This is a genomic window from Pseudomonas parakoreensis, from assembly GCF_021602155.1.
GTDB classification, from domain to species: domain Bacteria; phylum Pseudomonadota; class Gammaproteobacteria; order Pseudomonadales; family Pseudomonadaceae; genus Aquipseudomonas; species Aquipseudomonas parakoreensis.
In genome coordinates this window covers 340,091-397,761 of record NZ_BQHY01000004.1, presented here as the reverse complement: position 1 = coordinate 397,761, position 57,671 = coordinate 340,091, and the positions used below count along the sequence as shown (strand labels likewise).

At 60.2% G+C, this 57,671-nt stretch carries 51 protein-coding genes and 1 pseudogene (2 of these 52 running past the window's edge); 21 read left to right on the top strand and 31 right to left on the bottom strand.

Annotated elements, in window-relative coordinates; genetic code table 11:
• Positions 1–85, top strand: the final stretch of a protein-coding gene (locus L6D63_RS08645; protein WP_131671221.1) for an ABC transporter ATP-binding protein. 1,727 nt of this gene lie to the left of the window's left edge; only the last 85 of its 1,812 coding nucleotides appear in the window; its start codon lies beyond the left edge, outside the window; it ends in the stop codon at positions 83–85.
• Here the strand turns inward: L6D63_RS08645 and L6D63_RS08640 are convergent.
• The 3 genes from L6D63_RS08640 to L6D63_RS08630 all read right to left on the bottom strand — a co-directional run bounded on the left by L6D63_RS08640 (position 82) and on the right by L6D63_RS08630 (position 3,386).
• The gene (locus L6D63_RS08640; RefSeq protein WP_121186235.1) at positions 82–1,026 is read right to left on the bottom strand and encodes an alpha/beta hydrolase; all 945 of its coding nucleotides are present in this window, start codon (positions 1,024–1,026) and stop codon (positions 82–84) included. The two genes, L6D63_RS08645 and L6D63_RS08640, sit on opposite strands and share 4 nt — an antisense overlap.
• 109 nt (positions 1,027–1,135) lie before the next feature.
• Complete coding sequence (locus L6D63_RS08635) at positions 1,136–2,134, bottom strand: NAD(P)H-quinone oxidoreductase (RefSeq protein ID WP_131671222.1); 999 nt, start codon at positions 2,132–2,134, stop codon at positions 1,136–1,138.
• A 61-nt stretch (positions 2,135–2,195) separates the two neighbouring features.
• Positions 2,196–3,386, bottom strand: a complete 1,191-nt coding sequence (locus L6D63_RS08630) for a YbfB/YjiJ family MFS transporter (RefSeq protein WP_131671223.1) — start codon at positions 3,384–3,386, stop codon at positions 2,196–2,198.
• Positions 3,387–3,496: 110 nt separating this feature from the next.
• Between L6D63_RS08630 and L6D63_RS08625 the strand changes: the two genes are divergently transcribed.
• Together L6D63_RS08625 and L6D63_RS08620 are read left to right on the top strand one after the other, a co-directional pair.
• Positions 3,497–4,372 (top strand): LysR family transcriptional regulator, encoded by an 876-nt coding sequence (locus L6D63_RS08625; RefSeq protein ID WP_131671224.1) that lies wholly within the window; start codon positions 3,497–3,499, stop codon positions 4,370–4,372.
• Between the two features lie 179 nt (positions 4,373–4,551).
• Complete coding sequence (locus L6D63_RS08620; protein ID WP_236170305.1) at positions 4,552–5,040, top strand: hypothetical protein; 489 nt, start codon at positions 4,552–4,554, stop codon at positions 5,038–5,040.
• Between the two features lie 50 nt (positions 5,041–5,090).
• Here the strand turns inward: L6D63_RS08620 and L6D63_RS08615 are convergent, their stop codons facing one another.
• A complete protein-coding gene (locus L6D63_RS08615) occupies positions 5,091–5,813 on the bottom strand; it encodes a pirin family protein (protein ID WP_131671225.1) in 723 nt (240 codons plus the stop codon).
• A 209-nt stretch (positions 5,814–6,022) separates the two neighbouring features.
• Between L6D63_RS08615 and L6D63_RS08610 the strand changes: the two genes are divergently transcribed.
• Together L6D63_RS08610 and L6D63_RS08605 are read left to right on the top strand one after the other, a co-directional pair.
• Positions 6,023–6,973 carry a GlxA family transcriptional regulator gene (locus tag L6D63_RS08610; RefSeq protein ID WP_047293323.1) on the top strand — a complete coding sequence of 317 codons (951 nt, stop codon included), beginning with the start codon at positions 6,023–6,025 and terminating at the stop codon, positions 6,971–6,973.
• A gap of 160 nt (positions 6,974–7,133) precedes the next feature.
• Entirely contained in the window at positions 7,134–8,591 is a 1,458-nt protein-coding gene (locus L6D63_RS08605; RefSeq protein WP_131671226.1) for an ATP-binding protein, read from the top strand.
• Here the strand turns inward: L6D63_RS08605 and L6D63_RS08600 are convergent.
• Both L6D63_RS08600 and L6D63_RS08595 read right to left on the bottom strand, forming a co-directional pair.
• Complete coding sequence (locus tag L6D63_RS08600) at positions 8,547–11,363, bottom strand: ATP-binding protein (protein WP_131671227.1); 2,817 nt, start codon at positions 11,361–11,363, stop codon at positions 8,547–8,549. The genes L6D63_RS08605 and L6D63_RS08600 overlap by 45 nt on opposite strands.
• Positions 11,364–11,497: 134 nt before the next feature.
• On the bottom strand, positions 11,498–11,929 hold the full coding sequence (locus L6D63_RS08595; RefSeq protein WP_095668834.1) for a helix-turn-helix domain-containing protein: 432 nt from the start codon (positions 11,927–11,929) through the stop codon (positions 11,498–11,500).
• Positions 11,930–12,111: 182 nt separating this feature from the next.
• Between L6D63_RS08595 and L6D63_RS08590 the strand changes: the two genes are divergently transcribed.
• From L6D63_RS08590 to ycaC, 6 genes are all read left to right on the top strand, one after another.
• On the top strand, positions 12,112–13,035 hold the full coding sequence (locus tag L6D63_RS08590; protein WP_047293329.1) for a LysR family transcriptional regulator: 924 nt from the start codon (positions 12,112–12,114) through the stop codon (positions 13,033–13,035).
• Between the two features lie 114 nt (positions 13,036–13,149).
• The gene (locus L6D63_RS08585; RefSeq protein WP_131671228.1) at positions 13,150–14,883 is read left to right on the top strand and encodes an Ig-like domain-containing protein; all 1,734 of its coding nucleotides are present in this window, start codon (positions 13,150–13,152) and stop codon (positions 14,881–14,883) included.
• Between the two features lie 176 nt (positions 14,884–15,059).
• A complete protein-coding gene (locus L6D63_RS08580) occupies positions 15,060–15,476 on the top strand; it encodes a DoxX family protein (protein WP_047293330.1) in 417 nt (138 codons plus the stop codon).
• On the top strand, positions 15,469–16,095 hold the full coding sequence (locus L6D63_RS08575) for an antibiotic biosynthesis monooxygenase (RefSeq protein ID WP_108183150.1): 627 nt from the start codon (positions 15,469–15,471) through the stop codon (positions 16,093–16,095). Before L6D63_RS08580 ends, L6D63_RS08575 begins: the two co-directional genes overlap by 8 nt.
• A 45-nt stretch (positions 16,096–16,140) precedes the next feature.
• Positions 16,141–17,979: an amidohydrolase gene (locus tag L6D63_RS08570; protein WP_131671229.1), complete on the top strand. Its 1,839-nt coding sequence runs from the start codon at positions 16,141–16,143 to the stop codon at positions 17,977–17,979.
• A gap of 68 nt (positions 17,980–18,047) precedes the next feature.
• Complete coding sequence (gene ycaC / locus L6D63_RS08565; RefSeq protein WP_041066222.1) at positions 18,048–18,671, top strand: isochorismate family cysteine hydrolase YcaC; 624 nt, start codon at positions 18,048–18,050, stop codon at positions 18,669–18,671.
• A gap of 198 nt (positions 18,672–18,869) precedes the next feature.
• Here ycaC and L6D63_RS08560 read toward each other — a convergent pair whose 3' ends face one another.
• Both L6D63_RS08560 and L6D63_RS08555 read right to left on the bottom strand, forming a co-directional pair.
• Entirely contained in the window at positions 18,870–20,297 is a 1,428-nt protein-coding gene (locus L6D63_RS08560) for a mechanosensitive ion channel family protein (protein WP_236170304.1), read from the bottom strand.
• Between the two features lie 207 nt (positions 20,298–20,504).
• Positions 20,505–21,521: an alpha/beta hydrolase gene (locus L6D63_RS08555; protein ID WP_131671231.1), complete on the bottom strand. Its 1,017-nt coding sequence runs from the start codon at positions 21,519–21,521 to the stop codon at positions 20,505–20,507.
• Positions 21,522–21,721: 200 nt separating this feature from the next.
• On the opposite strand from L6D63_RS08555, the gene L6D63_RS08550 reads away from it, so the two are divergent.
• Both L6D63_RS08550 and L6D63_RS08545 read left to right on the top strand, forming a co-directional pair.
• The gene (locus L6D63_RS08550; protein WP_047293340.1) at positions 21,722–22,609 is read left to right on the top strand and encodes a LysR family transcriptional regulator; all 888 of its coding nucleotides are present in this window, start codon (positions 21,722–21,724) and stop codon (positions 22,607–22,609) included.
• A gap of 199 nt (positions 22,610–22,808) precedes the next feature.
• Positions 22,809–23,615, top strand: a complete 807-nt coding sequence (locus L6D63_RS08545; RefSeq protein ID WP_131671232.1) for a class I SAM-dependent methyltransferase — start codon at positions 22,809–22,811, stop codon at positions 23,613–23,615.
• A gap of 132 nt (positions 23,616–23,747) precedes the next feature.
• Here the strand turns inward: L6D63_RS08545 and L6D63_RS08540 are convergent, their stop codons facing one another.
• The 18 genes and pseudogenes from L6D63_RS08540 to L6D63_RS08455 all read right to left on the bottom strand — a co-directional run bounded on the left by L6D63_RS08540 (position 23,748) and on the right by L6D63_RS08455 (position 42,330).
• Positions 23,748–23,948 (bottom strand): helix-turn-helix domain-containing protein, encoded by a 201-nt coding sequence (locus L6D63_RS08540; RefSeq protein ID WP_047293342.1) that lies wholly within the window; start codon positions 23,946–23,948, stop codon positions 23,748–23,750.
• Positions 23,949–24,135: 187 nt separating this feature from the next.
• A pseudogene (locus tag L6D63_RS08535) lies at positions 24,136–24,393 on the bottom strand (N-acetyltransferase); the annotation flags it as partial.
• Positions 24,393–25,184 carry a ChbG/HpnK family deacetylase gene (locus L6D63_RS08530; RefSeq protein WP_236170303.1) on the bottom strand — a complete coding sequence of 264 codons (792 nt, stop codon included), beginning with the start codon at positions 25,182–25,184 and terminating at the stop codon, positions 24,393–24,395. The pseudogene L6D63_RS08535 and the gene L6D63_RS08530, both read right to left, overlap by 1 nt.
• On the bottom strand, positions 25,156–26,334 hold the full coding sequence (locus L6D63_RS08525) for a GNAT family N-acetyltransferase (protein WP_131671234.1): 1,179 nt from the start codon (positions 26,332–26,334) through the stop codon (positions 25,156–25,158). The genes L6D63_RS08530 and L6D63_RS08525 overlap by 29 nt, the downstream gene beginning before the upstream one ends.
• A gap of 4 nt (positions 26,335–26,338) precedes the next feature.
• Positions 26,339–27,028, bottom strand: a complete 690-nt coding sequence (locus L6D63_RS08520) for a GNAT family N-acetyltransferase (RefSeq protein ID WP_047293345.1) — start codon at positions 27,026–27,028, stop codon at positions 26,339–26,341.
• 68 nt (positions 27,029–27,096) lie between these two features.
• Positions 27,097–29,016 (bottom strand): hypothetical protein, encoded by a 1,920-nt coding sequence (locus L6D63_RS08515; protein ID WP_131671235.1) that lies wholly within the window; start codon positions 29,014–29,016, stop codon positions 27,097–27,099.
• Complete coding sequence (locus L6D63_RS08510; protein WP_047293348.1) at positions 29,013–30,317, bottom strand: lipopolysaccharide biosynthesis protein; 1,305 nt, start codon at positions 30,315–30,317, stop codon at positions 29,013–29,015. The genes L6D63_RS08515 and L6D63_RS08510 overlap by 4 nt, the downstream gene beginning before the upstream one ends.
• Positions 30,314–31,315: a polysaccharide deacetylase family protein gene (locus L6D63_RS08505; RefSeq protein ID WP_131671236.1), complete on the bottom strand. Its 1,002-nt coding sequence runs from the start codon at positions 31,313–31,315 to the stop codon at positions 30,314–30,316. The genes L6D63_RS08510 and L6D63_RS08505 overlap by 4 nt, the downstream gene beginning before the upstream one ends.
• A 13-nt stretch (positions 31,316–31,328) precedes the next feature.
• Complete coding sequence (locus tag L6D63_RS08500; RefSeq protein ID WP_131671237.1) at positions 31,329–32,465, bottom strand: glycosyltransferase family 2 protein; 1,137 nt, start codon at positions 32,463–32,465, stop codon at positions 31,329–31,331.
• Complete coding sequence (locus L6D63_RS08495) at positions 32,458–33,426, bottom strand: glycosyltransferase (RefSeq protein ID WP_131671238.1); 969 nt, start codon at positions 33,424–33,426, stop codon at positions 32,458–32,460. The genes L6D63_RS08500 and L6D63_RS08495 overlap by 8 nt, the downstream gene beginning before the upstream one ends.
• A complete protein-coding gene (locus L6D63_RS08490; protein WP_131671239.1) occupies positions 33,423–34,790 on the bottom strand; it encodes an O-antigen ligase family protein in 1,368 nt (455 codons plus the stop codon). Before L6D63_RS08490 ends, L6D63_RS08495 begins: the two co-directional genes overlap by 4 nt.
• A complete protein-coding gene (locus L6D63_RS08485; protein ID WP_121186184.1) occupies positions 34,787–35,878 on the bottom strand; it encodes a glycosyltransferase family 4 protein in 1,092 nt (363 codons plus the stop codon). Before L6D63_RS08485 ends, L6D63_RS08490 begins: the two co-directional genes overlap by 4 nt.
• Positions 35,875–37,467, bottom strand: a complete 1,593-nt coding sequence (locus L6D63_RS08480; protein ID WP_131671240.1) for a GumC family protein — start codon at positions 37,465–37,467, stop codon at positions 35,875–35,877. Before L6D63_RS08480 ends, L6D63_RS08485 begins: the two co-directional genes overlap by 4 nt.
• Positions 37,468–37,484: 17 nt before the next feature.
• Positions 37,485–38,510, bottom strand: a complete 1,026-nt coding sequence (locus L6D63_RS08475; protein WP_047293356.1) for a polysaccharide biosynthesis/export family protein — start codon at positions 38,508–38,510, stop codon at positions 37,485–37,487.
• A gap of 21 nt (positions 38,511–38,531) precedes the next feature.
• The gene (locus tag L6D63_RS08470; protein ID WP_041066276.1) at positions 38,532–39,179 is read right to left on the bottom strand and encodes a CpsD/CapB family tyrosine-protein kinase; all 648 of its coding nucleotides are present in this window, start codon (positions 39,177–39,179) and stop codon (positions 38,532–38,534) included.
• Positions 39,179–39,925, bottom strand: coding sequence for a sugar transferase (locus tag L6D63_RS08465; RefSeq protein WP_047293357.1), 747 nt, complete (start codon positions 39,923–39,925; stop codon positions 39,179–39,181). The genes L6D63_RS08470 and L6D63_RS08465 overlap by 1 nt, the downstream gene beginning before the upstream one ends.
• Before the next feature lie 18 nt (positions 39,926–39,943).
• Positions 39,944–40,981, bottom strand: coding sequence for an NAD-dependent epimerase (locus L6D63_RS08460; RefSeq protein ID WP_047293358.1), 1,038 nt, complete (start codon positions 40,979–40,981; stop codon positions 39,944–39,946).
• On the bottom strand, positions 40,978–42,330 hold the full coding sequence (locus L6D63_RS08455) for a UDP-glucose dehydrogenase family protein (RefSeq protein WP_121186180.1): 1,353 nt from the start codon (positions 42,328–42,330) through the stop codon (positions 40,978–40,980). Before L6D63_RS08455 ends, L6D63_RS08460 begins: the two co-directional genes overlap by 4 nt.
• A 389-nt stretch (positions 42,331–42,719) precedes the next feature.
• Between L6D63_RS08455 and L6D63_RS08450 the strand changes: the two genes are divergently transcribed.
• The 7 genes from L6D63_RS08450 to L6D63_RS08420 all read left to right on the top strand — a co-directional run bounded on the left by L6D63_RS08450 (position 42,720) and on the right by L6D63_RS08420 (position 50,068).
• Positions 42,720–44,417 (top strand): sulfatase-like hydrolase/transferase, encoded by a 1,698-nt coding sequence (locus tag L6D63_RS08450; RefSeq protein ID WP_131671241.1) that lies wholly within the window; start codon positions 42,720–42,722, stop codon positions 44,415–44,417.
• Positions 44,418–44,612: 195 nt separating this feature from the next.
• Positions 44,613–45,266, top strand: coding sequence for an ABC transporter ATP-binding protein (locus L6D63_RS08445; protein ID WP_121186176.1), 654 nt, complete (start codon positions 44,613–44,615; stop codon positions 45,264–45,266).
• Positions 45,263–47,734: an ABC transporter permease gene (locus tag L6D63_RS08440; protein ID WP_131671242.1), complete on the top strand. Its 2,472-nt coding sequence runs from the start codon at positions 45,263–45,265 to the stop codon at positions 47,732–47,734. The genes L6D63_RS08445 and L6D63_RS08440 overlap by 4 nt, the downstream gene beginning before the upstream one ends.
• A complete protein-coding gene (locus tag L6D63_RS08435) occupies positions 47,724–48,794 on the top strand; it encodes a lipocalin-like domain-containing protein (protein WP_131671243.1) in 1,071 nt (356 codons plus the stop codon). The genes L6D63_RS08440 and L6D63_RS08435 overlap by 11 nt, the downstream gene beginning before the upstream one ends.
• Positions 48,795–48,961: 167 nt before the next feature.
• Positions 48,962–49,204, top strand: coding sequence for a hypothetical protein (locus tag L6D63_RS08430; protein ID WP_095668849.1), 243 nt, complete (start codon positions 48,962–48,964; stop codon positions 49,202–49,204).
• A gap of 11 nt (positions 49,205–49,215) precedes the next feature.
• Positions 49,216–49,398 (top strand): hypothetical protein, encoded by a 183-nt coding sequence (locus L6D63_RS08425; protein WP_047293368.1) that lies wholly within the window; start codon positions 49,216–49,218, stop codon positions 49,396–49,398.
• An 85-nt stretch (positions 49,399–49,483) separates the two neighbouring features.
• Positions 49,484–50,068 carry a hypothetical protein gene (locus tag L6D63_RS08420; protein WP_131671244.1) on the top strand — a complete coding sequence of 195 codons (585 nt, stop codon included), beginning with the start codon at positions 49,484–49,486 and terminating at the stop codon, positions 50,066–50,068.
• 328 nt (positions 50,069–50,396) lie between these two features.
• Here the strand turns inward: L6D63_RS08420 and L6D63_RS08415 are convergent, their stop codons facing one another.
• The gene (locus L6D63_RS08415) at positions 50,397–51,203 is read right to left on the bottom strand and encodes a glycosyltransferase family 2 protein (RefSeq protein WP_047293370.1); all 807 of its coding nucleotides are present in this window, start codon (positions 51,201–51,203) and stop codon (positions 50,397–50,399) included.
• Between the two features lie 215 nt (positions 51,204–51,418).
• On the opposite strand from L6D63_RS08415, the gene L6D63_RS08410 reads away from it, so the two are divergent.
• Entirely contained in the window at positions 51,419–52,234 is an 816-nt protein-coding gene (locus tag L6D63_RS08410) for a VanW family protein (protein WP_236170302.1), read from the top strand.
• Between the two features lie 536 nt (positions 52,235–52,770).
• Here L6D63_RS08410 and L6D63_RS08405 read toward each other — a convergent pair.
• The 4 genes from L6D63_RS08405 to L6D63_RS08390 form a co-directional block, all read right to left on the bottom strand.
• Entirely contained in the window at positions 52,771–53,133 is a 363-nt protein-coding gene (locus L6D63_RS08405) for a hypothetical protein (RefSeq protein WP_131671246.1), read from the bottom strand.
• Positions 53,134–53,452: 319 nt separating this feature from the next.
• Positions 53,453–53,839, bottom strand: coding sequence for a hypothetical protein (locus L6D63_RS08400; protein ID WP_131671247.1), 387 nt, complete (start codon positions 53,837–53,839; stop codon positions 53,453–53,455).
• Positions 53,840–54,021: 182 nt separating this feature from the next.
• A complete protein-coding gene (locus L6D63_RS08395) occupies positions 54,022–54,423 on the bottom strand; it encodes a hypothetical protein (RefSeq protein ID WP_131671248.1) in 402 nt (133 codons plus the stop codon).
• A protein-coding gene (locus L6D63_RS08390; RefSeq protein ID WP_131671249.1) for a polymorphic toxin type 47 domain-containing protein crosses the window boundary here: on the bottom strand, positions 54,420–57,671 show its 3' portion. Its footprint extends 1,419 nt past the window's final position; 3,252 of the gene's 4,671 nt are visible here — the last part of the coding sequence; the start codon falls outside the window, past its right edge; it ends in the stop codon at positions 54,420–54,422. The genes L6D63_RS08395 and L6D63_RS08390 overlap by 4 nt, the downstream gene beginning before the upstream one ends.

Here is a 57,671-nt window from a genome sequence, read left to right as displayed (position 1 = left end):
GGAGCAGGGCGGTCACGACAGCCTGATTGCCGCCAATGGACGCTACGCCAAATTGTTCGATCTGCAGGCTCGCGGCTATCGCTAGGAGTCCTGTGCGTTGCGGGCCATTGCCGGGCCGGCCACGCGCGGCGCGGGTTTTGATTGCATCAGCGCATCGATCGCCTTGCGATAATTCTGTCCGCCCAGTGCCATGCTGTTGTTGTGGGTCGCGCCTGGCACCAGCAGCAGTCGTTTCGGTTGTCGGGCGGCGTTGAACAGTTGCTCGCTGAAGCGTGGCGGCACGAACGCGTCGGCCATGCCGTGCACTACCAACAGCGGCATGTGAATCTCGGCGATCTTGTCGATGGAGTCGAATTTCTGCGACAGCAGCCAGCGCACCGGTAGCGAGGTGTTGGCCACGGCGGCGGCCACGTCGGCGAGGGAGGTGAAGGTCGACTCGATCACCAGACCCTTGACCGGAAGCGGTGCATGGTCCCGCGCGGCGTCCTGGCCGAGCTCTGCCGCCAGATCAATGGCCACGGCACCGCCTAGCGAGTGACCGTAGATCAGGCGCTTGCTCGGGTCGGGCTGCAGCAGTTTGAAGCGCTCCCACGCCACACGGGCGTCTTCGTACACGCTGCTTTCCGAAGGCAGATCGCCCTTGCTCTGACCGAAACCGCGGTAGTCGATGGCCAGTACCGAGTAGCCGGCCGCGCGCAATTGTTCGATGCGGAACAGCTGCCCGGTGAGGTTCCAGCGCACGCCATGCAGATAAAGAATGGCCGGTGCATTGGCTTTTTCCGCCGGCCACCACCAGGCATGAATATTCTCCCCGGCCTTGAAGCTCTTGGGCTGCAGGTCGAGTTCCTGCACGCTGCCCGGCAAGCCGCGATACCAGCCGGCCGTGCCCGGTTCGATGCGAAACAGCAGCTTGCGCTCGGTGTGTTCGAGCACCGCACAACTCGTCGGTACGCCAATGATCAGCGCAGCCATGCAGGCGAACGCCAGACGGCGACGACGCAAACGCGTCATGAAGGACAGGAACATTAAACGATTCACCACGGCGCAGACAAAGAAGGCTTTTTACCAGATGCCTTGATCTGCGCGTGAGTTTTTCGACCACCGTCTCCTCGCAACGATTACAAGATGCTGCAGCTCAGTTCACCCGCAGGACGATTTTGCCGATATGGTCGCCACCTTCCATGCGTGTATGCGCCTGGGCCGCCTCGTGCAGCGAGTAGACCTTGTCGATGATCGGCAGGCAGCGCCCGGCGGCCAGCGCTGGCCAAACATGTTCGCGCAGTTGCCCGGCAATCTCGGCCTTTTCCTCTGTGGTTCGCGCACGCAGCAGCGAACCGGTGATCACTGCCCGTTTGGCCATGATTGCCAGCAGGTCGATGTCGTTGGCCTTGCCGCCGCCGAGAAAGCCGAGCATCACCAATCGGCCATCCATCGCCAGTGCGCTGACATTACCGTTGAGGTACGAGGCGCCCATGATGTCCAGGACCGCATTCACGCCGTGCCCCGCGGTCTTTTCGGCGATGACCGTGGCGAAATCCTGCTCGCGATAATTGATCGGTTGCCCACCCAGTTTGCTGATTGCCGCGCATTTATCGGCACTGCCGGCCGTGGCAAAGGCTTCGATGCCGAATTCACGGCACAGCATCAGTGCGGTGGTACCGATGCCGCTGGTGCCACCGTGGATCAGCACGCGCTGACCACGTTGAGCGTTGCCGAGACCGAACAGGTTGGCCCACACGGTAAAGAACGTTTCGGGGATCGCGGCGGCCTGCACCCAGTCCAGACCTTCGGGGATCGGCAAGGTCTGCCCGGCCGGCACCGTGCAGTATTCAGCGTAACCGCCGCCGTTGGTCAGCGCGCAAACTTTGTCCCCCACGGCAAACTGACTGACCCCCGCACCCAGCGCCACCACTTCGCCGGCCACTTCCAGACCGGGAATCGGATTCATGCCCGGCTTCATCGGGTACTTGCCTGCCCGTTGCAGGGCGTCGGGGCGGTTGATCCCGGCGGCATGCACGCGAATCAGCACTTCGCCGGCTGCGGCGACGGGCGGGGGCACACGCTTGGCTTGCAAGACTTCGGGGCCACCAGGTTGAGTGATTTCGATACGGGTCATTTCGCTGGGCAAGGTCATGTCGATTCCTGTTGCTTGAGGTTCTGAAGATGGGAGCACAGCCCGCAGGCAATGATTCCCTTCAATTTTCACAGACGCGTGGTTCAGTCGCTGAGGGCAGCCATTTCAGGGCATGCTCCAACAAGATCGCCACGGCAATCGCCCCTGCGGCGATCACGAAGAGCATTGCGTGCTGACCGCCCGTGGCATTGAACAGTGCCGAATAGGCGAATCCGGCCAGCGCCTGAAACGTGGCAAACGATACGGTGGCGCGGCTCCAGGCGATTTGCTGGCGATGGTGATCCGGCACCAGTTCATGCACGCGGGCCAGGGCCAGCGGGACGATCCCGGGCGGGAATGAGCCGATGATTACTGCCAGCACGGCCAACGCCATGAAGGACTGGGAAACCGCCAGCAGTCCCAGTGCAATCGCCTGTACCAGCAATACCAGCCGAATCCCCATCCGCGCGCCAAGCCGATCCGCGAGAAAGCCATAACTTACCGGGCCGACAATTGCGCCCAGGCCATACATCACCCAAACCAGTGCGCCAATTTGCGCCCCGGCACCGAGCCCACGAGCGACGTAATCCACCAGAAACACCATGGCCGGCACCAGTCCTGCGGCCATGAATGCGTATTGTCCGAACAGTAAATAGACGGCGGAAGGGGTTGGCTCAACCGTCGCGCCTGCGTGAATGGCGGTCGGTTGTGGTAGATCAGCAGGCCAGCCAAACCAGCTTGTTACGGTCAGCAACAACGACAATCCGCCCAGTCCCAACCAGGTGGCGTGCAGGCCCATATTCAACAAGGGCGGGACGATGGTCCCGGAGGCGGCAATCCCCAGGCCGATACCGAGAAAAATCGCACCGCTGGCCAGTCCTTTGCGGGATGCCGGCACATGGGGCAGTACAGTCGCCGCCACCAGCACCATAATTGCGCCGCCGGTAATCCCCGACAGCAACCGCCAGCCAAAGAACCAGCTCACCGACAATGGAAATGCACAGGCAAAAAACGCTGCGGTGACCAGCAGCATCATCAGTCGCAGGGCGTTTTTATTGCCCAGTTGCCGCGCTAGCGGCCGGCCGAGCAGGGCGCCGATCAGATAGCCGACCAGATTGGCTGCGCCAAGGTAGACCACGTCGTTGGCAGAAAACCACTGCGCCTGAATCAGCGAGGGAATAAGCGGTGTATAGGCAAAACGCGCCAGACCAATGCCGACCAGGCTGGCGCAGAGTCCCGAGAAAATCGGTAACGCTGAGGTCGATGTACGCATGACAGCCATCCTGAGGAAGTTCTGAGGCGCTCAGGATATCGACTATCTTTGCTGCGGTAATGCAGCGATTTGGCTTTATAGTGATGCAAATTCGCATCGGGCGGTACAACATGAACTGGGATGATGCGCGGGTATTTCTCGCGGTATGCAGAGAGTCGACCTTACGCGGTGCAGCGCGGGTTCTGGGGGTGGATCAGGCGACTGTCGGGCGCCGGATCACGGCGTTGGAAAAGTCCCTGAGCGCGACCTTGTTCCTGCGCACCTCCGACGGCTACGCACTGACTGCAGTCGGCGAAGCCGCGCTCAAAAGCGTGGAAAAAATGGAGCAGTCGGCGCTGGAACTTGAGCGGCAGATTCAGGGCCTGGATGATCGTCTGACCGGCACCGTACGCGTCAGCACCACCGACTCGCTGGCCATCGACTTTCTGATTCCGGCCATTAGTCGCCTGCACGCGCAGCACCCGGACGTGCGTGTGCAACTGGACGCCTCCACGCAGATCCTCAGCCTGGCCAAGCGCGAGGCCGACATCGCCGTGCGCAATACCCGGCCTGACAATCCCGATCTGATCGCGCGGCGGATTGCGCGCTGGCCCGTGGGGTTGTTCGCTTCACAGGCGTATATCGACGCCCATGGCATCCCGCCGCAGGGTACGGCGTTCGAAGGCCATGATCTGGTGGTCTATCAACCGTATTTGCAGACGCACAAGGACATGACGCTGGTTTGCGAACCGCTGCAGCGCGGGCGTATCGTCGCCAGCCTGAGCTCCAGTCTGCTGGTACGGCGCTCGATTGCGGCTGGCCTGGGCGTAGGAGAAATTCCGGTGTATATGGGCGAGCGCGATGGCCTGATCAGGCTTTGGCCGGAGCGCAATCGCCCGCAACCGTATGAGGTCTGGCTGGTGACCCATGCGGACTTGCGCCACACCGCACGGGTCAGGGCGGTGATTGAGCAGATTGTCGAGGCGTTTGCACTGGAGAATGAGTGACGGCTCAAAGCGCTTTGGAGAAGCTACATCGTCTGACGAAACGCCCTACACCCACAGCAGAATCTGCCGGCTTGTGGGCTTGGAGCGCCAGCCCTACTGTTGATGCAACTTGCAGCGCCAGGAAATCGGTGTGAGTGATGCGCCAGAACAGGTATCGGTAACCCAGGGAAGGGATCGGATTGAAAGCCAGGGAATTCGAGCAATATCAAAGCACTGACACATTGAGCAGAGGTCGTAACACATCAGCCATGAACGCAATCAGCCGTGAAGAATTCAACGCGAGGATCGAGACCATCGAGGCAAGAATGGATGCTCGCGTAGAGCGAGTGCACGCAGATATCCGAGAGTTCCTTGGCTCTCAGACAGTGCGAGACAAGGCTATTGAGCGCATCCAGTTCGAGCGGGATAAACGTTACGACTCAATGATTCAAGGCATTGCCATTGAATCCAGAGAGGCGCTCAAAAAGGCCGGCACCGTGAATGCCAATGTCTGGATGGCAACGGCTGTGCATTTGTTTGGCGTGGTCAGCATTGTCGTGGGTGGGTATTTCGCCAGCCAGGCCAACCTTTATGTAGCGGTACAAACAACGTTGGCGGCGGTTCAGGCGGGCAAGGATGTCGGTGCAGCCACGCCTGCCGAGCAGCCATCATCGGTGCTGCCAAAATAAAAACGGCCTTCAATCGAAGGCCGTTTTTGTTGCCATTGAAAACCCCTGCCTCATGGCATTTGTGGCAGCTCTTGCGGACGCAAGTCAAACACCAGTACTTCGGCATCCACGCCATTGCTCAGGGTCAACGCCTGTTCCTCGCGAACCCGCACGCCGTCACCTTCCTGCAGCAACTGGCCGTTGATTTCAACGCTGCCACGCGCCACATGCACGTAGGCGTAACGGTTGGCGGGCAGTTCCAGCGTCGCGCTTTCCTTGCCATCGAACAACCCGGCGTAAACCCGCGCATCCTGGCGCACTGTCAGCGAACCATCGCTACCGTCCGGCGAGATAATCAGTTGCAGGCGACCGCGTTTTTTCTGCGTGCTGAAGTGCTCCTGCTGGTAGCGCGGCTTGGCACCCGCCACTTCCGGCACGATCCAGATCTGCAGAAAGTGCACTGGACGGGTGGCCGAATGGTTGAATTCGCTGTGGGCCACGCCACTGCCGGCGCTCATCAGTTGTACGTCGCCAGGGCGGATCACCGAGCCGGTGCCCAAGGTATCCTTATGCTCCAGCGCACCTTCAAGCACGTAGGAAAAGATCTCCATGTCGCGGTGCGGGTGCTGGCCGAAACCCTTGCCGGCCGCCACGCGGTCATCGTTGATCACCAGCAGGTCGGAAAAACCCTGTTCGCGCGGGTCGCGGTAGCTGGCGAAGGAAAAGGTGTGGAAGGACTTCAACCAGCCATGATTGGCGAGGCCGCGTTCGGAAGCTTTGCGAAGGGTCAGCATGATGAATTCTCCTTGCAGGACGTTGATTCGTCCGAGTGAGGAGAAGGTTACTGTTAATCGGCTGAGGCAATAAGTAGATCGAAATTGAAATACTGTCCTGCTCAGGTTGACAGTTTTGTGGAGTCGATCACGCATTCTTTTCGCCGGATGTCATGCACTTGGCCATAATGCGGGTCTGTTCCTTCCCTTGATTTCAGTGATGTTCACCCATGAAAACCGTGGCAATGGTGCTGTTCCCCGACTTTCTCCTGCTCGACATGGCCGGCCCCATGGAGGTGTTTTCGGTCGCCAATCGCTACTTGAAACCCGAAGATCACTACCAATTGATCACCCTGGGCACTGAGCACGGGATGCTGCGAGCTTCCAATGGTGTGCAGGTGCAGACCGACCGCCATATTGACGACCCGGCCCAGGCCTTCGACCTGCTGCTGGTACCGGGTGGACCGGGTGCCTATAACGAAAAACACCCGGCGCTGCTTGCCTGGTTGCAACGCTCGGTGGGGCAGTCCGGTTGCTACGGTTCGATCTGCACCGGAGCGTTTGTGCTCGGGCATGCCGGTCTGCTCGACGGTTATCGCGTGACCACTCACTGGAACTACACCGAACGTTTGATCAAGGCGTTCCCCAAGGCGCAGGTGGAAACCGACCAGATTTACACCGAAGACCGCAATCTGATTACTTCGGGAGGCGTGACCGCCGGCATCGATCTGGCATTGGCCGTAGTCGCCCGGGATCACGGAAAAAAGCTCGCTCAGGACGTGGCCAAGGTGCTGCTGGTGGTGATGAAACGTCAGGGCGGGCAAGCGCAGTTCAGTCCGTTGATGGCCGCAGTGGCGCCACAGGAAACCGCGATCACCCGCGTGCAGAACCATGTGCTGGAGCATCTCGACGAAGCCTTTACCGTCGAGCGCATGGCGGGGCTGGCGAACATGAGTACCCGGCATTTTGCGCGGCTGTTTGCGCGGGATGTGAACATGACGCCGATGGAGTTTTTGCAAAACGCCCGGATCGATTGCGCGCGTAATCTGCTGGAAACCACTGAGCTGCCGTTGAAGACCGTGGCCTACAAAAGTGGTTTCGGCAGTGTGCGCCATATGCGTTTTCTGTTTGCGGAAAAGCTCGGCCTGACCCCGGCGCAATACCGCGAACAGTTCAGCTAGAGCGGTTGTGTCCGTCCGGTGCATCCGGATGTCCGTGTTGCGCCCTGTACGGAGGTTGTACCGTCACCTGCGCCTGCCAAGATAAACGGTAACGCTTGGAAGGGAGACGCGCTGAGCGCCGAGGGCATGCTGCCCGCGCGCGTTGGCGCTGGAAAACGGCATGAACAGCCACAAAGATTTACCCGCTGCATCGGTGTTGTATTTCGGGCCATACGCCTTTCATCTGCGCCAACGGCTGATCCTCGACGGGGATCGACCATTGCGCATGGGCGGCCGCGCCCTCGATATTTTGCAGGTGCTGGTCGAACACGCCGGTCGCGTCGTCCGCAAGGAGCTGTTGATCGCCCGCGTGTGGCCGGACAGTGTGGTCGAAGAGATCAACCTGCGGGTGCACATCGCCGCGTTGCGCCGGGCGCTGGGCGATGGCGAGAAGGGCCAGCGCTATATCGTCAACGTGCCGCAATGTGGTTACAGCTTTATCGCGCCGGTGCACGGCGACAGCGTCGCGCAGGTCGTGTTCGACAGCTTGCAGACGCCGCAACAGAATCTGCCCGCCCGCTTGACTCCGGTCATCGGCCGCGATGCGCTGGTGGGCCGTCTGGTCCGGCAAATGCCCCTGTGCCGCTTGATGACACTGACCGGCCCGGCCGGCATCGGCAAATCCACGGTGGCGCTGCGGGTGGCCGAATTGCTGTTGCAGCATTACCGCGACGGCGTCTGGTACATCGATCTGTCCATGCTCGATGATGCGCCGTCACTGCTTGAACATCTGTTGCGCACCCTCGACCTTTCGTTCGATGCGTTAGCGTCGCGTCATGCCTTGCTGCTGCTGGATAACAGCGAGCGGTGTCGTGACTCATGCCGGGCATTGGTGGAGCGACTGCAACTGGCGGCGCCGCGGCTGGCGCTGCTGGTCACCAGTCGCGAACCGTTACAGGCCAATCTGGAAACCCTGCAACCGATTGCGCCATTGACCTTTCCCAAGGCCTCGACACCGGCCAGCGTCGATGAACTCATGGGCTATTCGGCGGTGCAATTGCTGGTCAGCCGCGCGCGTGCCCGGCAGCACGATTTCAGCTTGCGCGAGCAGGATCTGCAAACCGTGTGCAGTCTCTGTCGTCGTCTCGACGGTTTGCCATTGGCCATTGAACTGGCGGCCGCGCAGATCGATGCGCTGGCGTTGGTAGGGCTGCAAGCGCAACTGGACAACGCCCTGCACCTGCTCAGGCATGGCCGCCGCACCGCGAAGCCAAGACACCAATCCATGAGCGCAGCGTTGGACTGGAGCTATCAGGATCTGCGGCCCTGCGAACGTCGGGTCTTGCAGCGCCTGTCGGTATTCAAGATGGCCTTCACCGAAGAGGCTGCGTTGCGGGTCATCGACGGTGGGCATCTGAGATCGGTGATCGAACGCCTGGCTGCCAAGTCATGGCTGACGGTGGAGCGGGGTGCAGATGCAGTGCGTTACCGAATGCTCAATCTTCTTCGCTGTTACGTCCGTGAACAGACCGAAGCCAGCGTTGAACCGAGTGCTATCGCGTACCATCGTGCGCTGTACCGCAGGCCAAATCGATCAGCTGCGGGTGTGCAACTGTTCATGCAACGCATCGAGCAATAAGCGCACCTTGCGCAGGTCCGGCGTGGCATAGCCTTCGGTGAAGCGTTGATGGATCGGGGTCAGCAGCTCCAGTGCTTCGCGGTGGCGTGATTGGCGCTGCCACAGTTGGGCCAATGTTGTGGCGCTGCGCAGTTCCCAGGCCAGCGCGCCCTGGGCACGGGCGATGGCGAGGGCGTTTTGCAGGAGGTGTTCTGCCTGCTCGCCAAGGCGTCCCTGCGGACAATCCGCCTCGTCCGCCAATAACCGCTCAGCCTCGGCCCGCAACACTTCCGCCGTGCTCCAGCCTGCTGCACCACTGTGCGCCCGCTCCAGCAGCGCTTCATCGATATGGCGGGCATCGAGTGTGACCATTAGCTCCTTGATCAGCCCGTTATCCGCCGGCGCCTCGGGTCGGGCCAGGCGTTCATCGATCACCTGCGCATAGTGCCGTCCCCAGCGATAGAACAGCAGCACCGAGTGCTTCTGCGCCTGCTCCAGCAACAGTTGCAACAATTCGCGCGCAGTCCTGGCGTCGCCGTTGTAATGCGCAATCAGGCAGCTGGCCAATGCCAGGGTGTAGCAGATCGACGTTCCGTGGTTGATCTGCACGGCGATATCCAGCGCCTGCCGGGCGGTGCGCCACGCCTGTTCGGGAAACCCCTGCAGCCACAACACCCGGGCGAGAATGGTCAACGAAGCCACGCTCTGGTCGTACTGCACGCCAAAGCCGTGGGTGAAGCGGTTGCGACAACCACTGTGGGCCATACGCTGAATCACTTGCTCGGCGTTGATCCGCGCGCGCGGCTGGTCGCCGGCAAAGTGCAGCGCAAGGACACGCAAGCGGTGAATGCTCAATGACAGCAGCGGGTCGTCGTGGCCACCGAGGCGGTCGAATTGTTCGCTTTGCTGCAATGCCGCCTGGTAATGCCCACAGCTGAGATTGACCGCCAGGTGGCCGGAGATTGCGCGCAATTGCGCGGCGACGTCGTGGTGCTGCTGCGCGAGCGCGTTAGCTTGAGTGAACGCTTCAATGGTTTCCGGCGAACCGCCGCAGGTGTGATAACAAGCGCTGCCGAGTGCCAGTTGCAAGGCTGTCTGCAGGCGCGGACAGGGTTGTTCCGCGCTTTTGAGCAAGGACAACGCCTGACGGACATGCGCGCCATATTCCTTGAGCAATGACAGCTCCTGCCACAACGCGGCCGACGTCGCGGTCAAACGGATACCGAGAGGGCGCGAGCCGTTGCCGTGCAAACTCCAGTCGAGTGCAGCGCGCAGATCTTCCAGGCCTCGGGCATAGCGCTCGATCCATTGTGTGGTCGGAGTGTGTTCCCATTCGGTCTGCGCTTGCTCCATCAACGTCAGATAGCGTTCGGCGTGGCGTTCGCGCAGGGTTTCGCGTTCGCCGCTGAGTTCGAGTTTTTCCAGGGCGTAATGGCGGGTGGTGTCGAGCAGGCGATAAAACACTTCTTCATCACCGACTTCCACGTTCAGCAGCGATTTACCCACCAGTTGCGTGACCGATGCGAGCACCTGCGTGGGATCGATGTGTTGACCGACGATCACCGCCGCAGCCGAGGCCAGGCTGAAGCTGCCGCGAAACACCCCGAGGCGCCGCAGGCAAGTCTGCTCGCAAGGGGTGAGCAGATTGAAACTCCAGTCCAGCGTGGCGTGCAGCGTTTGATGCCGCGCATGGCGCTGGTGGTTGCCCGCCGCCAGTGGGTGCAAGTGATCCTGCCATTGCTCCAGCAGGCCGCTCAGGCCCAGGCTTTCGACCTGCGCTGCTGCCAGTTCCAGAGCCAGCGGAATACCGTCCAGACGCCGGCAGATTTCCATCGCCAGGGGTAGCTCGGCATCGCTCAGTTCAAAGCGTTCATGGGCGCCCATCGTTCGTTCGACGAACAGTTGCAGGGCGGCGAAAGTCATCGCCTGCTCGCGATCGAGACGGCTCGTCGCAGGCGGGCAATCGAGGGATTCCAGACGCTGCACGAACTCGCCCTCAGCGCGCAGGCTTTCGCGGCTGGTGGCCAGAATATGTACGTGCGGTGCGCCGCGCAGGAGGCTCTCGACGAGCAGCGCCACGGCATCGATGAGGTGCTCGCAGTTATCGATCACCAGCAGCATCTGCCGTTCGCGCAAATCGTTGATCACACTCGCCAGCGGCGCGCCGTCGTGTACCGCCAGATCAAGCAGGGTCGCCAGTTGCGAGGCGATCAGCGCCGGGTCGGTGAGCGGCGCCAGATCCAGCAGGCGGATGCCATCGCGATAGCGTCCGAGCAACTGCTCGGCGACGCGCAGGGCAACGGTGGTCTTGCCGATGCCGCCGGGGCCGATGAGGGTGATGCAGCGCTGTCGCGGCAGTTGCTGCATCAAGCTGTCCACCAATGACTGGCGGCCGATCATCCGGGTACGGCGCAGCGGCAGGTTGTGGCGCCCGGGCGCCGCCTCCAGTAGCCGTTGTCCGTTGGCGTGCACCGTCAGTGGGGCAACGAAACTGTAGCCGCGCTGGGCCACGGTCACGATATAGCGCTGACCGGCCTGACCGTCGCCCAGCGCCTTGCGCAGGGCGGCCATGTGCACCCGCAGATTGATGTCTTCGACGACGGTGTCCGGCCATACGCCGGCGAGCAGTTGCTGCTTGCTCACCACTTCTCCGGCATGCGCCAGCAGCATCAGCAGAATATCCATGGCGCGCCGCCCCAGCCGCAACGGCTGGTCACCTTCCATGACCAATCGTTGTCCGGTGTAAATCCGATAGGGGCCGAAGCCGATGGCCTGATTCGGGGAAAGACTCAACAGCGCACTCCTGCGGTGATGCGGCGATCCTGGCAGATGGACGCTGCGTGAAGACGCAGATCGTCGGCTACAAGGTATCGCAGCATATTCCTCAGGTTTGGCCATCAGTGCAACGCCGGGCTCTTGCGCAACGCTCAAAAGCTCAGATGCCGTGTCCGGGTGTCGTTGCCATCACGCATGACCTGACAGCGCCAGGCAAACGGATTGATCCCTTCGCTGCGGGTGAACATGTGGCAGAAATGTGCCTGATCACAGAAACCGCATTCCAGGCTGATCTGCGTCAGGCTCAGGCCGGTGTGGCGGATCAGCAGCTTGGCGCGGGCAATGCGCTGTTCGCGGATCCAGTCCTGCGGCGCCAGACCGGTGCTGGCCTTGAACGCCCGGGAGAAATGGCTGCGCGACAATGAGCAGGCGCGTGCCAGCTCGGCCACTTCCAGGCTTTCTCCGAGGCGTTCGAGGATCAGTTGTTTGACCTGCCGCTCCCGTTGCGGGCTGAGGCCGCCGATAAGCGGCCGGGGCGTTTCGCTGGCAGGGGCGAGGGCGACGGATTGCTGTAGAGGAGCCATGGCCGGTGTCCGTGTCGTGGAGGTGAAAAACAACGCTGCGCAGAGGCCTTCATTGTTAAGAAGGGACATGCCGGCTGACGAGTTAATCGTTGTTAATTCGCAGGCCTGACACAGATGCAAACCACCGTTGATCGGGTAAAGTGCTCAGCACTTGCGAACGGTCTTAGAAGGAATTGCAGCCCATGAACCGTAACGATCTGCGCCGTGTCGACATGAACCTGCTGGTGATTTTCGAAGCGCTGATGTTCGAAAAGAACCTGACCCGCGTCGCCGAAAAACTGTTCATGGGCCAGCCGGCGGTCAGTGCCGCGCTGGGGCGTTTGCGTGACCTGTTCGATGATCCGCTGCTGTTGCGCAACGGCCGCAGCATGGAGCCGACGGCGCGAGCGCTGGCGATTCTGCAGGAGCTGCAACCGGCGATGGATGTGATCTCCGGCGCGGTCAGCCGGGCCAAGGAGTTCGACCCGGCGACCAGTTGCGATGTGTTCCGTATCGGCCTCTCGGATGACGCCGAGTTCGGGCTGTTTCCACCGCTGCTGCGCAACCTTCAGGAGGAGGCACCGGGTATCGTCGTGGTCGTACGCCGCGCCAACTACCTGCTGATGCCGGCGTTGCTGGCGTCCGGGGAAATCTCCGTCGGCGTGAGTTACACCACCGATCTGCCGGCCAACGCCAAGCGCAAGAAACTGCGCGACATTCCCTGCAAGGTGCTGCGTGGCGACGACCGCCCGGGGCCGCTCACGCTTGACGAGTACTGCGAGCGGCCTCACGCCATGGTGTCGTTTTCGGGGGACCTGAGCGGCAACATCGACATGGACCTGGCCAAGGTCGGCCGCAGCCGCCGGGTGGTGCTCGGTGTACCTCAGTTCAGCGGCCTGCGCGCGCTGTTGGCGGGCACCGAGATGATCGCTACCGTGCCGGATTACGCCGCGTGTGCGCTGGTGGAAGGTTGTGCGTTGCGAGCTGAAGATCCGCCGTTTCCGATTGATGCGGCGCAACTGTCGATGGCCTGGAGCGGGGTGCATGACAACGACCCGGCAGAGAAATGGCTGCGGTCGCGGATCAGTCAGTTCATGTCGGTGTCGCTGGATGTTCCAGTGGTGTGAGTGACCGTTCGTCTAAAACAGCGTTCACCCTGTTAGTTCTGACAGTGGTGAGTGCTCGCCTTTCCGTGTTTGATGGGTCAATGCCGAAACGGCCAGCCCTCGGGGGAAGTGAAAATGGACGTGCCGATTACTGCGCTTACCCGTGACGATCTGTCGCGACTGGCAATTAAAGAAAGTTCAAATGGTTTCCTGTTGCCAGCGGCCGCCCGGTACAACCTGACGGTAATAATCGACTTCCCTTGGTTGCCAGGAGACTTACTTACCATCACGTGGGCCGGGACTCCAGGTTCCGGTTCCTATACGTCGCCGCGCATACCGATCGGCGGATTTAAACCCCCTTTCACGACCCACATTAACAATATTCTGGTGGCTTTCAATCTCGGTCGGACCGTCATCGTCAGTTACACGCTTTACCGTGGCACTGAACCTCCTGTGGTATCGCAACCTTTGCCGCTCTTCATACCGCTCATAAACCAACTTGATCTGCCCCTGCCGGTGATCAAAGAGGCAAACGATGAAGGTGGGGGCACTCACTTGGATGTGAGCGATCTGACTGAGGTTACTTTACGTATCCGGTCATGGCTGCTGAGCAGGCGCGAGCAGTTCTTCTGGCTCCTGCTCACAGGCGTGAAAGCCGACGGCAGTGTCTGGGAGGCCTGGTATTGGCAAGCACCGGAAAATATTGTTGGTAATGAATTCAGCCTCGGGTATTACGAACAAAAGATCCCTGCCGCGCCGCTGCAAGGTCTGCAAAATGGAAGCGTGTTGACAATGAGGTTTTGGGCCGGGCTGCAGAACAGTCCGGATCGGTCCGATGCCCAGGCATTTGCACATCGTAACTACATCGTCCTGACGGATCCTGTGAGCGCGCCAAGGATCGAACGGATCACTGATCCGCTCGATCAGGAGATCGGCGAAGATGGCGACACGCTTTTCACCAGCGCCACATTGCACGGTGCCGCGACAGAAGAAGTCAGCGTGTTTGACGGGCAAGCGCCTCTGGGCAGGGCGCCGGCCATAGCGGGCGTATGGAAATTTCCGGTTACTGGATTGACCCAGGGCCCACACATCTTTACAGGTCAATACGCCGGTGGCGGGGTATCCAATACTCGGACGATCAACGTTCTGGAAAACCGCGAAGTACGGATCAAGGAATCAACCGGCAACACTCATTTGAATCCTTCTGCGTCCATTAATACGCTGACGTTTGTGCTCGATTATCCGAGCCAGCCTGCCGACCTGGTCAGCGTGCGCTGGATCGCCGCGCAAGGCACGCCAGCGGCAGGTTCATATACATCGCTGCCGGTCGCTGTGGGTGCCACGCCCAGAGAACTAACGGCGCCTGTCTCTCTGGTGGCCTTCAGCATCGGTAAATCCGTTGAAGCTACCGCCTCCTACGTACGCGGCGGTGCACCGGCGGTGCAGTTGCAACCCTTGGCGCTATCCGTGCTGCCGATCCCGAGCAACTTGCTCATATCCCCAGTGATCGACGAGGCCAAAGACACTCTCGAACTGGACAAGAAGGACATCGTGACCGGAGCGAACCTGACTTTCGGCAACTGGATACACATAGCGAGAGGCCAACGACTGGAACTCACCCTGATGGGCTTCACGGCCAATGGCATCGAGAACAATCGAAGTATCTGGACACCCGATCGCAATTCGGTTCATCAGGCCTGGGTCTTGAATCGAGGCTACACGTTCGGACTCCCGCTCGACTATCTGCTGTCGCTCGGGGTCGGGACATTGGTGAGCATCCTGTTCACAGTGAGAACGGATCAAGTGCCAAGCTCGACGGCAGTCACGGTTTTCGAACCGCGTCGGTACACCATCGTGGACTCGCGCTGACCGGAGGAGGGAATAAGGTTTTCGGCGTTTGGACGGTTGGGACGCGGAGCATCCCGGCTGCATTCCCATGCAGAACGTGGGAGTGATCGATCAAGAGCAAAGAGAGCACACCCATCCAATTTCTCCCCGATCAATCGTTGCACTATTCCCTGCAATGATTGATCAAGGGTGGATCCATGAACGCTGTACAACGCAATGACCAGGCGCAGAACCTCGGCCTGCTCTTACTGCGGGTGACCGGCGGGTTGTTTCTGCTGTTCGTCCACGGCTTGCCCAAGTTGCTGGACTTCACTGCGCAGCTGCAACAGATCGAAGACCCGTTCCACCTCGGTGCCCACCTCACTTTGATTCTGGCGATCTTCGCTGAAGTCCTCTGTCCGCTGCTGATCGTCGCCGGGGTGCTGGCGCGATTGGCCTGCTTGCCTATTCTTTTTGTTCTGCTGGTGGCGCTGCTGGTCGTGCATCCGCAATGGAGTGTGGCCGAAGGGCAGTTCGGCTGGTTGCTGTTGATCCTCTTCACCACTGTGCTGATCGCCGGGCCTGGACGGCTGGCGCTCAATGCGCGTTTGCCCGGAGTGCTTCGTTATGCCTGATACCCCGTCCCTGAGAAAACCGGGAACCGAAGAAACTGTGACGCTGATCGTCAAGCACCGGGTCAAGGCCGGCTTCGAACAGCCCTACGAAGCCTGGCTGCGCAATATCGTCAGCGTGGCGGGGCGTGAAGAAGGGCACCTGGGTGTGGACGTAATGCGCAGTAAACAGGGTGGCCTCGCGCTGTTCACCTGCGTGCTGCGTTATTGCTCGACCGAGGCGATGCAGCGCTGGCTCGACTCCCCACAGCGTCAGGCGCTGATCGAAGAGGCCGCGCCGATGCTCGCCGACGGCGACCAGACCGAGGTCAATGCGGCCAACGAGTTCTGGTTCACGCCACTGGTCGACGCTGCCACGCCACCACCACGCTGGAAGCAGGCCGTCGTGACGCTGTTCGTGATCCTGCCGCACACCTTGTTGGTGCCGCTGATCTGGGGGCCGCTGCTGCAACTCAATGCATTCCTGTCCAACTATGTGGTCGCCACGTTCCTGATCACCCTGACCATCGTGCTGTCGGTGGTGTACGTCTGCATGCCGGCCGCCACTCGCTTGTTCGCACCGTGGCTGGCGGCCACTCAGCCCCATGAGCACCTTGAATCCAACGCCCATCCGCCGCGCTGAAGGGGCGGATACGGACTTCGTTTCACTTATCTCGAAGGAACTGCGATGAACGCCGATCTGATTCTGTTCAATGGCCAATTTCATACGGTAGACCGCGAAAAACCCCTCGCCAGTGCTGTGGCGATCAAGGACGGACGCTTTGTCGTCGTCGGCAACGACACCCAGGCCATGGCCCTGCGTGGTTCGGCCACGCAAGTGATCGACCTGCACGGGCGCTGCGTGATCCCCGGCCTCAACGACTCGCACTTGCACCTGATCCGTGGCGGCCTCAACTACAACCTCGAACTGCGCTGGGAAGGCGTGCCGTCGCTGGCTGATGCACTGCGCATGCTCAAGGAGCAGGCCGACCGCACGCCGACCCCGCAATGGGTGCGCGTGGTCGGTGGCTGGAACGAATTCCAGTTCGCCGAAAAACGCATGCCGACCCTCGAAGAACTCAACCAGGCCGCACCGGATACCCCAGTGTTCGTCTTGCACCTGTACGACCGCGCGCTGCTCAACCGTGCCGCACTGCGGGTTGCCGGTTACACCCGCGACACACCGAACCCGCCGGGCGGCGAGATCGTGCGCGATGCCAATGGCAATCCGACCGGCATGCTGGTGGCGCGGCCGAACGCGATGATTCTGTACTCGACGCTGGCCAAGGGGCCGAAGTTGCCGCTGGACTATCAGGTCAACTCGACCCGGCAGTTCATGCGCGAACTCAATCGCCTCGGCCTGACCAGCGCGATCGATGCCGGCGGTGGTTTCCAGAACTATCCCGACGACTATCAGGTGATCGAGCAACTGGCCAAGGATGATCAGTTGACCGTGCGCATCGCCTACAACCTGTTCACCCAGAAACCGAAAGAAGAGCTGACCGATTTCCAGAACTGGACCGGCAGCGTCAAGTTGCACCAGGGCGACGATTACCTGCGGCACAACGGCGCCGGCGAGATGCTGGTGTTCTCCGCCGCCGACTTCGAAGACTTCCTCGAACCGCGCCCGGACCTGCCGCAGAGCATGGAACAGGAACTGGAGCCGGTGGTGCGCCATCTGGTCGAGCAGCGCTGGCCGTTCCGTCTGCACGCCACCTACAACGAATCGATCAGCCGCATGCTCGACGTGTTCGAGAAGGTCAACCGCGACATTCCGTTCAACGGTCTGCCGTGGTTCTTCGACCATGCCGAAACCATCACCCCGCAGAACATCGAGCGGGTGAGGGCACTGGGCGGCGGCATCGCGATTCAGGATCGCATGGCGTTCCAGGGCGAATACTTCGTAGACCGTTACGGCGCGAAAGCCGCCGAAGCTACGCCACCGATCAAACGCATGCTCGCCGAAGGCGTGCCGGTGGGCGCCGGCACCGATGCCACGCGGGTTTCCAGCTACAACCCGTGGACGTCGCTGTACTGGATGGTCAGCGGCCGCACCGTTGGCGGTCTGGCCTTGTACGAAGAAGGTTTGCCGCGCACCACTGCGCTGGAATTGTTCACCCACGGCAGCGCCTGGTTCTCGTCCGAGCAGGGCAAGAAGGGCCAGATCAAGGTCGGGCAACTGGCGGATCTGGCGGCACTGAGCGCGGACTTCTTCCACGTCGAGGAAGAAGCGATCAAGTGGATCGAGTCGGTGCTGACCGTGGTCGGCGGCAAGATCGTTTACGCCGCCGGCGATTTCGAAGACCTCGGCCCTCGCTCGATCCCCGTGTTGCCGGACTGGTCGCCGGTGGTCAAGGTGCCGGGCCACTGGCGCCCGAATTCGCCTTTGCAGGCGCAGGTGCATCAGTGCGTCGGTGCCTGCGCGGTGCACGCGCACAGCCATGAAAAAGCTCGACTGTCGAACGCACCGGTCAGTGACTTCGCCGGTTTCTGGGGCGCGTTCGGCTGTTCCTGTTTCGCGTTCTGATCACTACAAAAAAGCGCCGGCCACCCGGTCGGCGCCTCATGCAACAACCATCCACCGAGGAGTTTCCCATGAGCGTTCCCTACAAGCGTCTGAACAAAGATGATGCGGTCGTGCTGCTGGTCGACCACCAGACCGGTCTGATCTCGCTGGTACAGGATTTCTCGCCAAACGAATTCAAAAACAACGTGCTGGCACTGGGCGACATCGCCAAGTTCTTCAAGCTGCCAACCATCCTCACCACCAGTTTCGACGCCGGCCCGAACGGCCCGATCGTGCCTGAGCTGCGCGAGCAGTTCCCGGATGCACCGTTCATTCAACGTCCTGGCCAGATCAATGCCTGGGACAACGAGGACTTCGTCAAGGCAATCAAAGCCACCGGCCGCAAGCAACTGATCATCGCCGGTGTGGTGACTGACGTCTGCGTGGCATTCCCGACCCTGTCGGCCATCGCCGAAGGTTTTGAAGTGTTCGTGGTGACCGATTCTTCCGGCACCTTCAACACCACCGTGCAACAAGCGGCGTGGGCGCGCATGTCGGCGGCCGGTGCACATCTGCTGAACTGGTTTGCCGTGGCCTGCGAGCTGCAGGGCGACTGGCGCAACGACATGGAAGGCCTGGCGCACCTGCTGTCCGAACGCCTGCCGAACTACCGCAACCTGATCAACAGCTACACCAAGTTCACTGCCAAGTGATTGCTTGAACTGAAAGTGCCCGCTTGATTGCGGGCATTTTCATGTGCAGTAAAAAGAGGCGTAACCCATCACCACCTGTGGCGAGGGAGCTTGCTCCCGCTGGGCTGCGCAGCAGTCCCCGAAATCTGTGAGCGCTGCGCACTCAAGCGGGAGCAAGCTCCCTCGCCACAAGATTTGGCTTTCAACTGCTGGATGGGGCTAGCGTTTCTGCAACCAGCCGAGAAACCCACCCTTGCGCACCGCCACCGGTTTGGCCATCAACGCCAGCCGGCTGTTCTGCTGTCGCACGGCCTGCAATTTGTTCAACGCCTGGCCGACTTCGCTGCGCTGTTCCATGCACTGACGGGTCAGGTTCTTGTCGAGACGGTAGATGATCGAAGAGGTCAGCGCGGTAAACGTTGCTTGCGAAGGCGTATCTGCAAGGATGCTTTGCTCACCCATGACCTCGCTCGGCCCCATGCGCCCGGCCTCGCTGAAGCCGTTGCCATCCGGCACGCTGGCGCTGACTACGCCGGTGGCGATCACGAACAGGCTGTCCGGCACCTCCTCCAGATTGAGCACCACCTGCCCGGCGCTGTACTGCTGCGCGACCATCGATTCGGCGAGGCGATCACGTTCCTCATGGCTCAGCGAGCGGAACACTTTCACTTCATCGAGCAACGCCCGGGCACGGGTCGAGGGTTCGATCACACCGTCCGGATGCCGGGAAATACCTGCGGCCTCGAGATGCCGGTGGGCGAGGTCGAACAGTTGATTGCGCACTTCGCCTTTCTTGCCCAGCTCGGCGATGAAACCGCTGGCCACGTATTCCGACATTTCGTCGCCGGCCTCTTTCAGCACCGCTTTCGGTGCGGGCGTCAGCAACAGACTGCTGCTGCCTTGGAGCGTGCGCTCGAGGGCGTCGAGCACCCGACGCGGGCGAATGTGGTTCGGCACCTTGATGCTGATCGACACGCCGTGCAGGTTGTTCGGGCGACTGAGGTTGACGATCTTGGCCTTGGCCGCCACCGAGTTCGGCACCACGGCCAGAGTGCCGGTGCTGGACAGCAGATGCGTGGCACGCCAGTTGATGTCGAGCACCTTGCCTTCAACGCCGTCGATGACCACCAGATCATCCACCTGATACGGCTTGGTGGTGTTGAGCACGATGCCGGAAAACACGTCGGCCAAGGTGCTTTGCAGCGCCAGACCGACGACGATCGCCACCACCCCGGAGGTCGCCAGCAAGCCTTTGACCGGCAGCTCCAGCACATACCCGGCGGCCGCGACGATCGCCGCCAGAAACACCAGCGCGCCAATCACGTCCTGCAACAGCCGACCGCTGTGGCCGATGCGTCGCATCAGAATCAGGCCGATCACTTCGGTCAGCACCCGCGCGGCGTACAGCCACCAGAGAATGCCCAGCGCCGTCGCCCCGAGCTGCGTCACCGGGTCATCGGCAAACAGTGGAGCCTGCAACGGGCTGACGCCGGCGTTGATGGCCAGCGCGCTGAATGCCAGAAACAGCACCAGCCGCACACCGACCCGCGGTGCGCGGTGCTTGAACGGGGCGAGGTGCCAGAGCAGCGCGTCGAGCAGCAGCAGGGCGGCGCTCCAGGACAGCAGGTGGGTGAGGAGGATGGACATGGCGATCTCCGGAACTGCATGAACGTCGGTGTTGAAGAGGCTTTTGTGGTGAGGAGATTCATCCCCGATGGACTGCGCAGCAGTCCCCTGCCTTTTTGGTTAGCAGTGGGGTCGCTTCGCAACCCATCGGGGATGAATCCCCTCACCACAAGGGTTCTTGCAATCAAAAAACTCGCCACACCGTTGGGTGTGGCGAGGGAGGGGGCCTCAGTTCAGATGCGTCTTCAGCTCAGCCGCGGCCTGGCGCACGGCCGCTTTCACTTCGGGAATCTGACTCAGCGGATTGAGCAAGCCAAAGTCATGAATCATCCCGTTGTAGCGCACCGAGGTCACCGGCACACCGGCCGCATCCAGATGCCGTGCGTAGCCTTCGCCTTCGTCACGCAGCACGTCGAATTCGGCGGTCTGTATCAGCGCGGCGGGCAGGCCCTTGAGCTGTTCGGCGCTGGCGTTGAGCGGCGAGGCGTGGATCTGCGCGCGTTCGGCCGGGTTGGTGGTGTAGTTGTCCCAGAACCACTGCATCATGCCCTTGGTGAGGAAGTGGCCCTCGGCAAATTGCTGGTACGAGCCGTTATCGAACCCGGCGTTGGTCACCGGCCACATCAGCAACTGGAAGCGCAGGGCCGGGGTTTTCTGTTCCTTGGCCATCAACGCCACGACCGCCGCCATGTTGCCGCCGACGCTGTTACCGGCCACCGCCAGACGCTTGCCATCGACCCCGATCTGCTTGCCGTTTTCCGCGACCCATTTTGTCGCCGCATAGGCCTGGTTGATCGCTGTCGGGTACTGCGCTTCCGGCGACGGCGTGTAATCGACGTACACCGCGACCGCTCCAGAGCCGACCACCAGATCGCGAATCAGGCGTTGGTGCGTCGGGAAATCACCCAACACCCAGCCGCCACCGTGGAAGAACATGAACACCGGCAATTCGCCTTTGACCTTGGCCGGCCGCACCACTTTCAGGTTGATGGTCTGGCCATCGACCTTGATCGCCTTGTCGCTGACTTCAACCCCGGAGAGGTCGACTTTCACCGACGCCTGAGCGCCAGTCAGCACCGCACGGGCATCCTTCGGGCTCAGTTGTTCCAATGGTTTGCCACCGCCGGCGGCGAGGGCTTCGAGGAAGGCCTGGGTGTTGTGTTCGACGCCCGGGCTGCCGGCGGCGAATGCGTTGCCGATGGAGAGGGCGAGGAGGGATGCGGTCAGGGTTTTTTTGATGTTCATGCTCAATTCCATTTTTTTGATTGGTCGTGTTCTCTGTAAGAGCTGCCGAAGGCTGCGATCTTTTGATCTTTAAAAGATCGCAGCCTTCGGCAGCTCTTACAGGTTTGGGGGTGGTTTCAACACCGTGAACGCAGATTAATGAGCTGTCGAAATGTGAAAAAGCGGCTATAAAGCGTTTAACTGTCCACCAGAGAGTGACAATGAACCCGTTCGAAGACATGCGTATTTTTTGCCAGGTCATGGACTCCGGCAGCTTCACGGCGGCGGCTGATCAATTGGGCCTGTCCAAGCAGTTCGTGAGCCGCCGCTTGATGCAGCTCGAAGAGCGCCTCGGTGTGCGCTTGTTGAACCGTTCCACCCGACGCCTCGACGTCACGCCACTGGGTCAGAGCTACTACGAGTCGGCGCTGCGCCTGCTCGGCGAAGTGGAGCAGGTCGAACAGGGCATCGCCGGGCAGACCGCCGAGCCGCGCGGGACGATTCGCGTCAGTGCGCCGCTGTCGTTTGCCGTGGCGCATCTTGGGTGTTTGCTTCCGCTGTTCCTGCAGCGCTATCGCGATGTCACTGTGGAAGTGGATTTGAGTGATCGCCCGGTGGACCTGCTCGGCGAAGGTTATGATCTGGCGTTGCGTATCGGTGTGCTGGAAGACTCGACGCTGATCGCCCGGCGTATCGCCGCCATCGAACGGGTGTACTGCGCCAGCCCCGCGTATCTGGCTGAACGTGGCACACCGCTCACCCCCGAAGACCTGCACAGCCACGACTGCCTGCCGTACGGTCATGGTCGTTCCGTGCAATGGCGCTTCAACGCGGGGCAGGGCAAGCCGCTGCTGGTCAACGTCACCGGGCGCATGCGGGTGAACAACGGCGAGTTGCTGCGCGATGCGGCGGTGCAGGGAATGGGGATTACCTATCTGCCGACGTTCATCGTCGGCGCGGCGCTGAAGGACGGGCGACTGCTGCCGGTACTCGACGACTACAGGCCCGAACCGCTGACCCTGTCGGCGGTCTACCCGCAGCATCGCCAGGCGTCGCGCCCGGTGCAGGCGTTGGTCGAGTTTTTGCGCGAGCGCCTGAATCAGATGTAAGCGTTCCGAACTGTAGGAGTGAGCCTGCTCGCAATAGCGGTGTTTCAGTCGATGATGATTTGGCTGAACCGCCACAATCGCTGGCAAGCCAGCTCCCACAGTGGATCGGCGGTGCGGCTTACAAAGTCGCAACAACCGTATTGATTGGGCTGTTCTAGACTCGGGGCCGCTCAATCACGAGCATCGTCCGGAGTGCGCCATGGAAGTGCCCAACAATAAAACCGCCATCGACAGCAATCGACAGGCGTGGAACGATTCCGCTCGCCATCATCGTGAATCGGCGGAATGGCAAGCGCTGTTGAACGACGTTTCGCAGGCAGATTTTTCCTGCCTCGACGATACCTTGCGCGATCTGCTGGAACAGGTCGGTGTCGTCGGTAAAGAGTTGATTCAACTCGGTTGCAACAACGGTCGCGAAAGCCTGTCGCTGTTTGCCCTCGGTGCACGCAGTGTGGTCGGCGTCGATCAATCGGAGGCGTTTCTCGAACAGGCTCGCGAATTGAACCAGCGCTCGCCGTACAACGCTGAATTCATCGAAAGCGATATCCATCACCTGCCGGCTGCGCTGCACAGCCGCTTCGACGTGGCGCTGATCACCATCGGCGTGCTGAACTGGATGCCCGACATCGGCGAGTTCTTTCGCCACGTGGCGTTAACCCTGAAACCGGGCGGCAAACTGGTGATCTATGAAACCCATCCGTTTCTGGAAATGGTTGATCCTGAAGGCGTAGACCCGTACCGCCTCGCCAGCTCCTACTTCCGCGCCGAGCCATTCGTGCAGGAAGAACCGATTGTCTACGTCGGCAAGGTCGAGCAGCAGGCGGCCAAGTCCTACTGGTTCGTGCACACCCTCGGCGCGATCTTCAGCGGCGCCATCGCCGCCGGCCTGAACATCGCACACTTCAGGGAATATGCGCATTCGAATCGCGAAGAGGTGTATGACCAGTATCTGAATCGCGAGGCGCAGATGCCGTTGTGCTTCACCTTGGTCACCAGCAAGGCCTGAAGCTTTCCATCGCTCCAACCGGCCATATCGCTGGCAAGCCAGACTCCCACAGTTTTTTGGTTCGCACGAAAATAGCGAGGACACCTGAACACCTGTGGGAGCTGGCTTGCCAGCGAAGGCGTCGATAAGGTTTCAAGTCTGGCTGAAAGAATGAAAGTCGACTTCGACCGTTTGACCCTTCTGAATGTTCGAGCAAGCCTGTGCCACATAGCCGATGGCTCGAAGCAACTCTTCATCGTCGTCATCGCTTAGCACTTGTTTCAGATACTCACGAATTGCCGCGACATCAACGAGTAATGACGGCAACTCTAGGCTGGTGAGTTTGTAGCTCAACTTTCTGCTCCCTTCTGTTTTTGCGCCAATTTACTTGATCAAGCCATTGGCAACAGTCAGGCATAGCCTTTAGGGCAGGAGGGCGATTCTTTTTCGGCTGTGGGCAAAGTCCTGTGTTACGCAATCCACTGTAGGAGCGAGCCTGCTCGCGATGGCGGCCAAACGGCCGCCATATCTTACGACCGAATCACGCCTGCGCCGCCGCACTCACCACCGGCCGCCCAGGTTTGCGCAGGGGGTCCAGGCGTGAGCCTTGATAGCGGCTTTCGCGGTAGAAGCGCCAGCGGCCGAACAGGCCGTAGACGTGGGTGACGCGGCCCTGTTCTTGGTAGCCCATGCGGATGTGCAGCTTCAGCGCCGGGATGTTGCGGGTTTCGCAGACGTCGACGACTTTGTCGCAGCCTTGAACCGCCATGGCTTCCCAGAGGGCGACTTGTACGTCCATCAATCGAGTGCCGCGGCATGCCGTAAAAAATCCTTGTTCAAATCGGCATAGGACACCCGCGGCACCCCCGTCAGCCGCTGCTCCAGCACGCGGTTCAGGGATTCTCCGGGGTTGAGATAGGCATCGCCGAAATCGCTGTCGAGCTGATTGGGGTGGGCGACGATTTCCAGCACGCCGTCGCTCGGTGCGGGGGCGTTGCGCAGGTCCACTGGCGTGCATACGTAGTCCGCCGTCGCGCCGGCCAGGCTCTGCAAGCGCCAATTGAGCAGACCTTTGAACACGCGTTTTGGCAGACTGAGGTTCTGCCCCAGATTGCGCGCCAGGCGAATCGGCACACCTTGCTGAGCGGCAAACCGCGCGACGATTTCACCAATCGGCCAGATGTTGTGCACGTGTTGGTGCGAGTCGATGTGGCTTGGCCGTACGCCATGTTCGACGCAACGCTGCCACTGCGCCTGCAACTCTTCTCGTACTGCGTCGCGATCTTCGCGACTCAGCCACAGACTATGGCGTGGCAGGCTCAGATCGAACACGCCATGCCCATCGCAAAAGGTTCGGCTGCGCAGAATCGAAGCACTCAGCGGCCGGCCGTAAGTCAGATTGAAGTGCAATCCGACCCGACCTTGCAGCGATGCATGCCTGGCCATCGCACAGGCCGCCTCAAACGCCGGCATGTTGGCCATGGCCGTGGCCGAGCTGATGACCCCGGCCTGAAACGCGGCGAAGATCGTCGCGTTTTCGTTCGGGCTCAAACCGAAATCGTCAGCGTTGACTATGACTTGGCGAGGCATGATCGCCCTCCGTGGTGATGACGACAGGTGTCGGTGCCGGTCTGGCCGCACGTCGCGCGCGCCATTGCTGCACCGTCGGTTTCAAGCGATGCCAGAGGCGCAACCCCAGCCCCAGCAATATCCCGCTGGGGCGCCAGGAATAGAAACTCCAGCGCCAGTGCTCCAGTTGGCCGGTCATGCGCTCGTGTAACTGGTGGCTGGAGTTTTCCAGGCTGACCCGCGAGGCATCGATCCAGCGCCATTGCTCATCCAGCCCCCAGCGAATCCATTCCTCCAGCAACACCCGGCCGCTGCCCAGATCGGCGTATTGCGGCAGGAACGCGAGGTTGTAATCGTAGAGTCGACCCTGTTCCAGCAAGCCGAGGCGATAGCTGATGCAACGCCCGTTGAGTTCCAGCGTCACCACCCGCACCAGGCCCTGGCCGGCGAGGGCGGTGAAGGCGCGTTCGATCCATTGCCGACTGCGCTCGCTGGCGAAGATCCCCACGCCTTCGTCACCTTTCCAGCTCACTGCTTCGACTTCGCTGATCGCCCGCAACAGCGGACCCATGCTCAGCGCATCGGGGGTAATGCGCCGCACCAGGGCGCCACACGCGGCAATCCGTTTGCGCGCCCGGCGCAGTTTGTAGCGCGGGTCACCGGAGACCTCCTGGTGATCCGCTTCGCTGATCAGATGCACCGGCACCCGACAACTGAGACGGCGTTCGCCCGTGGAACTGTGGGCCATCCATGGGGTGAGAGTGCTTTCTTCACCCGCAGGCTCGGATAACTCGTTGAGTTGCAGCAGCGCGTGCGGCAGGTGTCGACGGATCAGGCGCAGGGCTTCGCGCATGTCATCGCCCTTGAGCAACGACAGCAGCGCCAGTCGGTCCGCCAGTGGATGGCCCAAGTGATGCAACACGCGAAACGGCACACCGGCAAAGCGCTCGCGGCCCGCCACCAGCGGCAGGCACAGGCGCAATTCGTCCGCTTCCCAACCGAGCAGGATGTGCAGGCTCTCGCCCGCGCTCAGTGCCTGCTCTGCCGCGCACAACCAGCCCAGGTGGTTGAACGGCGTGTGATCGGTCACCCGCAAGCGCAGCGCTTCATATGCGGCTGCCGGAAAGTCGGCGGCGCACAGTGAAGTGCGCCATTCGAATCGCGCCGTCATGGGCTCAGGCCGCCGTGGCTGTGACAGGTGGACGGGACGGTTTGCGCAGCGCATCCAGCCGCGAGCCGCTGTAGCGGGTTTCGCGATAGAAGCGCCAGCGACCAAACAGAGTGTAGATGTTCATGATCCGGCCCTGCTCGGTATAACCCATGCGCAGGTGCAGTTTCAGCGCCGGGATGTTGTGGAACTCGCAGACGTCCACCACCTTGTCGCAGCCTTGCTCGGCCATGGCATTCCACAGTGCCAGTTGCACGTCCACCGACAGCTCGGTGCCCCAGAAGGCGCGGGTCAACTCGCCGCCGAATTCGAAGAACTCGCCAGGCTTCACCGGGAACATGCAACCGTAGTAGTGCCGGTCGAAATAGTCCCGCTTGCTGCCCCAGATAAAACCTACGGCATCGCCTTGTTCGTCCAGATACATGAGCCCGGTATGACCTTCGTTGGCCAACTCGGCCATGGTCCCGACACGGTCGCCGAAGTAGCGCGCGAAGGCGCTGGCGTTGTCGGCAGTGATCGTCACTGCCCTCACCGGTGGATACGGCTTGAGGTTGTGCGGCGGCACCGGGCTGACCAGATCGCGTTCCATCCACAGCAGCTCCTGATGGGAAAACACGAAGTGCTTCCACGCCTTGGCGAGGGTGACGCGCAGGCCTTTTTGTTTAATCTGTTGGCTGACTTTTTGCGCAATGCTCATGGTTTTTGCTCCTGATGATATGCAACGCGTGGCGTGCGGGCCCGCGTGGCAGAACATGAATCGACGGTTCATGAAGGGGTCCAGCTGAGGGCGAACAAGGTCTGCCCCGGCAGCTCGAAACGTACGCGGCCGTCCTGGCAGAGAAACGGCGCGTCGCGGCTGCGGTTGTCCGCGCCGAAGTAATGCAATGCACCGTTACTCAGCGGGCACCGGGCGCCGTTCAATTCGATTTGCTGCAGTCGCGTGCCCTTGTTTACGCCGAGCAGGCCACGCTGGGCGTCGCCGGCCATCGCCAGCACATCGACTTCAAAGCCGTCGTTCTCAAGCCACAGCACCTGATGCAGCCAGTGCTGCGCGATGAACTGCTGGGCCAGCCCCACCGGTTTCAGCTCGAAACCCTCAGCGCCCAAGACCCGGATCATGCCTTTGGGGTATTCCGGTTCATCGGCGGCCTGAAACCAGTTGAGCATGCTCAGCAAACCGTCCTGCGAGGCGTTGATCACCACCGAGGTCCACCACAGCGCGGCGTAGCGGGTTTCCTGATCGTAGGGGCTGAGGCTGGAGCCGCTGGACAGGTTGGTCTGATCCAGCAGCAAAGCCTTGCGCGGTTGGCCGCGAGCGTCGAGGCCAACCAGTTCGGCAGCTCGGCGCACGCTGTCGCGGTAGACCCGGGTGGCGAGCAAGTCGCGGATCATCCATTCGTGCCAGGCCAGTGCGTCGATCTGCCCGGCGGACTCACCGAGCAAGCGCCGCGCCCAGTCGATGCCACGCTTGTCTGCCGCGTTATCGGCGAACGGCCCGTTGACCAGCCGCGAACTGGCCGGCATGGCGATGCGCACGCCGGCCCTGGCATTCGCTGGATCGCTGCGTACTTGCCTGGCCATGCTGGCGAAAATCGCCCGGTATTGCTCGAAGCTCGAATAGTTGAGGTTCGGCTCATCGGCAAAACCGATGTAGTGCGTGCCTTTGCCGCCCAAGGCGCGGGTGCTGGCCAGCCACGCGTCGAGCCCGCCATTGCTTTGCACATCGGCGCGCAGATCGGCCTGACGCTGGCTGCCGGCGAGCAGGGTAATGTCCTGACGGATGCCGAAGCGCTCCTGATAAACCTTGCGAAACGCGTCTTCGAAGTGCGGATTCTTCGCCGTGACATCGACAAAGCTGTAGTAACTGGCGGCGGTCGCTTTCAACGCATCCAGCACCGCATGGCTACTGGCGGGCGGCATCACATAGGGCAGGGCGATGCCCAGATCCGGCGTGCGTCCGAGGATTTTGTCGTGCAGGGTCAGGTGGATCTGGCCGGTCTCTTCGCGCACAGGTTTGAGTTGCTGCGGCGTCTGCGCAAATCGATTGGCCGTGCCGTCGAGCCAGAACGCCGCTTTGCCGCTGCCTTGCAGGCGCAGACGCCAGACCTGTTCGCGTTCGCTGACCGGCAACGCCAGTTGATCGAACTGCCAGTAGGCGCGATAGGGTTTGAGCGCCAGCGTCAGTGGCTGATCATCGCCCACGCGTTGCGCCTGCAGCGCGTTGACCCCGCCATGAAACTTGCCGGCCAGCACCGCCTGTTCCCCCGGCGCGACCTTGAAATACAACTCGTCGCCGTTCTGCGTCTGCGCGCTGAAATGCACCTTGGCCGGTTCGAACAGCGCCACCGTGTGCTCATCGTGTTCGACCCGATAATTGCGGAAGCTGTAGCCAGGGATTTCCAGGCGATAACTGGCAGCGCCGGGCAGCAACGGCCAGCTCTGGGTGCCGCGGGTTTCGCTGGCCTTGATCAAGCGTTCGCCCTGCAGTTTGCCCTGGCCGTCGAGCAGGTACAGATGCTCTTCGTTGGCGTCGGCCTGCCACGCCGGGGTCCAGCGCACGGTCACGCTGTCCGGGCGATCGGCTTGCAGATACAGGCTGCCGTCGCGGATCTCGCCCCAGCGCATCGACGCGGCAAAGGCGTCCAGCGACAGGCCGAGACCGAGCAGCAGGACCAGGCGGTTCATGCGGCCTTCCGGTGCAGCATCTGCCACATCGGCGCGATGTCACTGGGCAGGATGATCAGGGTTTGCCAGAACGCCACGCCGCTCAAACGGCAGTACAACACCAGCATCGCCACCGTCACCGCCAGATAGGCAATCGACGACGCCGCTGCTGCGCCGACGATGCCGTAGGCCGGAATCAACACCAGGTTCAGCGCCAGATTGAGCAGGGCGCCGAGGCCCATCAGCAGCGACACCGTACCGGGGCGGTTTTTTCCCAGCAGGTCCAGACGCAGGATGCTCGCGTAGCACAGCCCGAGCAGCCCCGGCAGCAAGGCGAGCAGCGCCGGATACGCCGGTTGGTAAGCGATGCCGAACAGGGTGACGATCAGCCAGTTGCCGATCACGGCCATGCTCAGGCACGCGCCGAGCATCACTGTGGCGGTCAGGCGCAGGGCCAGCGGGGTGACCTTGTCCATGCCTTCGTCCTGTTGCAGCAGGCGTTTCATCAGCGGCGTGGTCACCGCTTCCGGGACGATCAGCAGCAGTTCGGCGGCGGCGCTGGCCATGGCGTAATGCCCCAGTGCGGTGCTGCCGAGCAGGGCGCCGATGAACAGGTAGTCCGAGCGCAGAATCACCTGCTGGAACAGCAGGTCCGGATGGCTGCGCGCGCTGTAGCGCAGCAGTTCGTTCTGGCTGGCGCGATCCCATTGCAGGTGCAGCGGTTGCGCGCGTTTGAGCCATACCCAACCGGCCAGCACCACCAGGCTGATCCCGGCCAGCCAACTGATCAGCGCCGCTTCCAGTGCCGCGCTTTTCCACATCCAGAACAGCGCGAGAAACAGCAGCAGCGGCGCCAGCGATTCGGTCAGGCGCAAGGCGTTGAACGCGACCACGCCACCGGAGGCGTTGTGCAGGGTCAGCAGACCGCTTTTCAGCACGGTCAGCGGTACCGCCAGCAGTAACAGCCAGGCCAGCAGACCGAGCTGCACGGTGACATCCAGTTCACTGCCGAACTCACGCACCAGCGCCACCACCAACAAGGTCAACAGGCCGGCGAGCAAGCATCCGAACACCAGCACCTGACTCAGCAGCAGCCCCATCGGTCGTTGCTTGGCGGCCTGATAACCGACGGCTGAATTCAACCCGCCACTGGTGGCAGCGCTGATCAGATCGGGCAAGGTGCTGAGCAGCGCAAACAGCCCGCGCTCACTGGGGCCGAGGATCCGCGCCAGCAACACGTTGCGCAGCAAACGCAAGGCGATCATCGCCAGTTTGGTGCCCATGCTCAGCGCCAGATGCTTGAGGTAATGGCTGCGGCTCATGGCCGGTTTCCACGAAAGATGCGCCACGACAGCAGCTCGGGATTACGCGCGGTGCGTTGGCTGACGCCGAAACGTGGCAGGTTCAGTGGATCGCCTTCGCCGCGATAGATGCCGGTGCCGGTGCCCAGCGCGAACGGGTAATCGTGGGCAGCCATCTGCCTGCGCACACGGTCGTCGTTGTTGCCGTTGGGGTAGCAATACACCGGCAGTGGCCGGTTGCAGCCGTTGTTCAAGGCGTCGCGGCTGCGACGGATTTCTTCGCTCAGGCGCACATCGTCCAGTTCCGTGAGGATCGCGTGGCTGGCGCCGTGCGGGCCGAAACGCACCAGTCCCGAGGCTTCCAGCGCCCGCACCTGGTGCCAGTCCAGCGCTTGCGGCTGCGCTTCGGGCGGGCATTCGTCAGTCAGGCGTTCGAGCATCGCCGGTTCAAGGTCTTTGAGGCTTTGCAGGTAATGCAGCAGCGACAGGCTGCGACGGTCGACATCAATGTCATCGACCAGTACCGGCAGTGGGCGATGGATCATGTGCAGGTATTCGATCAAGTGCATGCGGGCCTTTTCGCCATGGCTGCCCCACAGGGTCTCGCCAAGGCTTTCCCACCAGAAGCGCTGGCGGCTGCCGATGAAGTCGGTGGAGAGAAAGATGCTCGCCGGCACCTGATGTTTTTGCAGCAGCGGGAACGCATTGACCGCGTTGTCGCGCCAGCCGTCGTCGAACGTCAGCGCCACCCGTGGACGGTCGCTGCGCAGTGAGGTGGGCGCAAGGATGTCCATCAGCGGCACGCAATCGAAGTGTCGGCGCAGCCACACCAGCAGGTGCTCGAAGGCTTTCGGTCCGACACACAGCTCATTGCGGTGCGGCAAGTCGGCAGCGCGGTCGTTGGCCAGCACCCGGTGCAACATCAGGATCACCCCGGCGCCGTGCAGCTGATTTCGTCCCACCGGGGAATTGAGGTAAAGCCAGCCACTGGTGCGTTTTATTAATTGTTTGATCGCCATGGCTTCGCTCCTTTCAACGGTTTTGTTCAGGATTCCACTGGGCGTAACGCTGGCCGCGCAGGAACTGCCACAGGCCGATGCTCATGCCTGCCAGCGTGACCAGCAGAAATGCCGCAAGGCGAAACGGTTTGGGTAACCGGTGTTGTGAATCCAGCAGTCCGGCAATCGCCAAGGCGTAACCGAACAGTTGGGCGATCAGGGCCAGTCGATAGAACCCGTGGTCCTCCCACAGCCAGAAATTGCTCAGTAGCAATGGCAACAGGAGGATCGGTGCCAGACGGCGGATCAGCTTGTGGCTGATCAGCGCAATCGAATACAAGCCATGTTTGAACGGGTTGAGCAGTTCACGGCGCTGGGCGAGGCTTTGCAGGCCACCGACGGTGACGCGTTGACGGCGGCGGAACTGTTTGTCCGCTTCGTCGACACCGTGGTCGATCACTTGCGCCTCGGGCACATAGACAATGCGCTTGAAGGCGACCGGCGCGCAGGTGCTGAGAAAGAAGTCGTCATTGACCTCCGCCGGTACGCTCTGGAACAGCTCGCGGCGCAGGGCGAGCAGGGCGCCGTCGGCCGAGACCATGCAACCGGTGCGATTCTCCACCCGGCGCAGCCAGCCCTCGTAATGTCGGTACAGACTGTCGCCGACGCTCAAGCCGCCACCGGTCACCGGAATCACCATGTGCCCGGCGCAGGCGCCGACATTCGGGTCACTGAGGGGCGCGAGCAGGTAGCCGAGGGTTTCCCGCGACCATTGGTTATCGGCATCGGTGAACACCAGGATATCGCCGGTCGCCAGCGCCGCCCCGGCGTTCAGCGTTGCCGCTTTGCCCTGGCGCGGCAGATCGAGGACGGTGATGCGCGAATCGACCACCTTGTGCGCACAGGCCACGGTGTCGTCGGTCGAGCCGTCGCTGGCGAGGATGATCTGCAGCGTGGCCGGCTGATAGTCCTGCGCCAGCAGCGTGCGCAATTTGTGCTCGATATGCCGCGCCTCGTTGTGCGCGGCGATCACGATGCTGATGCTCAGCGGCGGCGCCGGGCTGTGGCGCCAGGCCGGGAACAGCGGTGCCAGCACGGTCAGCAGCAAAGGGTAGCCAAGGTAGGCGTACACCGGCAGCAGCAGGCACAGCCAGAAAATGAATTCAGCCACGGGCAGGCCTCCTTGCGGTCCAATGACACAGACTGAGAATGAACGCGGCACCCGCCAGGTGCAGACGCACCCAGTGCAGGCCCCAGAGTTGCAGGGTCAGAACGACATTGTGGTGCCGAGCGCTCTGACGAATGCTCAGCACCAGTGCGGGCACCAGGGTCAGCATCACCATGATTGCAGCGTGATGCGGAAAGCCGTCGAGCAAGGCCGAGAGGGTCAGAAAGTCCAGTATCCACACGCCAAGCGAGAGCAGTGGAAAACGCAGCAGCCGCAGGCTGAACCCATGGGTGCGCAGCAGTTGCAAGTGACTGCCTTGCCGCCACATTTCCTTGCCCATCCACTCCCGCCAGTTCATTTCGTAGCCCCAGTGCAGGGCCACGCTGCTGTTCACCGACAGCAGCCGCGCGCCTTGTTCGTGCAGACGCAGGGTGAACTCTTTGTCTTCGCCGGTGCGCAGGTGTTCGTTGAAACCACCGACCTTGTCGAACCAGTGCCGGCGCATCAGCAGGTTGCAACTGGGCAGCCAATCCACCGTATGCGATGCCTGGCTCGGCGGGCGCAGCGTGCGGCGTTGCCAGGCGGTGGCGTACCACGGCGCGGCAGCGGGGGTGTGCAGGTCGAGGCCGAACACGTCGGCCTGACCCTCGGCTTGCAGCTCGAACAAGGGCTTGAGCCAGTCTTCGGGCATCTCGACGTCGGCATCGATAAACGCGATCCACTCGCCGCTTGCCAGCAGGGCACCGCGATTGCGCAGCGCACCGATCAACAGGCCCGGCAGCACCAGGACCTGCGCGCCGAATTGACGGGCGATGTGCGGGCCGTCGTCGTTCGAGCCGTTGTCGACCACGATCAACTCGCAGTCGACCTCGGCTGCATGTGCGGCTTTTTGCGCGGCCAGCAGCGTGCGGCCAATGTGCCGCGCCTCGTTGAACATCGGGATGATGATGCTGATCCGGCTCATGGTCTGGCCTCGGTCAGTGGCGCCTGTTCGGCTTTGAGGCGCAGGACGCTGGTCAGCGCGAGCATGATCCACACGTATTTCTGGTTCGGCGCGCTGAGGAACATCAGGAACAGGGTCAGCGACAGGAAGCTCACGCCGAGGTGGGTCATCAGGTCCGCCTGTTGCCAGTCGCGCCGCAGCATCCACGCGGCGCGTGCGCGAATCAGGTTGTACAGGCCCAGGCCGAGCATGCCGACGAACAGCAGGCCGGCAGGAATCCCCAGTTCACTGAAGATTTCCAGGTAGGTGTTGTGCGCACGGCGGTACAGGTCACCGATCTTGCGGTTGGCGGAAAACGCCTTGGCGTAGCCGGTGGTCGCGTAGTGCAGTGGGAAGGTGCCGGGGCCGGAACCGAGCAGCGGGTTCTCGCGGATCATCTGGCCGCCGACCACGATGTACGAGGCGCGGCGGCCGAGGGATTCGTCCTGTGCCTTGGAACCGGCGCTGAGAATACTCAGCGACTGAATGCGCGCGACGTAGCCGGCGGGCATCGCGTAGATCGCCAGCGGAATCACGATCGCCGCACCGAGCATGGCGAACCCCAGGTGCCGTGGACGGATCCGGGTGAGTTGCGCGCGGTAGTGCCAGCAGCCGATCAGCAGACTCAAGGCCACCACCACCAGCCCGGAGCGCGATTCGGTTTTGGTCATGCCACCGAGCAGCAGCAGGCAGCAAGCGCCCCAGAACAATCGGTGCAGCAGGTTGGGCCCACGAATCACCAGCAGCAGCGCCAACGGAATGGCGAAAGCGATCAGCAGGGCAAACGCGTTGGGGTCTTCCAGAAGACCGGCAGCGCGCCCCTGATCCTGGAATTTGACCGAAAACATCGCCATGGCGCAGGTCGTGCTGACGCTCAGGGTCACCAGTCGGGCGAACAGGTCGAGATTCAGTTCACGGCCAATCAACAGGGTAATGACAAACAAGATCAGCCCGACGCTCAGTTCGCGCAGGTGTCCCAGCGACATGCCCACGTCATCGGTGTTGAGCAGGCTGAGGAAATACAGGACCAGAAACCACAGCAGAAACCGCCAGATATTGCTGCGCAGGCGCTCGCCGGGAATCTGGTGCAGGGCCAGTTGCAGCATCACGATCACCGCCAGCGAGGCGCCGATCAGTTTGCTTCCGGACAGCGCACTGTCCTTGAAGAAACCTTCAAACGGCACCAGCGCGGCAATGCCCAGCAGGCCCCAGGTCGGCTTGCGGTACAACACCGTGAACCCCACCAGACCAATGACCGCACCCGGTGCGAGAAATGGATAAGGGCTGGCGAGCAAACCGATGCACACCAGACCGAGCAGCGTGACGATCGAGAGCGGGAAAATCATGCGCGTGCCTCCCGTGCCGTGCGGATGTATAGCTGCGACCAGCGTTCGGCCAGGGCCTTGAGGTCGTAGCGATCCTGTTGCGTACGCTTTGCGTTGTCACACAATTGCCGAGCCAGGTTCGGCTCGTTCAGCAGGTTATCGAGCTGGCGGGCGAGGTCGGCGCTGGCGGCGGGTGTCGCCAGCAAGCCGTTGTGCCGATGCTCGAGTACATCGGGAATGCCGCCGACCGCAAACGCCACCACCGGCACGCCGCTCTGCATCGCTTCGAGCAGAATCATCGGCGTGCCTTCGGTGCGCGAGCTGATCACCAGCGCATCCAGTTGCTGCCACCACGGCTGCATGGCGGTCTGGTAACCGGGCAGGCGAATTCGTTGCTGCAAACCTGCGGCGTCGATCCGCGCCAGCAGCGCCTCACGTTCCGGGCCGTCGCCGAGCATCACCGCGTCCAGTTGCGGATGCTGGTGACACAGCGGAATCAGGGCATCGAGAAACAGGTCCGGGCCTTTCTCGCTGCTCAAGCGCCCGACATAACCGGCCAGCCAGCGCTGACGGTCAACGTTGCTGACCCGCGCGGCGGCGGCGGGTAACCCGTTGGGGATCACCTGCAGCTTTTCAGCTTGCACGCTGGCCTGACGATGCAATACGGCGATGCTCTCGGCCACGCACACCACCCGATCCACCGAGGCGGTGCGGCACAACTGCAGACTCAGCCAGGTGTAGAACTTCTGCTTGCGACTGCGCGGGGTGAAGCCGTGTTGGGTGATGACCAGCGGCAAACGCAACAGCGTCGCGCCGACCCAGCCGAACAACAGCCCCTTGAAGTTGTGGGTGTTGATCAGCGGTCGTTCGCTGCGCCGGGCCCGCAGGTGGCGCAACAACTCACCCGGCCCGGCACAACCACGACAGTCCACCCCGGCCTCGCGAAAGCGCGCGATCAACGCTGGCGGTGCATCGAGAAACAGCACCTGGTGCTGCCCCGGTGTCGCCAGGCAGTGATCGAGCAACATGCGCTCGGCCCCATAGAAGCCGCCGCTGCTGAGCAAGTGAATGATCGGCAGCGCGGCGTTCGGGGTGGACAGCGTGTTCAATTGCGCACCCAGTGCACGAAGCTTGGCACGGTCCAGTTCTTGTGCGGATTGCTCGGCAGCACGTTTTCGTCGTTGATCACCAGCAACACGGGCAGGCCCAGTTCGTGGGTGATTTGCGCCGGGTGTTTGAACCGGTGATCGAAGAACTCACGCACATAGACCAGGGCAATCGCCAGCAGCAGACCGGTGAACAGCCCGAACGGGATGATCAGCAGCGGTTTGGGGAACGCCGGCTCGGTTGGCTCAAACGGCGGGCTGAGCACTTTGGCGTTCGACAGGTCATCGTTGAGCGAACCGGCGGTGCTGCTTTCGGCGAAGCGTTGCGCATAGGTCGAGAACGCCGTGTGCAGCGCGTCGATTTCCGTGTCCATCTGCCGCAGCTTGCTCTGGGTCTGTTGCAAGGTGTGGATGCGGTTCTTGAACTCGGCGATGCGCGCGGTTTTCTGATCGATCACCTGTTGCACCACGGCCAGGTCGTTGGTGCGTTCCTGAATACGGTTGCTCACCACTTTGAGGAACTGCTGGCGGGTGCGGGCGATCTGCTCGCGGGTCAGCAGCATCGGCTCGCTGCCGGGCTGGAACACCGCGAGGTCATTCATGTAGCGGCTGACTTGCGTGGTCAGTTGCTCGCCCAACTGTTTGATTTCCCGATCCTCGAACGCCACGTTATCGACGGTGGTGGTGAAGGTGAAGGGGAAGGTGTAGTCGTTGAGCTTGTTGCTGCTGGCGGCCGTCAGCGCAGTTTTCAGGTATTCGAGCCAGCGCTGGCTCTGCAACAGGCGATCCTGATATAGGTTCAGGGCTTGCTCTTCGGTGTTGATCGCGTTCAGGCGGAAGGTGATTTCTTCTTTCGGATCGGACGATGCAACACTCTCCAGCAGCGCTTGCCGATTACCTTCCAGTCCATCGAGGCGCACCTGATACAAGTGCTTCTTGGTTTCGTAGAAAGACTGCGGCAGGTCGATCGACTGCAGCGCCTGACGGCTGACCAGATAGTTCTGCAGCAGGGTCGCAACGAACGTGGTGCCCTGATGCGGATCCGGGAAACTGTAGATGATCGAGATCACGTTGGAGCCGGGCAGGGTCTCGATCTTCAGGCTGTCGATCGCATCTTGCGTCAAGCCATCGAGCACCGTGTCACGCACCGGATCGGTTTGCAGCCCGAGCATGTTGCGCAGCGGATTGATCACGTACTCACGCAGCGGCGAAGAGACGTAACGGCGGAACGGGTTGCTCACCAGTTTGGCGAATACGCCCACAGGCGGGTCGTACTCGCCCTTGTCGCGTAGCTCGCTGATGGTCTGGCGGATCAGCGCCGGGGACCGCAGGATGTTGCTTTCGGTTTCCATGTCCGCCAGCGACGGCGGAATGAAGGTGGCGTTATCGACCGTCAGTGACGTGGTGGCGTCACCCTGGGAAAGTTTTTTCGACTGCACGATCACCTGGGCGGTGATATCGAAGCTCTGCTTGAGCACCAGCGGCAGTACCAACGCGATGACTGCAAAGATCAGGAAGACCCGTTTCACCAGCTGCTTGTTGGCGAAGAAGATCCTGAAGAACTCATGCAGGTAGTTTTCCTTTGGATTCATGATCGGTCACCTGAGAGTCAGTTGTTGTTACTGCCTTTGTTGTCGACGCGGTAGCCGAAGCTGAAACCCACGCCCTGGAACAACACCACGTCGGCCAGTTGCCGGGCCAGATCGCCGGCACTCGCCAGTTTGGTTTTTGGCACGAACAGCATGTCGTCCGGTTGCAGATAGGCGATCTGCGACGCATCGCCCGACAGAGCTTTTTCCACGTCGTAGTGCACGGCCTGCACCTGATTGCCGTTGCGGCGCATGATCACCACCGAGTCCAGACGCGCCTTGACGTTGGTGCCGCGCGCCAGGGTCAGCGCTTCAAGCACCGATACCGGACGGCGGATCGGGTAGGAGCCCGGTTGGCCGACCTCGCCCAGCACGTAGATCTCGTTGCCAGCGGTGGACTTGAGCATCACATCGACGCTCATCCGCCCCGGCAATTGCGCGTACTTCTGGTTGAGGAAGGTTTCCAGTTGATTGATGGTCATGCCTTGCAGCGGCACCGCGCCGATTTCTGGAAAGCTCGCATAACCGTCATTGCCCACGGTGATCTCGCGGCTCATGCCGGTAGCGGGGTGATTCAGCGCGCTTTTCAGGTTCTGCTCATTGGTCAGCGGGCTGATGACCTGCACCGTCAGTTGATTGCGGTTGGGCTGGAACAGCTGTTTGCGCTGGTAGGCACGCTGGATTTCATCGCGCGCCTCATCGGCGGTCAGGCCGGCGATTTTCACCGAGGTGTTGGCGCCGGGCAGGTTGATGGTGCCGTCGGGCAGCACCAACTGGTTGCCATTGAGCTGGCTGGCGGCGGTGAAGTTCAGGCCGATCTGGTCACCTGACTGCACGCGATAGGCATCCGAGCCGCTGGTGCTGATGTGGAAGATCACATCCAGCACGTCTTGCGGGCGCAAGGTCTGCTCGATCTTCGGCATGTCGGTGGCCTGGGCGTTGGCCGGGGTGGCGGTGAGAATATTCACCGGCATGTGCTGGGTTTCGGAATTGCTCGAGCAGCCTGCAAGCGGCAGCATCAGCAGAACCAGTATCTTGGCGTTCATGGCGTCATCCCTCGCGTTTGCTTACAGGTTTTTGTAGAGCCACTTGGGCATGTAGTACTTGCGCCGGTTGAATACGCTGCCGACCACTTTTGCCCCGGCCTGAGTCAGGCGTTGCACGGCGGCCTGGGCGACTTCCCAGCGGGTGTCTTCGGCGCGCACCACGAACACCACGCCATCGACCTGAGTGGCGAGCACCAGCGTGTCGGCGGCGGAATACACCGCGTCACCGTCGATCACCACGAAGCGATACTGCGTGCCCAAGCGGTCGAGCAGCGGGCTCAGGCGCTCGGCGGTCAAGTGCTCCAGGGTGCGGATCGGCCGGCCGTTGGGCAGCACGTGGAACGGCAGGCTGGAAACCTGCACCACGCAATCCTGCAACAGCGGCGGGTTGTCCGGGTTGAACAGCAGGTCGCGCAGGCCGCGCTCCTTGCCCAGGTTCAATTGCTGCGTGAGGCTGCCCGCCGACTGGCTGGCGTCGACCAGCAGCACTTGGCCGCTGCTCATCTGCGCCAGTTGGCTGGCCAGCGCCAACGCGCTGGTGGTGGTACCGGCGCCGGGGTTGGCGGCGGTCAGGAACAGGATCCGCAGATCCAGATCCAGCACGGTCGAAATCAGGTTCGATTCGCTGGGGTTGGCAATGCTCAGGCTTTTGTTGGTTGAACCGTCCATTAGCTTGCTCCGTGGCCGCTGAATACTTTGAAAGGGGTTTTCAACAAGATCTTCAGATCAAGCAAAAGGCTTTGCTCGGCGATGTAGCTGAGGTCCAACTCAACGCGCTGGTCGAAGTCGATGTTGCTGCGTCCGGAGATCTGCCACAGGCCGGTCATGCCGGGGTAGATGCTCAGGCGCGCGAGGTGATTGTCCTTGTAGCGGTAGGCGTTGAACGAGGTCGGCCGCGGGCCGACCAGGCGCATGTCACCGCTCACCACGTTGAACAGGTTGGGCAGTTCATCGAGGCTGGTGCGCCGCAGGAAACCGCCGATACCGGTGATGCGTGGGTCCTTGTCGATCTTGAAATCGATGGCGTCGACCCCGTGCTTGTTGAGGTGACGCAGCGATTCCTTCAGCTCTTCGGCGTTGCAGACCATGGTGCGGAACTTGTACATGCCGAAGGTGCGGCCGCGATAACCGGTGCGTTTCTGCACGAACATCACCGGCCCCGGGCTGGTGAATTTGATGGCCAGCGCCAGGCCCAGCAGCAGCGGCGAAAACACCACCAGCAGCACCAGCGCACCGAAGCAGGCCAACACCCGGTTGGTGCGGGACAGCGTCCATGGCCGGCCACCGTCACGGCCGGTCAGCCAGCCACGGCCCTGCCTGTGGATGGCGGAATCGAGGCGCATTCGGTGCTCGGGATCCATGCGCTTGTCGCGGCGCATCTGGTTGATCGGTACACCTTGTTCATGTCCAGTCATGGGGTCCTCCGCTGATGTTCAGCCGCGAGCGGCGCGTGGGCGATAGGCAGTGGGGTAGTAGTCGCGAAACCAGGCGATGAAACGCCCCAGTCCTTCATCCAGCTCGATCCGGGGCTGGAACCCGGTGGCCTGGGCCAGATCATCGGTCTCGGCACAGGTGTTGAGCACATCGCCCGGTTGCAGGGGCAAGAGCTCGACAATGGCTTTCTGGCCGAGGTGTTTTTCCATCAGCGCCAGGTAGGTTTTCAGCTCCACCGGGTGGTGGCCGCCGATGTTGAACAGGCACCACGGGGCCATGCTGCTGCCGGCGTCGGGGTGCTCGCGATCCCACTCCGGGTGGCTGTGTGGCGGATGGTCGGTGAGGCGCGCGATGCTTTCGACGATGTCGTCTATGTAGGTGAAGTCGCGCTGGTGCTCGCCGTAGTTGAACAGTTTCAGCGGCGTGCCTTCGGTGATCGCCCGGGCAAACTGGATGGGCGACATGTCAGGCCGCCCCCAAGGGCCATACACCGTGAAAAAGCGCAGGCCGGTGCTGGGAATGCCAAACAGGTGGCTGTAACTGTGGGCCATCAGCTCATTGGCTTTTTTAGTGGCGGCGTACAGCGACAGCGGGTGATTGACACCGTCGTGCACCGAATACGGCGTGTGCTGGTTGGCGCCATACACCGAGCTCGACGAGGCGTAAATCAAGTGCTCCACCGGATGGTGGCGGCAGCCTTCGAGAATGTTCAGGAAGCCGCAGAGATTGCTGTCCAGATAGGCTTTCGGATTTTCCAGCGAGTAGCGCACCCCGGCCTGCGCCGCGAGGTGGATCACCACCTGCGGTTGCTCGCGGACAAACAGCGCTTCGATCGCGGCGGCATCGGCCAGATCAATGCGCGCCAGCGAGAAGTGCCCGACCTGATCACGCACCCATTGCACGCGATCGTGTTTGAGCTGCGGATCGTAGTAGCCGTTGAAATTATCCAGGCCGACCACCGCATGTCCGTCGCGCATCAGCCGCAACACGCAATGGGCACCAATGAAGCCGGCTGCACCAGTGACCAGGATTTTCATGGGCGCAGTCCTTCGGGTGCGATGTGGCGCAGGCCGATGCCGCTGTAATGCAAACCGGCGGCGGCCACGTGTTCCGGGTTGTAGAGGTTGCGACCGTCGACAATCACTTTGGAGCGCAACTTGCTCGCCAGCAGCTCGAAATCCACCACGCGGAAATTCTTCCATTCGGTGCAGATCACCAGCGCATCGGCATCTTCCAGGGTGTCGTCGCGGGTGGCGCACAAGTGCAGATCGTCGCGATAGCCGTACAGGCGCCGGCATTCGGACATGGCCTCCGGATCGTAGGCCTGCACGCTCGCGCCTTCGGCCCACAGCGCGTCCATCAGGTAGCGGCTGGGGGCTTCGCGCATGTCATCGGTATTGGGTTTGAACGCCAGGCCCCAGATCGCGATCGACTTGCCGGCCAGGCCTTGCGGAAACTGCGCCTTGAGTTTGCTGAAAAGAATGTGCCGCTGGCTGTCGTTGACATCAGTGACGCTGCGCAGCAGTTTCAGCGGCATGCCGTTGTGTTCGGCGGTGTGCAGCAGGGCGCGCAGATCCTTGGGAAAGCATGAACCGCCGAAGCCGCAACCGGGATAGATGAAGTGGTAGCCGATGCGCGGATCGGAGCCGATGCCTTTGCGCACCGCTTCGATGTCGGCGCCCAGCAATTCAGTGAGATTGGCCAGCTCGTTCATGAAGCTGATACGCGTAGCGAGCATCGCGTTGGCCGCGTACTTGGTCAGCTCGGCGCTGCGGTTGTCCATGAACATCAGTTTTTCGTGGTTGCGGCAGAACGGCGCGTACAGCTCGCTCATCTGTTCGCGGGCCGCGTCATCGCGGGTGCCAATGATGATCCGGTCCGGGCGCATGCAATCGGCGAGGGCGCTGCCTTCCTTGAGGAATTCGGGGTTGGACACCACCCGCACCTGGAGGCTGCTGCGGCCGCGGCGCTGCAATTCTTCGCAGGCCTTGGCGGCGACCTGATCCGCCGTGCCGACCGGCACCGTGGACTTGATGATCAGGGTGCGATCGGCCTCCATGTGCGAGGCGATCTGCCGGGCGACGTTGAGCACATGGGTCAGGTCGGCGGATCCGTCCTCATCGGCGGGGGTGCCCACGGCGATGAAGATCAACTCGGCATGCTCCACTGCGTCGCTGGCCTGGGTGCTGAACAGCAGACGGCCAGCCTTGATGTTTTCTTCCAGTGCAGCGGATAAGCCCGGTTCGCTAATAGGCGGCACGGCTTGTTGCAGTTGTTTAATCTTGTTCGGGTCAATATCGACACATAAAACCCGATGTCCCACATCGGCAAGTGCGGCGGCTTGAATTAATCCGACATAGCCGGTGCCAAATACGCTCACGTCCATCTGCGCACCCTCGATAGAGCGAAAAGAAGAAGTTCGGAAGAAGACTGTAAAAGGGGTATAGCGCAGGGTTTGGAAAGCGTGTCAGCAAAATGACATGTTGCACCTGTATAACACTTGAGCGCTTTTTGGCGATTGGCCATCAAGTCATTGCTGCGATTGGATTTGTTGATTTTTTGCAGATTTGTTCAGATTCAAAATAAGCGATAAACGGTTGTAAGTCTTTAATTTAAAGGCTTCTAGCGTTTCGTGTGTGTCAGATTTGAGTCACCGGTTTTTTGACGCTTTGTGAAAAAAACAGTCAATTCTTGCGCTTTGATGGCCGGGTGCTAGTGTCAGGTTCTGACCGACAAACCTTTGACTCCCTGCCGTTTTGCGCGAGCGGTATCGCCATGTTCAGATATGCCAAAGAATTACTTTTATTTATTTACTTGCTGCTTTACTCCGAATATTACATTGATCGGTTAAATGCTATCGGCGCAGGTTTTGCTGTACTTCTTTTTGGCGCGATGTTTTTGGCGCTTACTTTGGCGTTATATCTAACGGCGTATATTCGTCAAGCTCTCATTCGCCACTTGTTCGCAATAACACTGTTTGTCTCGGCAGTGTTTTTCGATGTTTATACCCGGGTCACCGCGGATTACCTGAGCTACAGCAGCTTTGTCTCGCTGGTTTACTCTGGCGGCTTCATTCAGGAAGCCGCTTACCAGTATCGCGACGCGATCATTCATGGCGTGCTCAGCGGCCTGCTGTTGCTGTTCGGCATCGGGCTCAAACCGCGGCATGCGCTGGCAGTGCCCAATGCATTGCGAGTGGCGGCGCCGGTGTGTGGTGTGCTGCTGTTGAGCGCGGTGTTGTTCCTGCGGGCGGGCGAGGGGGCGCGGGGCTTGCCGATCATGTACACGCCGCTGGCCTATCTGAACCTGTTCACCTATGAAGCGCTGCACAACACGGTCGGTCCGCGTGAGCCCGTGACGCTGGCGCGCAGCGCTGCGACGGTCAATCACGACATCGTGCTGATTATCGACGAAAGCATCTCCGGCAATTACCTGGACATCAACGCGCCGTTCGGGGTGCACAGCAACCTCAAGCAGGCGCATCCGGGGGTCGAGATTTTCAACTACGGCTACGCCGCGTCCATTGCCAACTGCAGCGCCGATACCAACGTTACGTTGCGTTACGGCGGTACGCGTGCCGACTACATACGGATCAACAGCACGCTGCCGTCGATCTGGCAGTACGCGAAAAAGGCCGGGTTGCGCACGGTCTACATCGACGCCCAGCGCACCGCCGGCAATCTGCAGAACCTGATGACCGACACCGAGAAAAAGGACATCGACGAGTTCGTGCAGTTTGACCAGACCAGCGTGCGAGACCGCGACATGGCTGCCGCCGCGAAGCTGATCGAGTTGCTCAACGACGATCAGCCGGAGCTGGTGGTGATCAATAAAGTCGGCGCGCATTTCCCGGTGCACGACAAGTACCCCGACGCCTTCATGGCCTACCGTCCGACCCTGCCGCGCGGGCAGTTCACCGAAGTCGCCGATACCGGCAAACGCGACGGTTTCAACGGCCAGCCGGACGATTGGCTGCTGTACCGCAACGCCTACAAGAACACGGTGTTATGGAACGTGGGCGAGTTTTTCGCCCGGGTATTTGCCCAGGCCAGGCTGAACAATGCGCTGCTGATCTACACCTCCGATCACGGCCAGGACCTGCATGAGCGCGGCAATCCCGGGCTCAATACCCACTGCGGTGGTGATCCGGTGGAGGAGGAGGGGTTGGTGCCGCTGGTGGTGATTCAGGGCGATCAACTGCACGGCCCGGATTGGGCGCAGTCATTGCCGGTGAACAAGGACCGTTCCAGTCACTACAACATTTTCCCGACGCTGCTGCAGCTGATGGGTTACGACCTGGCGGGCATCGAGGCGGTATATGGCAAACCGCTGACGCTGCCGACGGCGGACGATTTCACCTTCAACTACCGCTTCAATGCGCGGCTGGGGGCCAGGCCTGAGTGGAAGCACATTGATCTGAACACCATTGTCACGCCGGGGGAGGCGGCGACCAGTGTGGCGACCGGGGATTGAGCGTTGTGTCGGGTTCACTGGCCTCATCGCTGGCAAGCCAGCTCCCACAGTGTTTCAGGGTGAACCTGGTGTTTGTGGACAACCCCAATCCCTGTGGGGGCTGGCTTGCCAGCGATGGGGCCAGTGCAAACACCACTGATTTGATCAGCCCGCAATCCGCTATCCTTGCCCCACACTGATCCAACGGATGGCGGCATGCTTCAGGTTCAAGGCGTTTTCAAAAGTTATCTCACTCCCCAAGGCTCATTGCCCGTGCTGCAAGGCGTCGACCTGACACTCGAACCCGGCGGCAGCCTGGCGCTGATGGGCGAATCCGGCAGTGGCAAAAGCACTTTGCTGCACCTGATCGCCGGCCTCGACAAGGTGGATCGCGGCAGCATCCACAGCGGCGAGCATCGGCTGGAGCAGATGAACGAAGCGCAACTGGCCGACTGGCGCCGCACGGAAATCGGTCTGGTGTTCCAGCAGTTCAACCTGATCGGCAGCCTGCGGGTCGAGGACAATCTGGCGTTTCAGGCGCGTCTGGCCGGGCGCCATGACCCGCGCTGGCAAGCGCATCTGGTGCAGCGTCTGGGTTTGGGTGATTTGCTCAAGCGTTATCCCGAACAACTGTCAGGCGGCCAGCAGCAGCGGGTTGCTTTGGCCCGGGCGTTGGCGTCGCGACCGAAACTGCTGCTGGCCGACGAACCCACCGGCAGCCTCGACGAAGCCACCAGCGATGAAGTGCTGCGCCTGTTGCTGGAGTTGCTCGACGACACGCCGACCACGCTGCTGATGGTCACGCACAGCCCACGCGTGGCGGCGCGACTGGCGCAGCGGGTGGTGTTGTCCAAGGGCCGTCTGACGTGAACGTGTTCTGGCAAACCCTGCGTGCGCTGCTCAGCCATTGGCGGCGGCATCCGGTGCAGTTCTTCAGTGTGCTGACGGGATTGTGGCTGGCCACCAGTCTGTTGACCGGCGTCGAGGCGCTGAACAGTCAGGCCCGCGACAGTTACGCCCGGGCGAGCCAGATGATTGGCGGCGAACCGCAGGCCAGCCTTGCTACGCCCAATGGCGCGACGTTTACCCAGCAATGGTTCGTTGACCTGCGCCGCCAGGGCTGGCCGGTCTCGCCGCTGTTGCAGGGGCGGCTGGCGCTCAAGGATCACCCGGATCAGCGCCTGCAGCTGATGGGCATCGAACCGGTGTCGCTGCCGGTGGATTCCGCCGTGGCCGGACAGGCGATGCCGATCGAGCGCATCGTCGCGTTCTTCTCGCCGCCGGGCGTTACGTGGATTTCGCCTGAGACCTTGCAGGCCCTGAACCTCAGCGAAGGCGCAACACCCCAGGCCGTCAACGGCCAAAACCTGCCGCCGCTGCAGGTACAAAAGGACATGGCGCCGGGCGTGTTGCTGGTGGACATTGGCGTCGCGCAGAGTCTGCTGGAGCAACCCGGGCAAGTGTCACGCTTGTTGCTGCCCAAGGATTTTCACGCCGAGTTGCCGGCCGCGTTCAATGGCCGGTTGCAGCTCAAAAGCAGCGCCGAGGAAAACAATCTGGCGCGCCTGACCGAGAGCTTCCACCTGAATCTTGATGCCTTGGGATTTCTCTCGTTCGTGGTCGGGCTGTTCATCGTGCACGCGGCCATCGGTCTGGCGCTGGAGCAGCGTCGTGGCCTGCTGCGCACCTTGCGTGCCTGCGGGGTCGGTGCGCGGATGCTGATCGGCAGCCTGATCGTCGAACTCGGTGTGCTGGCGTTGATTGGCGGGGTGTTCGGAGTCGTCAGCGGTTACTGGCTGGCGAGCGTATTGCTGCCGGATGTCGCCGCCAGCCTGCGTGGTTTATACGGCGCGGAAGTGGCGGGGCAGTTACGCCTGAGTCCATGGTGGTGGTTCAGCGGTATTGGTCTGAGTCTGTTCGGCGCGTTGCTGGCCGGCGCCAACAGTCTGTTGCGGGCGGTACGTTTGCCGCTGTTGGCGGTGGCGGACCCACAGGCCTGGCATCAGCAACATGCGCGCTGGTTGCGCCGTCAGGGTTGGCTGGCGGTGCTATTGGGCGTAATCGCGCTGCTGGCGCTGCTGTTCGGCGACAGCCTGAGCAGTGGTTTTGTGTTGATGGCCGGGTTGCTGCTCGGTGCCGCACTGGCGTTGCCGGTGGTGCTCAGCGCGGTGCTCAATCGATTGCTTGGGCGCAGTCGTTCGGTGCTGGGTCAGTGGTTTCTTGCTGATTGCCGCCAACAGTTACCGGCACTGAGTCTGGCGCTGATGGCGCTGTTGCTGGCGCTGGCGGCAAACATCGGCGCGGGCAGCATGACCGCCGGTTTTCGCCAGACCTTCAACGACTGGCTCGAACAACGCCTGAGTGCCGAGCTGTACCTCAACCCGGTGAATCCGGCGCAATCGCGCGAGATGTACGTCTGGCTCAAACAACAGCCGAACGTCAGCGCGGTGCTGCCCAACTGGCAAGTCGCGGTGACCCTGCAAGGCTGGCCGGCTGATGTCTTCGGGGTGATCGATCATCCTTATTACCGGCAGCACTGGCCATTGCTCGAGGCGATCGCCGGTGATCCGTGGGCGCACCTGGCGACGGACGATGCGGTGATGCTCAGCGAACAACTGGCGCGACGGCTGAAGGTTCGCGCGGGGGATCATCTGAGCGTGCCGACGCCGGGCGGGCCGTGGTCACCACGCATCGTCGGCATCTACGCCGATTACGGCAATCCCAAGGGCCATCTGTTGGTCAACAGCAACCACCTGCTGCGCCTGTGGCCGACGCTGACGCCGAACCGTTTCAACCTGCGTATCGCGCCGCCCGACATCCCGTGGTTTTTGACCGCGCTGCAAACGCGCTTTCAGCTCGATGATAGCCGCATCGTGGATCAGGCGCGGCTCAAGGGCTGGTCGGTGCAAGTGTTCGAACGCACTTTCGCCGCCACCGCCGCGCTCAACAGCCTCACTTTGGCGGTGGCCGGTGTGGCGCTGTTCATCAGCCTGCTGACCCAAAGCCAGAGCCGTCTCGGGCAACTGGCGCCGCTGTGGGCCTTGGGCGTGACGCGCCGGCAGTTGATGCTGCTCAACCTCGGCCAGACCTGGTTGCTCGCGCTGCTGACGCTGGTGCTGGCTTTGCCGCTGGGGATCGCGTTGGCGTGGTGTCTGGACGCGGTGATCAATGTGCAGGCATTCGGCTGGCGCTTACCGCTGCGGATCTTCCCGCTGCAACTGCTGCAATTGATGGGATTGGCGTTACTGGCGACCTTGCTGGCCTCGGCGTGGCCGCTGTATTCGTTGTACCGCACGCAACCGGCGGATCTGCTGAGGACGTTTGCCCATGAGGATTAACCGGGTTGCGCTGCTGTTCGCGCTGCTGCTGTTGGCCGGTTGCGATCAGCCTGTGCCTGAGCAGAAGGGCTTCGCCGGACTTGGCGATCAGGCTGCGCAGTTCACCGCTGTGGTGCCGGGGCGGGTATTCAGCTTCCCGGCGGATCACGGCGCCCACGATGGATTTCGTATCGAGTGGTGGTACGTCACCGCCAATCTAAAGGATCAGCAGGGCCACGATTTCGGTGTGCAATGGACGCTGTTTCGCAGCGCCCTGAAACCTGCGCCAGAGCAATCGGGCTGGGCCGGCCAGACGATCTGGCTCGGGCATGCCGCGGTGACGTCGGCTACCGCGCACCATGCTGCCGAGCGCTATGCCCGGGGCGGAGTGGGGCAGGCCGGGGTGAACGTGGCGCCGTTCGAGGCGTGGATCGATGATTGGCGCTTCGCCAGCGAGGCGCAGGATCCGCTGACGGATGTGCAACTCAGTGCCCGCGACAAAGCCTTCAGCTATCAACTGCACCTCACCTCCAGCCGACCGCTGGTGTTGCAGGGCGACAACGGCTTCAGCCGCAAATCCGCACAGGGCCAGGCCTCGTACTACTACAGTCAGCCGTTCTTTCAGGCCAGCGGCACCCTGCAAATCGACGGCCAGACCTACACCGTCAGTGGCCCGGCATGGCTGGACCGTGAGTGGAGCAGCCAGCCGCTGGCGGCCAATCAGACCGGCTGGGACTGGTTTTCCCTGCATCTGGACAGCGGTGAATCGCTGATGCTGTTTCGCACCCGACAAACCGATGGCGCACCGTATCTGACCGGCACCTGGATCAACGCCGACGGCCAGACTGAAACCTTGCACGCTGAGCAGATCAAACTCACGCCGCAAAACACCGCAAAAGTTGCCGGGCACACGATGCCGGTGCGCTGGTCGATCAGCATTCCCGACAAACACCTCGACATCAGTCTCGACGCGCTCAACCCCAAGGCTTGGATGAACCTGCGCATTCCTTATTGGGAGGGCCCGGTGCAGATCAGCGGCAGCCATGGCGGGCGCGGCTATCTTGAAATGACCGGATACTGACTGCTGATTGCCATTCATGTAGGAGCTGCCGAAGGCTGCGATCTTTTGATCCTGTTTGTAAAAATCAAAGTCAAAAGATCGCAGCCTGCGGCAGCTCCTACAGGGATTGGGTTGAACTCCGTTTCATTGCGCAGCCTCTACAAACTATTACCCGTGGAGGATTAGCCATGAGCGACGACCTGCAACCCCCAGACCTCAGCACCTGGCAGCGCCTGTTCGACGATCAGACCTACTGGCAGCAGTCCCCCGACGCTCATTATTTCGACCTGCAACGCATCGCCGACGATCTGCTCGGTCAAGGCGCGATCGATCTGGAGCAGTGGCAGATCCTGCGCGCCAAGGCCGATGACCTGCACAAGAATTCGCCCGCCGCGAATGTCGCCAATGAACTGGATGACCCTGACGCCTGAGGAGCACTCCCATGAAACCCGTATCCCCCAGTGAACATCCCGATGAACCCCGGCCACCGGGAGAGACCGAGCGCGATAACGACGCCCTGCGCCCGACCGACCCCAAGCAACGCAAGGACAGCGGCAAGGGCACCGCCAGTGGCGAATCCACTGCGCAAGAGACTGCTGCGGCAGAATCGAAAGCCAAGCCCTGAACAGCGTCTATGCTCAGTGGCACATTCGGCGCCAAACACGCGTTGGCGCCAGTTGCTGCCATTCACTACAGGGAAAGTACCGCTTATGAAGCTCCACGCTCTGGCCAAGGCCATCACCCTTGCAACCGTTCTGTCCGCCACCAGCTTCGTTGCCATGGCGGCGGACATTCCGCTGTCCGCCACCATCGAGGCCGATCAGGTCACCACCAAAGTGCTGGCCGTTGATGCGGCCAACCATCAGGTCGTGCTCGAAGGTGCAGAAGGTCGTCAGGTTCACGTCCAGCTCAGCGACAAGGCGAAAAACCTCGCCAACCTCAAGGTCGGCGACCTGGTAAAACTCGAAGTCCAACGCTCGGTGGCGGCTTACCTCGATACCGATGTGGATAAAGGTCTGCCTGGCACCGTCGAGCGTAGCGGCGAGCTGCGCAAGGCGCCGGGCAGCGAAAACCCGGGCGGCGAGGCTTATCGCCAGATTCAGGTGCAACTGAAAATCACCAAAATTGATTTGAAGAATAATCAGGTGACCCTGGAAAACCCGCAGGGTCAGTCGAAAACCCTCGACGTGAAAAAGCCTGAAATCCAAGTCAAGCTGAAAGATCTGAAAGTAGGGCAGAGCGTAGTTGTCACTTATACCGATGTATTAAAAGTGACCAGTCAGCATGAAAGCTGAGTATTAACTCTACAAGATGATTGTTCTTGTACAAATTATTGTATGAGAACAATCATCTGAAATGAGCTGAGCCGTGCTTTGAAAGTTTCACGAAAGGATTTCGTCGATAAATATCTATTAACTTATTCGTACATAAAATTTACCTTTGTGTATGACGACATATCCGCCAACTTCTATTAAAATCCTTCCCGTTCGCCCAGTGTCAGGGCTCTTTACCGGTGCATGGATTGCCAGGCCATTACACTGGGCGAACACCTCTTCGGAGCGGATGTATACAATTTCAGATTAAAAAAGGGCGACTTTGCGGTCGCCCTTTTTGTGTTCATGATCAAACCGATGCTTGCTTTTCAAAACGTTTGAGAGTGGCCTCGTACATTCTGGTACGACGGTGGTTTTTGCCGTAGGTGCCGGCGGCAGCGACGGTGCCTGCCTGGATGTGATCCAGATAGCGGAAAATCTTGCGCGGTGACAGCAGCTTGATGCCGAAGCCCAAAGCGACCATTCGATCCTGCAGGGTATAACCGGGAACTCGGTCATCCATGCAAAAGTGCAGTCCCTGAGACTTCATCAACCTGGCGTTCCACAACGTGCAAAAACTTTTGAGGTGAGTTTCCCGATAAGGTTTCGGCTCTTTACTGCGCAAACCCAATGCCGTTTTCGCCCGGCGAATATAGTGTTTGCAAAAACGCGAAGTTAGTCGCCAAGTGTCTCTGACAATCCCGCGATTGATTTGCTCGACACACCCGACTGCAGCAATGTCTGCAGACTTTGCGCACTCACGCAGCATCATCGCGAAGACTTCCTTGTCGTAGACAAAAGTGTCGGTGTGCAGCAGAAACAGATAGTCGGTTTCAACTTTTTCCAGCGCCAGATCCAACGCCTTGCCATGGGCGATATGTCCCGCTTCTTTGCCGGGGGAGGAGCGTTCGATCAGATTGATCCAGTCCAGCGAGCGCAAATAATCCAGACTGGCGTCGGCAGAATCATTGTCCACCACCCAAACCGGAATGCGCTGCGCCTGAACGTGCTGACGCAACAACTCCAGGCACATCCGGGTGATGTCCGGGGTTTTGTAATTTACCAATACAAGACTGAAATTCGGCTGCGTAACGGCTGGTAAATCAAACTGGCTCATTCGGGAAGCTCATCCGCGGTTGATCGGCGACAGGTGTCTCTCGGGCCGGGATGCTAGCGACGCAAGCTTAGTTGAAGCTTAATTTGCTGTTCAGGAAGTGAGGCGAGGTGTTTCGAGACACGACATCTCGCGCACGACGCAAGCCGGCCCACAGGCTAAACTGCGTGCTCCTCGGATGCGTCAAGGAAGAAACGGCACCTGCCGTCGCCCCACGGATGAAACCACTTTCCCTCTATCACCCGGCCCTGTACTGGCTGCGCGTGTGGCAAAAAAGACTGTTCCGCCAGATCGCCTGGCACTGCTCCAGCAAACGCTACGCACGCCTTGTGGCCGGCGCTGACCGTCTGCCATTTCGCTACCTCAAACACACCTCGAAACTCATCCGCAAACTCGGCGACTCCGACCTCGCCCTGCAACACAACAAAGTCATCAACCTGAAACTCGCCGTCGCCGCCATCGACGGCCTCATCATCGCCCCCGGCGAACACTTCTCCTTCTGCCGCCTCGTCGGCCGCCCAACCCGCAAACGCGGCTACGTCGAAGGCATGGAACTGTCCTTCGGCGAAGCACGACGCGGTGTCGGCGGCGGAATCTGCCAACTGAGCAACCTGATCCACTGGATGGCGATTCACTCGCCGCTGGTCGTTGTTGAACGCTCCAACCACAGCTTCGATCCATTCCCGGATGAGGGGCGAGTGCTGCCATTCGGTTCCGGTGCGGCAATTTTCTACAACTACGTTGACCTGGTACTGCACAATTCGACGGATCGGACTTTTCAGTTGAAGTTGAATGTGGGGGACACGCAGCTGGAGGGCGAGTTGTTGTGCGATCAGGTGCGGGCGTATCGGTATCACGTGTTTCAGGAAGGGCATCGGTTTGTGCGGGAGGGGGAGCGGGTCTATCGGGAGAATGAGAGCTGGCGGGAGGTGAGGGAGAAGGGGCAGGTGGGGGAGTTGGTGGAGCGGGTGAGGTTGTATCGGAATCGGGTGGTGGTTAAGTATGAGGTGGCGGAGGAAATGGTGGAGAGATGATCGCTATACCGTAGATGGTGAAAAAATCATTTAATGGGCGGCGAGACTCCGTATGCGAAGTGTGGTCGTGTAAAAGGAGACGGGCTTATTTCAATCTCTTTTGATTAGAGTTGGAAAATAAATCTGACACCTTTCGTTCATCAACTTTTCTGAGCTGGATACGTATCACCCATGATCGTAATTGACATTTCATCTGATTTTACATCTTTTATGCTATTTATAACTAGTTCAGGTATTTCTGATTTTTGAAATAGAAATAAAAAAGCTCGAAATAAAGACAATCTTTTATAAGGCTGGCCGCTAAATAGTGATGGGTTTTTAAAATTTTATCAAAGGTTGGGTAATTTATCTTTTCAAGCTCTGGAATGTCCGTGTAGCCTTGCTTAGAGTCGTCAATTTTGCATTCGATAATAAATGAGTTTGCGTGTTTGATGAATTGCTCCGGAAACTCATCGTTGTTTATCGTTATTTCGTATTTTTTTGTTTTCCGCCCCCTTTTGCCGAGATTTATTTTTTAATTTGTTGGTTCTAATTGTTTAGCTGAATTTTTTCTTAAGTTTTTCTAGCGTTATGTCTAGATTAAGCTCTTCCACCTGTTTTTGTGTAGCGCACCAAGAAATGATAAAGGCGGCAGCGTCTTTAAATGGCAATGTGACGTGGCTATCCATAAATTCAAAAGCAATTCCATCTTTCAGGTATTCAGGGATATTTTCTGGATCTTCGTCCGTGCTTATATATATCCCAGACATTTCTATGCCAAAGCCATGCGATTTAATTAGGCTTTCTAAAGCTTTTGGCAAAAAACTAGAGTTTTGTAAGGATGATGACTCCAGTAAGTCTAGTAGACAATTGTTGACTATGCCGCGTTGCTTTTCTGAAAGCTGTTCTATGGTCATCATCTATTTCATCGTTGGGTGAAAATTTTTGGCGGTTGTTAGTGTTTCATCTAGGTAGATCCTAAATGTTATACTGTCGTGAGATGCGCTATACATTCGATTACCACTAGCTCGCGCCTGCTTGGTGGGAAAGGGGACGGATTTATTTTATGAAAAGAGGCTTTGCAAAAGGAATGTTTTCAATCTCTATTGATTAAAAGGGGGCGGGCTGCAAAATAAATATTTCCTCTTTAATTGGTTCGCTTTAATCACGTTAACCTAGAGTAGGGATTCAAAGGGTGGGGTAATATTAGATGAAGGCTTTTGGTGTTTTTCCGCTTGCTCATATGTTGGTTGGGTGGATGGATATTTCTTTTGCAATAATATCTACGAATATGGGCAGGATAATTTTTTTTTGCTCAATAGAAATTAATATTATCGCATCCCCAATTTTTAATACACCGCAACCGTCGTCCTCAATAGCGATTAACTCTCCTGTGATGTATGTGAATCCTAGATTGAAGGATATAGAAGGTGCGTTTTTTGTGGAGGGAATCAAGTTTTCACCCCAAATGAACTCATCATCTATATTGATTTCGATATCAAGTTTTTTATTTGCTTTAGGGGGTGAGTCTTTACATACTGACAAGCCTTTTCCATAGGGCGTTGAATATTCGACAAGTATTTTATTGTGCGTGCTTTTAACTATGCTTGCTATCGTAATAACCATTTATTTTATTTCTGGTAGTGCTCGTATTACAGTGTTGTCGATATTCATTACATATTTATCAGATCTAGTTGGGTGATATCACCCTGACAGTTGGGCTCATATTTTCAGGTCGAAAAATGGGGGCAAGCCGGAAGATAAATCTGTTCCCTTCCGGTTGGCCAGTAACCTGACGTTGGGTGTATTTACTGGGTGCAATCACTGGTATGAACGCAGTCATGATCATCCATATAGATTAGGACTTTTAAATTGTTGTCGGCTATCCAGAATGGAAACCCAGTCGTTTCGGAAAATAGCATTTTAAGATCTGCAGAGGTTTCTAGCTTCCAAGCATGAATCTTACTGTCTTGAACTATTAGGAACGGTTTTTCAAAATTTTGGAGCCTGTCGACTTTTTTCCAGAATTCTGGATCGTGTTTTTTTTGAGTGTTCTTCAAGTGGTAAGGGTCGAGACCCTTTGTTTCAGGGAAAAAAAATAATGTTGTTAGCCTGGTGATTAATTTAGATAGTTCATCGTCGCATAGTTTCTCATGCGCTAAGGACTGCTCTGCCAATGTTGAGTCTATTTCTTTTTCTAGGTAGTTCATTGAGGGTCTCCAATTCTCGCGCGTGATACAGGCACGGATTCTAACAAAATATGTCCTCTAACAGCCCCACCTGTACCCCGTTTGCCAGGCGTTTGATACCCGACATGAGGGTCTGCAGGACCGTCGGTGGATGGAACGAGACGAGGATCATCGATGTTCACCTCTGCACCCTTATTTTTGCCCTCTAGTACGCGCCATTCCGTAGGATAAGATTTTCCGTATTGGTCTTTACCCCACTTGGTAACTGTAAATTCATTTTTTGGTACGCCAGTTCGAGTAAATGCCTCGTCTAATCCTTTATGCATCTGCTGATACGACGTTCCTGGCGTATGTCTCCAGTCGAGGTCAACCTCTGAATTGAATTTCCATGTCCCACCTGGAACCGGTTGTGGGCAATTTGTTGGACCACTGGCCAAGCCTAGAGGATCCACCCACCCCGTAGGGTTAGGCACGTACTGATAGTTGTTCAACCCGCCCGCAAGCTTGATCGGATCCGGCGTCAAAAACCGCCCAGTGCCCGGATTGTAGTAGCGGTGCCGGTTGTAATGTAACCCCGTCTCGGCGTCGAAATACTGACCCTGGAAGCGCAGCGGATTATCGATCTCGCTGACGTCCAGCGCGGCGAGGTTGCCGTAGGCGCGGTACTTCGCGGACCACATGATCTCGCCACTGTAGTCGGTGAGTTCCTGCGGTGTGCCCAGATGATCGAGTTGGTAGTAAAACGGCGTGGCTTTGCGCGGGCCTTCGCCATCGAGCATCGCCAATGGACGGAAGCTACCGGGCTCATAGATGTAGCTGCGGTAGCGGTTTTCGGCGCTTTCAGCGATCAGACGTTCGCCTTGCCACAGGAATTCCGTGGTGTGACCGTCGACGGTTTTTTCGATGCGTCGGCCGAAGGCGTCGTATTTGTAGGATGCGGTACTGCCGCCCGGCAGGCTTACGCCGATTAGGCGGTGCTGGCAGTCGTAGCGGTATTCGGTGACGAGTTTCTGGCCGGTACCACGGCGTTCGCGGATCAGGTTGCCGTAGGCATCGTAGTCGTAATGGCGGTCACCTTGCATCAGCAGGCGGTTGCCTTTGACGTTGGAGAGGTTGGCTGTGCCTTCGTTGTTCTGGCCCAGCAGGTTGCCCGCCGGATCGTGGGCGAAGCTTTCCGGTGTCGTGCCGCGTACGCTAATGAGCCGATCAAGTGGATCGTAATGGTAGCTGCGATTGCCTTTACGGCTATCGTCGATGCCGGCGAGGTTGCCGTTGGCGTCGTAGTTGTAGCGGCGCTGGAACAGGTTCTTGTCTCGCTGGCCGACTGTATGCGCTTGCAGGCGGCCCTGTTCGTCGTACTGGTATTGGCTGAGCAGCAGACCTTGTTGGCGTTGCTGTTCGCGACCGGCGCTGAACTGGTGGCTGGTCAGGCGGGAGCCGTTGAGGTCGATGCTGCTCAGGCGTCCGCCGGACAGGTGATGGTAGTCGAGTGTGCTGCCATCGGGTAGGCGACAATGGCTCAGCTGGCCGACGCTGTCGTACTCGTAGCGCAGGGTGCCCCAGCCTTGGTGTTCCTCGATGAGGCGGTCTTGCAGGTCGTACTTGTAGGCGAGCGGCCAGTGACCGTCGTCGACGTTTACTAGGCGGCCGAGGGCGTCGTAACTGTAGTGAATCTCCTCGCCATCGGCGAGGGTTTTTACCAGCAGACGGCCAGCGGCGTCGCGTTGATACTCGGTAACGAGTTCGCTGCCGTCATCACCGAATTCGGTTTTCTTCAGCAACTGGCCGTTGAGGTCGTATTCGTAGGCCGTGCGGCGACCGTCGAAGCCGGTTTCCTGTTGGATCAGGCCGTTCGAGTAGTAATCGAGATGGTAATGTTCGCCGCGCTCGTTTTCGATGTCGGTGAGCAACAGACGCGAGTTGTCGTAGCGGTAGCGCAGTTGGCTGCCGTCCGGATTGATGCGGCGGCTGACCAGGTGCAGGTTGTCCGCATACTCATATCGCGTAACGCGACCGAGTTCGTCGCGTTCGGCGGTGACGTTGCCATAGGCGTTGTAGGTGAAGGCACGTGTTGCGCCGCCCGGCAGCGTGACTTGTGCCAGGCGGTTGGCCGCATCCCATTGGTAGTGGGTGATGGCGCCGGATTCTTCCTGACGGGTGATCTGCCGACCCAGTGCGTCGTAGCGATACTTGCGCTGACCGCCGTCCGGCAGGCGTTCTTCCAGTAACTGCCCGAGGTTGTTCCAGCCGAGTTGATGGCGGCTGCCGTCGGGGTGGCGGATCTCCAGCAAGCGACCTTGGGCGTCGTAGCTGTATAGCGTGGCATTGCCGTTCGGGTCGATTTGCTGGGTGATGTCGCCCTGACGGTTGCGTTGGTACTTCCAGCTGGCTTTGCCGCGATGAACATCGCTGACGAAACCATTGATGTATTCATACGTGGTCGCTTCGTCTTCCGGCGGGATGACGGCAGTCATCAGTCCGTTGTCGTCGTACCGGTATTCGGTGACGGCACCCAAAGGATCCTTTTCCGCGATCAACTGACCTTTGTCGTTGTAGGCCTTCAGATGTTCGGCGCCGTCCGGGTCGACCTTGCTGATCAGTCGCGCCTGGTCGTCGTGGGTGTAGACCTCTTCGCTGCCATCGGCGTTGGTTACCGTTACGCTGCCTTTGTCATCCCAGGCGTAATGCGCTTCCATCTGCGAGAAGTTGGCCCAGTGACGGATGCAGCGAGACAGTTTGCCTTCGTTCTCCCACTCCCAATAGAAGGCCGCGCCGCCCGCCAGTTGCCGCTCCAGAATCACGTGCTGTTCGTTGTAGCGATAGCGCTCGGCTTCGCCGGCCGCGTTCTTCGCTTCGATCAGACGGTGCTGTGCGTCATAGCTGTACGTCACCAGCGTTTGAACGGTGTTCCAGGTATCTTCCAGGTTGTCCGCCGGCAGGAACTGTTGATAGTCCACAGCGATAATGTGTTTGCGGTCATAGCGCAGCAACAGGGCGCGACCGGCACCGTTATCGAGGCGCTTGATTCGACCGTGGATATCGCGCGTGACGTGCAGCCGATTGCCATAGCTGTCGCTGATGGCGATCAGGGTGGCGCCTTTGCTGTTGAAGCGGAAGTGGTAGAACGATGGGCGTTTACCTGCCTGTGCCAGAACCAGTTCGGCGGGATCGTCACCGAGAAAAATGGCGGCTCGTGAGAGAGTGTTGGTGATTGCTGGACGTTTTTCTGTTGGGAGAGGGAAGGGCGTTGCGCGGTTTTCGTGGTCGGT

Coding starts and splice junctions, on each gene's coding strand:
- L6D63_RS08545 (WP_131671232.1), top strand. CDS start 22,809: ATGGAAGTGCCCAACAATAAAACCGCCATCGACAGCAATCGACAGGCG.
- L6D63_RS08395 (WP_131671248.1), bottom strand. CDS start 54,423: ATGAACTACCTAGAAAAAGAAATAGACTCAACATTGGCAGAGCAGTCC.
- L6D63_RS08530 (WP_236170303.1), bottom strand. CDS start 25,184: ATGCCTCGCCAAGTCATAGTCAACGCTGACGATTTCGGTTTGAGCCCG.
- L6D63_RS08585 (WP_131671228.1), top strand. CDS start 13,150: ATGGACGTGCCGATTACTGCGCTTACCCGTGACGATCTGTCGCGACTG.
- L6D63_RS08615 (WP_131671225.1), bottom strand. CDS start 5,813: ATGCTGACCCTTCGCAAAGCTTCCGAACGCGGCCTCGCCAATCATGGC.
- L6D63_RS08460 (WP_047293358.1), bottom strand. CDS start 40,981: ATGAAAATCCTGGTCACTGGTGCAGCCGGCTTCATTGGTGCCCATTGC.
- L6D63_RS08640 (WP_121186235.1), bottom strand. CDS start 1,026: ATGTTCCTGTCCTTCATGACGCGTTTGCGTCGTCGCCGTCTGGCGTTC.
- L6D63_RS08475 (WP_047293356.1), bottom strand. CDS start 38,510: ATGAACGCCAAGATACTGGTTCTGCTGATGCTGCCGCTTGCAGGCTGC.
- L6D63_RS08480 (WP_131671240.1), bottom strand. CDS start 37,467: ATGAATCCAAAGGAAAACTACCTGCATGAGTTCTTCAGGATCTTCTTC.
- L6D63_RS08630 (WP_131671223.1), bottom strand. CDS start 3,386: ATGCGTACATCGACCTCAGCGTTACCGATTTTCTCGGGACTCTGCGCC.
- L6D63_RS08635 (WP_131671222.1), bottom strand. CDS start 2,134: ATGACCTTGCCCAGCGAAATGACCCGTATCGAAATCACTCAACCTGGT.
- L6D63_RS08520 (WP_047293345.1), bottom strand. CDS start 27,028: ATGAGCATTGCGCAAAAAGTCAGCCAACAGATTAAACAAAAAGGCCTG.
- L6D63_RS08495 (WP_131671238.1), bottom strand. CDS start 33,426: ATGAGCCGGATCAGCATCATCATCCCGATGTTCAACGAGGCGCGGCAC.
- L6D63_RS08420 (WP_131671244.1), top strand. CDS start 49,484: ATGAAGCTCCACGCTCTGGCCAAGGCCATCACCCTTGCAACCGTTCTG.
- L6D63_RS08510 (WP_047293348.1), bottom strand. CDS start 30,317: ATGAGCCGCAGCCATTACCTCAAGCATCTGGCGCTGAGCATGGGCACC.
- L6D63_RS08450 (WP_131671241.1), top strand. CDS start 42,720: ATGTTCAGATATGCCAAAGAATTACTTTTATTTATTTACTTGCTGCTT.
- L6D63_RS08445 (WP_121186176.1), top strand. CDS start 44,613: ATGCTTCAGGTTCAAGGCGTTTTCAAAAGTTATCTCACTCCCCAAGGC.
- L6D63_RS08605 (WP_131671226.1), top strand. CDS start 7,134: ATGAACAGCCACAAAGATTTACCCGCTGCATCGGTGTTGTATTTCGGG.
- L6D63_RS08410 (WP_236170302.1), top strand. CDS start 51,419: ATGAAACCACTTTCCCTCTATCACCCGGCCCTGTACTGGCTGCGCGTG.
- ycaC (WP_041066222.1), top strand. CDS start 18,048: ATGAGCGTTCCCTACAAGCGTCTGAACAAAGATGATGCGGTCGTGCTG.
- L6D63_RS08590 (WP_047293329.1), top strand. CDS start 12,112: ATGAACCGTAACGATCTGCGCCGTGTCGACATGAACCTGCTGGTGATT.
- L6D63_RS08595 (WP_095668834.1), bottom strand. CDS start 11,929: ATGGCTCCTCTACAGCAATCCGTCGCCCTCGCCCCTGCCAGCGAAACG.
- L6D63_RS08550 (WP_047293340.1), top strand. CDS start 21,722: ATGAACCCGTTCGAAGACATGCGTATTTTTTGCCAGGTCATGGACTCC.
- L6D63_RS08435 (WP_131671243.1), top strand. CDS start 47,724: ATGAGGATTAACCGGGTTGCGCTGCTGTTCGCGCTGCTGCTGTTGGCC.
- L6D63_RS08455 (WP_121186180.1), bottom strand. CDS start 42,330: ATGGACGTGAGCGTATTTGGCACCGGCTATGTCGGATTAATTCAAGCC.
- L6D63_RS08555 (WP_131671231.1), bottom strand. CDS start 21,521: ATGAACATCAAAAAAACCCTGACCGCATCCCTCCTCGCCCTCTCCATC.
- L6D63_RS08490 (WP_131671239.1), bottom strand. CDS start 34,790: ATGATTTTCCCGCTCTCGATCGTCACGCTGCTCGGTCTGGTGTGCATC.
- L6D63_RS08430 (WP_095668849.1), top strand. CDS start 48,962: ATGAGCGACGACCTGCAACCCCCAGACCTCAGCACCTGGCAGCGCCTG.
- L6D63_RS08415 (WP_047293370.1), bottom strand. CDS start 51,203: ATGAGCCAGTTTGATTTACCAGCCGTTACGCAGCCGAATTTCAGTCTT.
- L6D63_RS08465 (WP_047293357.1), bottom strand. CDS start 39,925: ATGACTGGACATGAACAAGGTGTACCGATCAACCAGATGCGCCGCGAC.
- L6D63_RS08625 (WP_131671224.1), top strand. CDS start 3,497: ATGAACTGGGATGATGCGCGGGTATTTCTCGCGGTATGCAGAGAGTCG.
- L6D63_RS08505 (WP_131671236.1), bottom strand. CDS start 31,315: ATGGCGATCAAACAATTAATAAAACGCACCAGTGGCTGGCTTTACCTC.
- L6D63_RS08570 (WP_131671229.1), top strand. CDS start 16,141: ATGAACGCCGATCTGATTCTGTTCAATGGCCAATTTCATACGGTAGAC.
- L6D63_RS08525 (WP_131671234.1), bottom strand. CDS start 26,334: ATGACGGCGCGATTCGAATGGCGCACTTCACTGTGCGCCGCCGACTTT.
- L6D63_RS08425 (WP_047293368.1), top strand. CDS start 49,216: ATGAAACCCGTATCCCCCAGTGAACATCCCGATGAACCCCGGCCACCG.
- L6D63_RS08575 (WP_108183150.1), top strand. CDS start 15,469: ATGCCTGATACCCCGTCCCTGAGAAAACCGGGAACCGAAGAAACTGTG.
- L6D63_RS08580 (WP_047293330.1), top strand. CDS start 15,060: ATGAACGCTGTACAACGCAATGACCAGGCGCAGAACCTCGGCCTGCTC.
- L6D63_RS08515 (WP_131671235.1), bottom strand. CDS start 29,016: ATGAACCGCCTGGTCCTGCTGCTCGGTCTCGGCCTGTCGCTGGACGCC.
- L6D63_RS08560 (WP_236170304.1), bottom strand. CDS start 20,297: ATGTCCATCCTCCTCACCCACCTGCTGTCCTGGAGCGCCGCCCTGCTG.
- L6D63_RS08405 (WP_131671246.1), bottom strand. CDS start 53,133: ATGATGACCATAGAACAGCTTTCAGAAAAGCAACGCGGCATAGTCAAC.
- L6D63_RS08400 (WP_131671247.1), bottom strand. CDS start 53,839: ATGGTTATTACGATAGCAAGCATAGTTAAAAGCACGCACAATAAAATA.
- L6D63_RS08470 (WP_041066276.1), bottom strand. CDS start 39,179: ATGGACGGTTCAACCAACAAAAGCCTGAGCATTGCCAACCCCAGCGAA.
- L6D63_RS08610 (WP_047293323.1), top strand. CDS start 6,023: ATGAAAACCGTGGCAATGGTGCTGTTCCCCGACTTTCTCCTGCTCGAC.